The sequence below is a fragment of the Faecalibacterium sp. OF03-6AC genome, assembly GCF_003478175.1.
Lineage (GTDB): Bacteria > Bacillota > Clostridia > Oscillospirales > Ruminococcaceae > Faecalibacterium > Faecalibacterium taiwanense.
On sequence record NZ_QUEN01000009.1, the window covers coordinates 57,672 to 115,342 of the forward strand.

Sequence of the window (57,671 nt, forward strand, 5' to 3'; positions counted from 1 at the left end):
GGGACGATCCCGGATTTCCATTCTTACACACCGGCCTGCTTATGGCTGCAGACCGCTTTATTATTATAAAGCATTTCTGTGGGTTTGACAATAGAGAGAAAGCAGAAAATGCTTCAAAAAACAGATGAAAAGTTGAAACCGCTTCACAAAACGAAAAATAAAAGAGAAAAACTGCACAGAACCTTGTTTTTTAAAGCGCTGACAGAACAAAAGAAATACGGAAAAGAATGTCTTTTCTCCATTTTGCTGCATTCCGCAGGCGCAGAAAGCCACATTTTCTGCAACCAAAAAGCCCTGCACCACGCAAACGGCACAGGGCAGAGAAACGATTTTTACTTCTTCAGCAGCTTTTCGCAGGCATCTGCGGCACCTTCCAGATATTCGCCGCCGTAGGTCTCGATCATACCGGCATCGGAAAGCGCAGCCAGCTGGGGGTCGATGGGACACTTGGCCAGCACGGGCAGGCCGTGCTTTGCAGCCACCTCATCCACATGGCTCTCGCCGAACACATTGATGTGCTTGCCGCAGTCGGGGCAGACGATGTAGCTCATGTTCTCCACAATGCCCAGCATGGGCACCTTCATCATTTCAGCCATGTTCACGGCCTTGGCCACGATCATGCTCACCAGCTCCTGCGGGCTTGCCACCACAACAATGCCGTCCACCGGCAGGCTCTGGAACACGGTCAGGGGCACATCACCGGTTCCCGGGGGCATGTCCACGAACAGAAAGTCTACGTCCTTCCAGACCACATCGGTCCAGAACTGCTTGACAGCACCGGCAATGACCGGGCCGCGCCACACAACGGGGTCTTCCTCATTTTCCACCAGCAGGTTGATGCTCATAACATCGATGCCCATGCGGCTCTGGATGGGCCAGCAGCCCTTGTCGTCGGCCATGGCGCGGCCATGGATGCCGAACAGCTTCGGGATGGAAGGGCCGGTGATGTCGGCATCCAGAATGCCGCAGTGGTAGCCGCGGCGTGCCATGGCGCAGGCCAGCAGGGCGCTGGTCATGCTCTTGCCAACGCCGCCTTTGCCGGACACAACGCCGATGACCTTTTTGACGCTGCTGTTGGGGTTGGGGGCATCGTGCTTGGGCGCTGCATCGCGGGAAGAACATGCTGCTCCGCAGCTGGAGCAGTCATGGGTACATTCTTCGCTCATTCTCTTTTTGCGCACGGCTGGCTCAGAGGCATTGGCCGTGTGCTTCCTCCTTGATCAGAATACGGCCATATAAAAGCCGCCCCTTTACTATACCATAAAAGTGCGCGGGAAACAACCCGCCGCGCCGCTCTGCTTTTGCATATCCTGTTCCGCCGCTTCATATGCTGGAACCGGAACATTCCGGCAGGAGGTGCGCCATGCGGCAGAGCTATTTGAAAAATGCGGCACTGCTCACCGGTTCAGACGTTGTGCTGCGGCTGGCCGGCATGGGCCTGCGCATCTGGCTGGCAAACGAGCTGGGCGGCGAAGGGATGGGCCTTTACCAGCTGGTGCTGGCGGTGTATTCACTGTTCGTCACGCTGGCAACGGCGGGCATCTCGGTGGCAGCTACCCGGCTTATGGCCGAGGAGCTCAGCGGCCCGGACTCTGCCCGCGGTGCGGCCCGGGGGATGCTGCGGCATCTGCTGGCGGCGGGGCTTGTGCTGGGGCTGTTTGCCGCCGCACTGCAGCTGGCAACAGCGGATCTTGCGGCCCGGTGCTGGCTTGGCGATGTCCGCGCTGCCGGCGCTTTGCGCGTTTCAGCGCTGGGAATGCCATGGATGGCAGTGTCTGCGGTCCTGCGGGGCTTTTTCATCGCCCGGCGGCATGTGGCCCCCAATGTGTTCAGCCAGCTTACCGAACAGACAGTGCGCATTGCGCTGGTAGCTCTGGCGCTCACCCGTACCGAGGGCCTTGCGGTGGGCGTGCGCTGTATGCTGGTGCTGGGAGCTACCGCCGTCAGCGAAGCGGTGTCGGCGCTGTGCATGCTGGTCTTTTACCGGCGGGATGCCCGCAGTGCCTTTGCGGGGCAAAAAGCCGTCTGCCCTGCAGACCCGGCCCGCCGTCTGTGGGAGATCCTGTGGCCGGTGGAGGGCGGGCGGGTGCTGGCAAGCGCTCTGCATACCGCAGAGAACATGCTGGTGCCCGCCTGCCTTGCGGTCTATCTGATCAACGCGGGCGGACGCACCACCGCGCTGGAGCAGTACGGAGAACTGAAAGGCATGGCTCTGCCGCTGCTTACGTTCCCATTTGGCCTGCTGGGCAGTCTTTCGGTGCTGCTGATGCCGGAGATCACGCAGGCTCATATTCTGGGCCAAACCGAACGGCTCAACGCACTTTTGAACCGGATGCTGCGGCTCACCGGCTATTTTTCCGCGCTGGCAGGGGTGCTGTTCTGGGTGTGGGGACGGCCGCTGGCACAGCTTTTGTACCAAAGTACGGATGCCGGATTTTATCTGGAAACGCTGGCTCCTGCCATGCCGCTGATGTATCTGGAAAGCATGGTGGACGGTGCCATGAAAGGGATAGGGGAGCAGAAGGCGGCCTTCCGCTACAGCGTGTGGGATTCCATCCTGCGCATTGGCGGGGTGGTGGCGCTGCTGCCGCGCTTTGGCATGAAGGGCTTTTTGGCAGTGATCCTGCTTTCCAGCCTGTACACCTGCGCGGCCAACACCGGGCATCTGCTGTTTTCCAGCGGCACGCAGCATGCATTCCGCCGCTGGCTGGGTGCACCGGCACTGGCAGCTGTGCTGGCCGCGGCGGCTGGCATGGCGTTGCGGAAGCTGCTTGCGGATGGGTTTGCGGCTCGGCTGCCTTTGCAGCTGGCCGCGTTGGGCGTAGGCGGCTGCGCTACCACAGGAGTGTTCCTGCTGGCGGCATGGCCGCTGGGCCTTGGAGAGGAAGCGGCCGCGCTCTGGGCTGCGCACCGGCCCGGCAGACCGAAAAAATAGAGGGAGTTTGGCAGCGGATTCAAATTTTCTGGACATTCTGCAGTGTTCTGAGTATAATATAAAGATAGGGCTGTCCGGTGTGCCGGATACTCTGTGAAACCGGAAGCTTTTCCGGCCAAAACTGCGGCACTTGTGCCGTATGTAAAAGAGGACTTTTTTGTGAAAGATAAAAAGAACACGCCGCAGGTGCTTGCGCGCCGGGCGCTGCTTGTGCTGCTGGATGCAGCCATTGTTGCATTCAGCTTTTATTTTGCGCTTCTGCTGCGGGCAGACGGAGCAGTGGAAGCTGCCTGGTGGCCGCATAACCGTGAGCTTCTGTACGAAAATCTGCCATGGATCGTGGCGGTGTACATTGCCAGCTTTCTGTTCAGCGGGCTGTACTCCGTACTGTGGAAGTATGCCGGTGAACGCGACCTGATGCGTCTGGCGGGAACGGTGGCTGTGCCTACCGTTGTCGTCTACTGTGTCAACCGTCTGTGCATCCACGGCGTGCTGTTCAACTCCGCCAACTGTATGGCGGCGGTGCTCATCTTCCTGCTGGTGGGCGGCAGCCGTCTGGCATGGAGGCTGTTTTTGAACCATCCGCTGGGCGAAAGGCTGCGCGGCGCTGCCAACAAGGACCCCAACCGCCCGGTGATGATCGTAGGTGCAGGCGAAGCCGGTGCATGGGCCATCAACGTGTGCAAATCCAATAAGGAATATGGTCACGCGGTGGTGGCGGTGGACGATGATCCCACAAAACTCAACCAGACCATCCACGGGGTGCCGGTGAAGGGCACGCTGGAAGAGATCCCGGACCTGTGCAAGCGCTACGGCATCCACAGCATCATCATCGCCATTCCTACCCTGAAGGGCAGCAAGCTGAACCATGTCATCGATCTGTGCGTCAGCACCCATTGTGCGGTGCAGCTGCTCAGCGACCCGCAGCTGGTGGGCAGCGGTACACCTCAGCAGGGAGCCTTCCGCGAGTTGAACCCGGCGGACTTCCTTTCCCGCGATGAGGTGACGCTGGATACCGATCAGATCTCCGGCTACCTCACCGGCAAGACCGTTCTGGTCACGGGCGGCGGCGGCTCCATCGGCAGCGAACTGTGCCGTCAGGTGATGCGCTTCAAGCCCGGCAAGCTGCTTATTTTTGATATCTACGAGAACTGCGCCTATGAGCTTTTGATGGAGCTGCAGCAGAAGTACGGCCGGGATATCCCGGTAACGGTGCTCATTGGCTCCATCCGCGATAAAAAGCGTCTGGATGAGGTTTTTGAAACATATCATCCCACTGTGGTGTTCCATGCGGCAGCACACAAGCATGTGCCGCTGATGGAAGTCAGCCCTGCAGAAGCGGTCAAGAACAATGTTCTGGGCACCAAAAATCTGCTGGTGAGCGCCAGCGAACACGACGTGGAGCGGTTCGTGCAGCTTTCCACCGATAAGGCTGTGAACCCCACCAGTGTGATGGGCTGTACCAAGCGCATCTGCGAAATGCTCATCCAGACCTTTGCAGGCAACACGGATATGAAGTGTGTGGCTGTGCGTTTTGGCAATGTGCTGGGCAGCCACGGCAGCGTCATTCCGCTGTTTGAGGCTCAGATCAAAAAAGGCGGGCCTGTCACCCTGACGGATCCCAACATTGAGCGTTACTTTATGACCATTCCGGAAGCGGCCCAGCTGGTGCTGCAGGCTGGTGCGCTGGCCGAAAGCGGCAATATCTATGTGCTGGACATGGGCGAGCCGGTCAAGATCATGGATCTTGCAAAGCAGCTCATCCGCTTTTACGGCTATGAGCCGGGTGTGAATATGGAGATCAAGATCGTGGGTCTGCGTCCGGGCGAGAAGCTCTATGAAGAGCTGATGATGGACGAGGAGCAGGACAAGATGCGCCGCACCCAGCACAATAAAATTTTTGTGGCTTCGCCGCGCAGCATCGATCTGGCCGAGTTCTATGGGCAGCTGCAGGAGCTTGCCGCTGCGGCAGAGCACAACGACGAGGGTGTGGTGCAGCAGCTGGCAAAGATGATCCCGACCTTCACCCCTACCCGCCAGAATCTGAAGCTGTAACGCTGGCTGGGGTCTGGATAGTTGGAGGGAACTCCCTCAGTCAAACCCTGCGGGTTTGCCAGCTCCCTCTGGGAGGGAGCCTTATCCCGTGGCGGCAAAGTTTATCGCACCGCTAAAAGCCTCCCTCTTGGAGGGAGGTGGCTTTGCGAAGCAAAGACGGAAGGAGTTCTCACCACAATCACCCGGACCTTATGATATAAAAACTTGAGAGGGATGTTACTATGGAAAAGAAACCGTTTCTGACCGAGGCGATGGCACAGGAGATCATTCAGGATGTGCCCACGCCGTTCCATGTCTACGATGAGAAGGGCATCCGTGAAAATGCCCGCCGCATCAACAAGGCATTCAGCTGGAACAAAGGCTTCAAGGAGTATTTTGCCGTCAAGGCTCTGCCAAACCCTGTCATCCTGCAGATCCTCAAGGAGGAGGGCTGCGGCGTGGACTGCTCGTCCCTGACGGAGCTGATGCTCAGCGAGGTGTGCGGTTTCTCCGGCAGTGAAATCATGTTCTCCTCCAACCAGACTCCCGTGGAGGATATGAAGAAGGCCTACGAGCTGGGTGCCTATATCAATCTGGACGATGCCACCATGGTGGAATTTCTGGAGCGTGTCGCCGGTGTGCCGGAGAATATCTTCTGCCGCTATAACCCGGGCGGCACCTTCAGTCTGGGCGAGAGCGAAGAGGGCTTTCAGGTCATGGACAAGCCCGGCGATGCCAAGTACGGCATGACCGAGGAGCAGATGATCGAAAGCTACAAGAAGCTGGCCGCCAAGGGTGCCAAGAACTTCGGCATCCACGCTTTCCTTGCTTCCAATACCATTTCCGATGAGTATTACCCGGAGCTGGCAGGTATCCTGTTCCAGCTGGCTGTCCGGGTGCAGAAGGCCACCGGTGTGCACATCGGCTACATCAACCTGTCCGGCGGTGTGGGCATCCCGTACCGCCCGGAGCAGACCGAGAACGATATCATGGCCATCGGCGAGGGTGTGCGCAAGAAGTTTGAGGAAATTCTGGTGCCCGCAGGCATGGGCGATGTGGCCATCTTTACTGAGATGGGCCGCTTTACCACCGGCCCCTACGGCGCACTGGTGGCAACTGCCATCCACGAAAAGCACATCTATAAGGAATACATCGGTCTGGATGCCTGCGCAGCCAACCTGATGCGCCCGGCCATGTACGGCGCTTACCACCACATCACCGTGCTGGGCAAGGAAAATGAGCCCTGCGACCACATGTATGATGTGGTGGGCGGTCTGTGCGAGAACAACGACAAGTTTGCCATTGACCGGATGCTGCCCAAGATCGACATTGGCGACATCGTTTATATCCACGACACCGGTGCACACGGCTCTGCCATGGGCTACAACTACAACGGCAAGCTGCGCAGCGCCGAAGTGCTGCTGTGCGAGGATGGCACCCACCGTCTGATCCGCCGTGCCGAGACTCCGCGCGATTACTTTGCAACATTGGATTTCCTGCCCCTGATGAAGCCGCTGTTTGAAGATTAAGAGGTATCATAAATGTTTTTTGGCTTTCAGCTCACCCTTGGCCTGATGATGGTATTCTACGGCTATTCGGTCATGAAAAATCCCCGTGTCTGGGGAGATCAGGGCCGCCGTGCCGTCAAAGCGGAACACTTTGAGGAATACTGCCGCCAGAACGGCCTGTTCTTTTTGAAGGCAGGCTGCGTGGTGGCGGTGATCGGTGCACTGGATGCGCTCATCACGCTGGATGCCCTGTTGTACGCTCTGCTGTACCTCTTCGGTCTGGCTTTCGCCTTCTATCCGCTGGTCAAATGGTGCCGTGAGAACGAGGGCTTCAGCTGGCCATGGCCCCATGTCCAGAGCGAGAGAAAGCGCATCAAAGAGCTGCGGCAAGAGCAGGAGAGACAGGAAGAACAGGACAAAAGGTAAATCCTGAAACGGAAAAGGCTGCTGTACGGTTTTGTACAGCAGCCTTTTTGTGTGCAGTAAAGTTCACAATGCGTTGATGGCACGTTGCAGTTTCTGGTAAAACTGCCCCAGATGATACCCGTCGATGAACCGGTGGTTCACTTCCACGCTCATACCAAGCGTTTCGCGGCCGTCTGCGGGCACATATTTGCCCCAGCAGATGCGGGGAATGTTGTCGTCCCGGTCGAAATCCCGCTCGTTGGTACAACTGGTCAGATCAAACCACGGCGTGGTGGAAATGTAGATCAGCGCGTCCGTCTCGCAGTCCTGATCCAGAAAGCTCTGCTGTGCAGCGCTCTTAGCTTTTGCGGCGCAGCAGAACTCGTCCAGCGTGCCGGTCTTGGGCAGTGTGACGATGTGGAACTGCTCACTGCCGGGCTTCAGATCGGTCAGGCTGGGGATGCGCTTATCCAGAAGCCAGACCTCGCCGTCCCGGATGGTATAGCGGAAATTCACCACGCTGTTCACGGCATCGGTCACGAGATAGCCGAGGGCATAATAAAAGGAAATGCCGCGGGCTTTGGTGTAGGCGTGGAGATTCGTCACGTCCACCCGGAAGGTGACACTGTAAAATGGCTGCGACACTCCGGAAAAGAACCGGAACAGCTCTGCCCGCGGCCACGTGTTCATGTCGATTTTATGCATGGTTGTTTTCTCCATCCGCCTTGCTTTTATCCAGTGCATCGAACTGCTTTACGATCTGCGGGTCCTTCAGCTTGACGACCTTGCCGGAGAGATAATGCAGGGTGTTTTCCTCGGGAATATCAAGGAAAGTGACCCGCACAGCGCACAGGGCCTGCGTTTTGGTGCCGGTGCGCTCGTTCATCTTGCGGTTGCCGTACTTGATATCGCCCAGAACCGGACGGCCCAGATAGGCCAGATGTGCACGGATCTGGTGGGTGCGGCCGGTGACAAGGCCGATCTTGCACAGGGCGAACGGCCCGGCGGTGCGCAGTACGTCCACGTCCGTAATGATCTGCTTGCGGCGCTCGTCCTGCGACTGGTGTGCGTGGATGCTTACCTTGTTGTTCTTCTCGTCGTGCTCCCACCATGCGGTGAACCGCCCGGACTGCGGGATACCCACCGTGATGGTGTAGTACTCCTTTTTGAGTAGATCAGTGCGGATGATCTCGTTCATGTCCCGCAGGGCGGTGTAGCTCTTGGCGGCGATCACAAGGCCCTCGGTGCCGCGGTCCAGCCGGTTGCAAATGCCGGGCTTGAACCGGTTCTCGCCGTGGGGGTCGTACTCGCCTTTTTCGGCCAGATACTGGGTAAAAGCGTCCACAAGGTTTGCATCGCCGGTGCGGTCGCTATGGCACAAAAGGTGGGTGGGTTTGTACAGCACAGCAATGTTTTCGTCCTCATAAATGATATTGACCTTGGGCTGATTCTGCTTTTTTTTCGGCGCGGCCTTCTGCACGGTTTTTGCGCCTTCCGGCGGGAAAAACTCGTCGTTGATGTACAGCTCGATCAGGTCGCCTGCCTGAATGCGGTACTCCGGCACGGCCTTTTTTCCGTTTACCTTCACGCGCTTATTGCGGAAGCTCTTGTACAAAAGGCTGGTGGGAAAATCGCGGGTCACGCTCTGCACAAAGCGGGAAAGACGAACGCCGTCGTCGTTGGCGGTTGCGGTATATTGTTTCATAAATGTTCCTCAATTTTCAAGAGATACCTTTATAGTAATACAGCCTTGGCTGCAAGTCAACGCGGAAACGCCCCGGATCAAAACTATTTTACCGCAAAGCCTTGAGTTCCGGGCGCAAAATGGGTACTATTATAAGGAATGAATCAGAAGGAGAGTACCGCAATGGCAGAACACAAACGGCATCAGGGACACCGCCAGCGGATGCGCGAACGGGTGCAGAACTACGGTCTGGACAGTCTGGCCGAGCACGAAGCGCTGGAATATGTGCTGTACCTCACCAACGCCCAGAAGGACACCAACGGCATCGCTCACGACCTGATCGACCGCTTTGGTGATTTTGCCGCTGTGCTGGAAGCCAGCGAGGAAGAGCTGTGCACTGTGGAGGGCGTAGGCCCGGCCACAGCCCGGATGCTGCATCTGCTGCCAGAGATCAGCCGCTACTATGGCCGCAGCCGTACCAGCACCACCCGCTGCATCAGAACTACGGAGCAGATGGGCAGCTATCTGATGGCGAAGTTTGCGTGGTCGGATTACGAGCGTGCAATGCTGGTCAGTCTGGACAGCCGTAAGCGGGTGCGCGCGGCGGTCTGGCTGCGGGAAGGCACCACCGACCGGGTAAGTCTGGACATCAAGGATGTGGTGTCTGCGGCCATCAAGGGCGGCACCGACACGGTGGTGCTCAGCCACAACCACCCCAACGGTGCGGCCTTGCCCTCCATGGAGGATCTGGAGGCCACCGGCAATATTGCCCGGGCATTGGGCCTTGTGAACATCCATCTGCTGGATCACTTCATCCTGACCGATACGGAGTATTTCTCCATGCGGGACGCAAACCGCCTGCCGATCTATGACTTTAAAACAGGTACGCTTTTCTGGCCTTGATTCGTGAAACAACAAAAAAGTGTTTACATTATAAAACTAGTGTGCTATAATCAAACTGTAAAATACAACTGATTGTGGTTCTTTGCGCGAGGGCCGGAGAGGAGAGGGAAGATGGCAGACGAAAAATTTGAACTGGTATCCTCTTACCAGCCCACCGGCGACCAGCCGCAGGCCATTGAAACACTGGTGAAAGGCGTGGAGCGGGGCGACCGCTGCCAGACCCTGCTGGGTGTTACCGGCAGCGGCAAGACCTTTACCATGGCAAATGTTATTGCAAAATGCAACCGGCCCACGCTGGTTCTGGCCCACAACAAAACGCTGGCGGCCCAGCTGTGCACCGAGTTCCGGTCGTTTTTCCCCAACAACGCGGTGGAGTATTTCGTCAGCTACTACGATTACTACCAGCCGGAAGCCTATATCCCCAGCACGGATACCTATATTGAAAAGGACAGCGCAATCAACGACGAAATCGACCGCCTGCGCCATTCGGCCACGGCGGCACTTTCGGAGCGGCGGGATGTGATCATTGTAGCATCGGTTTCCTGCATCTACTCGCTGGGCGACCCCATCGACTACCGCAGCATGGTCATCAGCCTGCGCCCCGGCATGCAGATGGAGCGCGATGCGCTGTGCCAGAAGCTTGTGACGCTGCAATATGAACGCAATGATGTGAATTTTGTGCGCAATAAGTTCCGTGTGCACGGCGATATCGTGGACATCTACCTTGCCTATATGAGCGAGCTTGCCATCCGTGTGGAATTTTTTGGGGACGAGATCGACCGCATCACGGAGTTCAACCCTCTCACCGGGGCCAAACAGAATGTAGTCAAGCATGTAGCCATCTTCCCGGCCAGCCACTATATCGTCAGCGCCGAGAAGAAGGCCGCAGCACTGGAAAAGATCCGCGCCGAGTGCGACGCGCAGGTGAAGCAGTTCACCGCCGAGGGCAAGCTGATCGAGGCGCAGCGCATTGCCCAGCGCACCAATTACGACATTGAGATGCTTAACGAGGTGGGCATGTGCAAAGGCATCGAGAACTATTCGGCGGTCCTTTCGGGCCGTGCGCCGGGCAGTATGCCCACCACTCTGCTGGATTATTTCCCGGATGATTTTCTGCTGTTTGTGGACGAGAGCCATGTTACCCTGCCGCAGGTGCGCGCCATGTACGGCGGCGACTATGCCCGCAAAAAAACGCTGGTGGAGTACGGCTTCCGCCTGCCGTCCGCCTTCGATAACCGCCCGCTCAAGTTCGAGGAAGTGGAGTCCAAGCTGAACCAGATAATCTTCGTTTCGGCTACGCCCGGCGACTACGAGCGGCAGAACAGCACGCAGGTGGCGCAGCAGGTCATCCGGCCCACCGGCCTTTTGGACCCGCTCATTTCGGTGCGCCCGGTGGAAGGGCAGGTGGTGGATCTGTTGGGCGAAATCAATACCCGCATCCAGCGGCACGAGCGCGTTCTCGTGACCACGCTGACCAAGAAAATGGCCGAAGACCTCACCGACTACCTTACCGAACAGGGCATCAAGGTCAAGTATATGCACCACGAGGTGGACACCTTTGAGCGCATGGAGATCATCAAGGACCTGCGCCTTGGCTCCATTGATGTTGTGGTGGGCATCAACCTGCTGCGCGAGGGTCTTGACCTGCCCGAGGTGAGCCTTGTGGCCATTCTGGATGCCGACAAGGAGGGCTTTCTGCGCAGCGAGACCAGCCTGATCCAGACCATTGGCCGCGCGGCCCGCAATGCCGAGGGCCTTGTCATCATGTACGCGGATGTCGTCACCGACAGCATGGATCGCGCCATCACCGAGACCGAGCGCCGCCGCGCCATCCAGATGGCCTACAATAAAGAACATGGCATCGTGCCAAAAACCATTGTCAAGGCCATTGCAGACAGCATCGAGATCAGCGATAAAGCGGAGAACGCTAAGCTGAACACCCGCCGCATGGGCAGGATGGAGCGGGAGGCCGCCATCGAGCGCCTGACCCGTGAGATGAAGGAAGCGGCGAAGCTGCTGGAGTTTGAGCACGCGGCCTTCCTGCGTGACCAGATCGACCGACTGCGCCGGGGCGAGAACCCGACGGTGGACTCTGCGGCAGAAACGGAGCGCAAACAGAATCATTCACAGACACAACGAAAAGGGAGAAAATACCTTGGCAAACGATAAAATCGTCATCAAAGGTGCCCGCGAGCACAACCTGAAAAATGTTAACCTGACCCTCCCGAGGGAAAAGCTGATCGTCATGACCGGCCTTTCCGGTTCGGGCAAGTCGAGCCTTGCGTTCGACACCATCTATGCCGACGGCCAGCGCCGCTATGTGGAAAGCCTTTCCAGCTACGCACGCATGTTTTTGGGCCGCATGGACAAGCCCGATGTGGACGAGATTACCGGCCTATCACCGGCAATTTCCATCGACCAGAAAACCACCAGCCACAACCCGCGTTCCACCGTGGGCACCGTGACGGAGATCTACGATTATCTGCGACTTCTGTACGCCCGCGTGGGCGTGCCCCACTGCCCGGTGTGCGGGCGCGTGATCAGCCAGCAGACCGTGGACGAAATGGTGGACGCGGTGCTCAAACTGGACGAAGGTACGAAGTTTCAGGTGCTGGCTCCTGTGGTGCGCCAGCGCAAAGGCACCCAGCAGAAAGAGCTGGATGCTGCCCGCCGCGGTGGCTATGCTCGTGTGAAGATCGACGGCAACCTGTATGATCTTGACGAAGAAATCAAGCTGGAAAAGAACATCAAGCATACAGTGGAGATCGTGGTGGACCGCCTTGCCATGCGCAAGGGCATCCGGGGCCGTCTGGCAGATTCGCTGGAAACCGCGCTGGCGCTTACCGGCGGCATCGCCGAAGTGGACGTGATCGGCGGCGATTGTATGACCTTCAGCCAGAACTTTGCCTGTCCGGAGCACGGCATTTCCATCAGCGACCTGTCGCCGCGGCTCTTCTCCTTCAATAACCCGCTGGGAGCCTGCGAAAAGTGTACCGGCCTTGGCACTTTTATGCGGGTGGACGAGGAACGCATCCTGCCCAACCGGAACCTTTCCATCCGGGAGGGTGCTATCAAGGCCAGCGGCTGGTACTATGCCGAGGGGTCTGTATCCGAAATGTATTATCTGGGTCTTGGCAAAAAGTACGGTTTTACGCTGGATACGCCCATCAAAGAGATGAGCACCGAAGCTGTCAATGCGTTGCTGTACGGAACCAATGGCGAAAAAATTGAGATGCACCGCACGAATGAGTTCGGAAGCGGTGTGTATTATAATACCTTCGAGGGCATCGTGGAGAACCTTGAGCGCCGCTTCCGCGAGACCAACAGCGAGTGGATGAAGGAAGAAATCGGCAGCTTCATGTCCGGCGTGGAGTGCCCGGACTGCCACGGCAAGCGCCTGAAACCCGTGGTGCTGGCTGTGACCATCGGGGATAAGAACATCAGCGATTTCTGCGAAATGTCCATCCGGGACGAGCTGAAATTCATTGCCGAGAACGAACCGAACCTGACCGAAAAGCAGAAGCAGATCGGCGGGCAGATCATGAAGGAGATCCGGAATCGCCTGCAGTTTTTGCAGAGCGTGGGTCTGGATTATCTCACGCTGGCCCGCTCAGCAGGCACTCTTTCCGGCGGCGAGAGCCAGCGCATCCGCCTGACCACTCAAATCGGCAGTGCGCTTTCCGGCGTGCTCTATGTGCTGGACGAGCCGTCCATCGGCTTGCATCAGCGCGATAACGACAAGCTCATTGCCACCCTGAAAAATCTCCGCGACCTCGGCAATACAGTCATTGTGGTGGAGCATGATGAAGATACCATGCGCAGCGCGGATTATATCGTGGATGTAGGCCCGGGCGCAGGCGTGCATGGCGGTGAGATCGTAGCCGCTGGCAGCGTGAAGGACATCTGCAAGGCAAAGCGCAGCATCACCGGCGATTATCTCTCCGGCCGCAAACGCATTGCCGTACCGCAGACCCGCCGCACCGGCAACGGCAATTACCTTACTGTACGGGGTGCACGGGAAAATAACCTGCGCAATATCGACGTGAAATTCCCGCTGGGAGAGTTTATTTGCGTTACCGGCATTTCCGGCTCCGGCAAGTCCAGCCTCATCAACGAAATTCTGTATAAGACGCTTGCCTGCGAGCTGAACGGTGCGCGTTCCCGCGCAGGCAAATGCGATGGGGTAGAAGGGCTGGAATTTGTGGATAAGGTCATCGGTATCGACCAGCAGCCCATTGGCCGTACGCCGCGCTCCAATCCGGCCACTTATACCGGTGTGTTCAATGATATCCGCACGGTATTCTCCCAGACGCAGGATGCCAAAATGCGCGGTTACGGCCCGGGGCGTTTCAGTTTTAATGTCAAGGGCGGCCGCTGCGAAGCCTGTGAGGGCAACGGTATTCTGCAGATCGAGATGCACTTCCTGCCGGATGTGTACGTGCCCTGCGAGGTATGCAAGGGTGCGCGTTACAACCGCGAAACGCTGGAAGTGAAGTATAAGGAAAAGACCATCTCCGATGTGCTGAACATGACCGTGGAGGAAGCAGTGGTATTCTTTTCCAACCAGCCCAAGATCGCCCGCAAACTGCAGACCCTGTTGGACGTGGGTCTTGGTTATGTAACACTGGGCCAGAGCGCCACTACCCTTTCCGGCGGCGAAGCACAGCGCGTGAAGCTGGCCAATGAGTTGGCCCGCCGCAGCACTGGTAAGACCGTGTATATTCTGGACGAGCCTACTACCGGCCTGCATATTGCGGATGTGCACCGCCTGATCGAGGTGCTGCAGAAGCTGGTAGATGCGGGCAACACGGTTATTGTCATCGAGCACAATCTGGATCTTATCAAGTGCGCCGACCATATCATTGACCTTGGCCCTGAAGGCGGCAGCGCAGGCGGCGAGATCGTGGCCGAAGGCACGCCCGAACAGGTGGCAGAGGTGCCAGGCAGCTTTACCGGTCAATATCTGAAACCGCTTTTGGAAAAAGACAAGCTCCTGCAAGAAAAAGAGCAAAATAAATAAAGCGCGTACTTTCGCAAAAATCAGACTTTTTACGAAAAAAGCAAAGAAAATTGTAAAAATCTGTTGACAAAACTGCTGTATCTGAGTATAATATCTCATGTCGCCACGCTTCGGTAGGGAAGCGGCGGTCGATATCCGGGTGTAGCGCAGTTTTGGTAGCGCGCTTGAATGGGGTTCAAGAGGCCGTGAGTTCGATTCTCGCCACTCGGACCATAAATCCAACGATTTCACGTTAGAAATCGTTGGATTTTTTTGTTTGTGGGCCGACTTCATTTGGTTTTGACCACAATTTTGACCACAATGCCAAAGATTTTATCTGGTCCAATTCGTGTCGTTCCGTCCAATTTTCAGGCCGAAAACGCCTCGCTGAACAACTGGATCGCACTCTGCCGAATGGATTCCTGAACATGGAGATAATGCTCAGTCATCTCGGTGTCGGCATAGCCTACATTGTCTCCATGGGCTGGATCTTGTTTATGCAGAAAAAGGGCCTTTGGCAGCAGCTGATCCACGCAGCCGCCGGATGTGAAAAGTTCTTCTTCACACTGGGTGGTTTAGTGTTGATGATGAACCTGCACATTTTTCCATTCATGCTAACCATCTACGATTATTTCCTCAATAGGTCGCTTTGCATTTTATGCCATGCAAAAGGCAGAATCATATATAAAAAGTTCTTTCGTATGTAAAAGCCTTCAAAAACAACTTGAAACACTTTTGTTGCAATGGTACAATAATAATGTTATTTTATGGAAGCTCGGCGCAAAGCCCATGCGGACAGGCCGCCGGTGTGCTGACAGCCACGGCGGCGGTAAGACCGAAACGGCTAAAGAAGACGATGCGCACGAAGCCGTTACCTTTATGGCACCGTATATGGAGGTAGGAGCCTTTATCGAGCAGGTTCACAGCGTTTACCCGGAAGTGAATGTTGAGATCGTGCCGTACAGCGGCGATAACACCACTACCTGCCTACAGAATATGTTTACGGCGGGCGACCTACCGGATGTATGCACCCTTACGGTCTATGTTTCCAGCTCGCTGACTGTGGACGACTCCCGGATGTCCTATTTGCACGGTTCTTCCTTTGCGGAGGCAAAGGAGCGGCTTGACCGCATCATCCGCCAGCAGGCAGGCCAGCGCCGCCAGACCTTTACGGTAAACACCCATCTGCAGCACGAAAACGTGCTGGCAGACCCCAACCGTCTGAATCAGGTGCTGATGAATATCCTCTCCAACGCAGTCAAGTATACGCCCACCGGCGGGCATATCCGGTTTGAGGTGGACGAGCTGCCCCGAAACGAGCACTACGCCCGATACCGCTTTGTGGTGCAGGATGACGGCATTGGCATGAGCGAGGCCTACCAGAAGACCCTTTTTGACCCCTTTACCCGCGAGGAGCGCTCCGGCACCAACAAGGTGCAGGGCACCGGCCTTGGTATGGCCATCACCAAGAACATTGTTGACCCGCTGAGCAGGATCATTCCCACCCTTGCCATGACCGCCAATGCCTTCCTTGAGGATATGCAGAAGAGCAGGGAAGCCGGCATGGACAAGCGCGTTTCCGCAGAGGAAGCACACAAACGATGTAAATGATGCAGGAGAAGATTAGAACGTGAATACACTTTCCGAGATCGAGGAATATTACAAAGCGCGTGAGCAGCAGCTGTTGGAAAAACTTCATCAACAGGAAGCCGCTCTTGCCGCAGCGGAGCAAACGCTGAAACAATTGACCGAAAATCAGAAAACACTGATGGACGAAACCACCAAGCAGCGTGCTGCACGGGAGCAGGCATTCAAAGAAGAACTCTATCGGGATTCTCTGACAGGTGCTTACAACCGCCGCTATTACGAAGAGGTCGTCCGCAAGACCATCGGCCCGGCGGGTGTCGCACTGCTGGATGTGGACAATTTCAAGATCTGTAACGACACCTATGGGCATTACGCCGGGGACATGGCACTGAAAACGGCAGCAAACGCCATTCAGTCCTGCATCCGGGAGTCGGACCTGCTCATCCGCTACGGTGGGGATGAGTTTCTGTTGGTCCTGCCCGGCATTCCGGGAGACTTCCTGCAAACCAAACTGGAACAGATCTGCACTGCCGTGCAGATGGCATCCGTACCCGGCTGTTCGCATTTCCGCATCTCGCTGAGCATTGGCGGAACGATACAGTCCCTCGCCGACCCTATGAAAAACATCGTTCGTCGTGCAGATTGGCTGATGTATCAGGCAAAGTGCCGCAAAAATGCCGTCATGGTGGAGGTTCCGGGGCATAGCCTGACCACACGGGAAACGCTTTTGCAGGAAAAATCCCAGATCCTGCTTGTGGACGACTCTGCAATGAACCGCATGATACTGGCAGAGATCTTAGGAGATAGCTACCATATTCTGGAAGCAGAAAACGGGCAGGAATGCATGGAAAAATTGCAGGCAGAAGCCGGAAACATTGCACTGGTGCTGCTGGACATCAATATGCCGGTCATGAACGGCTTTGAAGTGCTGAAAGCCATGAATGTCAACCACACCATCGAGGATACCCCAGTCATTATGATCTCCAGCGAGGACTCCGACGCTGCAATTCGGAAGTCCTACGAACTGGGCGCAAGTGATTATGTCAACCGCCCCTTCGATGCACGCATCGTATACCGCCGCGTGACCAACACCATCAAGCTGTACGCCAAGCAGCGGCGGCTGGTGCAGATGGTCTCTGACCAGATCCGCGCCCGTGAGAATAATACGGATATGCTGGTGGGTGTACTAAGCCATATCGTAGAATTCCGCAACGGCGAAAGCGGTGCCCATGTGCGGCACATTCGTATCATCACAGAAATGCTGCTCCACTGCCTATTGGGGGTCAGCAACAGGTACTCGATCTCTGCGGAACAGCAGGATATGATCCCGCTGGCCTCCGCCTTGCATGACATCGGAAAAATCGGCATTGACGAAAAAATTCTTAATAAACCCGGAAAACTGGCCCCGGAGGAATTTGAAATCATTAAGACCCACAGTATGCTTGGAGCCGGGATGCTGCATGATCTGAATGAATTTGCCGAGCAGCCGTTGCTGCAAACCGCCTACGAGATCGCCCGCTGGCACCACGAACGCTGGGATGGGCGCGGCTACCCGGATGGGCTGAAGGACGATGAAATTCCCATCAGCGCACAACTGGTTTCGCTGGCCGATGTATACGATGCGCTGACCAGCGAACGCTGCTATAAAAAAGCCTTCTCCCACGAAAAAGCCGTGCAGATGATCCTGAACGGTGAGTGCGGAGCATTCAACCCGCTTCTGCTGCAATGCCTGACGGATATCCAAGCTGCCCTGAAAGAAGAATTACAGCAGCACAACTGAGCTGCGGATGCAATCAAAACAGGAGTATAAAAAGCCCGAATGAAACACAGAATCTCACGCCGTGCATTCCTGAACGGATGCACGCTGCTGGCGGCAGCTGCTGCCGTAAGCAGTCTGACTTCCTGCGGAGGAAAGGAAGTGGAAGACAGCGGTCTTGCACAAATCGTTGTGGGAAGCGACACCTATCCACCTTATATCTATCTGAACAATGACGGTGTTCCCACCGGGATCGATGTGGAGATCGCCACCGAGGCGTTCCGCCGCATGGGGTATGCTCCCCGGTTTGAAACGATCGATTGGGAACAAAAAACAACTCTGGTGGAAAGCGGTGCCATCGACTGCATCTGGGGCTGCTTTTCCATGGATGGCCGCGAAGAGGTATACCGCTGGGCGGGGCCTTACATGGTGAGCCGTCAGGTGGCTGCGGTGGATGCCCACAGCAGCATCCGGACCCTCAGCGACCTTGCCGGTAAGACCATCGCTGTGCAGAGCACCGGCAAGCCGGAGGAGATCTTTCTCAGCGGCTCCGACCCGCGCATCCCGCAGACGGTGGATGTGCTCAGCATCGAAAACCGCAGCGTGCAGTATGCAATGCTGGCCTGCGGCTATGTGGATGCCATCGCCGCCCATGAGATGGCCATCCTGCAATACATGAAGGACAATGATGTGGAGTTCCGCATTTTGGAGGAACCGCTGCTGGTCACCGGGCTGGGCGTCGCCTTTGCCAAGAACGACACCCGCGGGCTGGACAGCCAGCTGACCGATACCCTTGCGCAGATGCGCGCGGATGGCACGCTGGAGCGGATCGTTGGCCGATACCTTGAAAATGCTTCGCAGTATCTGGAGGTGGACACCGTTGGCGCGTAAAAACAGAACCACCCCGGATAAAAGGATATGGACAGCCTATCTGATCATCGGCGTGCTCTTGATGGCCGGTGTTGCTTTTTTCTCCAGCTGGCGGGCAATGCGCACAGCAGAGGAACGCTTTTGCCAGACCCTTGAGTTTGTCAAATCCCAGTCCACCAGCTTTGAAAAGCACAACGATACCATCACGGCAAAGGCACTCCGCCGCACGGCGGTCGCAGTCCATCAGCTGGCAGAGAACCCTGCGCTTGACCTCTCCGACCCGCAGTGCCTGAACAGGCAGACAGAAAAGTTCTGGCTCACCGGCATTTCGGTTCTGGGACCGGATGGCACGCTCCGGTGCGAGTCCACGACCAACGGCATCGGCTATGACCGGTTTGGCGACCAGCTGAAAAATGACGCTGTTCTGGACGTTTTATCTTACCCGCGAAAGACCTATGTGAAGCGCGTCCTGCTGGAAGATGGCTCTGCCGTGGATGTTGCGGCGCACCGGGCAGAAAGCACAGAGCTGCTCCTGCTTGCCTACCGGTACACCCCGGCGGAATTTGTGGAGGAAACAGCGCTGTCCATCCAGAGCGTACTGGATGGCTACCCGGCAGAAACCAGCGGCACGCTGTTCATCGTGCAGAACAATCAGGTTATTGCCGCAAACAGCCCGGAGCTGATGGGGCGGGATATTGCAGGCAGTCCGCTGGTGCAGGGGATCCGCAAAGCCGGGGCCGCAGAGAAGCTGACCCATACCCGGGACTGGAACGGCTCCGGCTGCTATTTCGGGATGTTCTGCCATGGCAGATCCTTCGATCTCTATGCATATACGGACGAAAAAATAATCTTCCGGGAGGCGCTTTTGCTGATCCTGACGGTTCTGGTTGGCTACATCCTGCTTGTAATGATCCTTCAGCTGCTGCGCCGCCGCTCCGTGCAGGAGATGGAGCTGCAGAAAAAAGAGCAGGAGAGGAAGTACCAGACCCAGCTGGAGGAACAGAACCGCAAGCTGGAGATCGCGCTTCAGCACGAGGGGGCGGCAAACCGCGCCAAGCGGGAGTTCCTGTTCAATATGAGCCACGATATCCGCACCCCCATGAACGCCATCATCGGCTTCACCTCGCTGGCTGCGACCCATATCGACAATAGGGAACAGGTGCTGGACTACCTCAAAAAGATCTCCACCTCCAGCCAGCATCTGCTTTCCCTCATCAATGATGTGCTGGATATGAGCCGCATCGAGAGCGGAAAGGTAAAGATCGAGGAAAAAGCGGTGCATCTGCCGAACCTCGTCCACGATGTGCGCTCCATCATTCAGCCCAATGTTTCGGCAAAGCGGCTGTCGCTTTTTATTGATACCATGGATGTGGAAAACGAGGATATCATCACCGACCCGCTGCGGCTGAACCAGATCCTGCTGAACATTTTGTCCAATGCCATCAAGTTCACTCCCACAGGCGGCATGATCAGCATTCGCATTGCTGAGAAAAACGGTGCGCCTGCGGGCCGGGCCTGCTATGAGTTCCGCATCAAGGACAACGGCATCGGCATGAGCGAGGAATTCCAGAAGCACATCTTTGAGGAGTTCGCCCGTGAGGAAAACTCCACCGTCAGCGGCATTCAGGGTACCGGCCTCGGCATGTCCATCACCAAGAACATTGTGGACCTGATGGGCGGCACCATCGCCATTGAGAGCGAGCCGGGCAAGGGCAGCGAGTTCATCGTGAATCTCTGCTTTGCGCTCAGCGGACAAAAGGTGGAACTCAGGCAGCTCCCGCAGCTGGAAGGGCTGCGGGCACTGGTGGCGGACGACGATACCGACACCTGCCTGAGCGTCAGCACCATGCTGTCCAAGATCGGGATGCGGCCGGAGTGGACGATCTCCGGCAGGGAAGCGGTGATCCGCACCCGGTATGCCATGGAGCAGGGGGATGAATTCAGCGTTTACATCATCGACTGGCTGATCCCCGATATGAACGGCATCGAGATCGTGCGGCAGATCCGCAAGGTGATCGGAAAAAGCTGCCCCATCATCATCCTGACCGCCTACGACTGGTCCGATATTGAAGAGGAAGCCCGCGCGGCCGGTGTGACCGCCTTCTGCGAAAAGCCGCTGTTCCTCTCGGAGCTGCGCAGAGTGCTGGCAGAGCCGTTCGGTGCAGAGCCTGACTGCAGGCCGGTGCAGCTGAACGCGGAGGCCTTCAAAGGGAAAAAGATCCTGCTGGTGGAGGACAACGAGCTGAACCGTGAGATCGCAGTGGAGATCCTGAAGGAAGCGGGCTTTGAGGTGGAATCTGCCGAGGATGGCGAGATCGCCGTCCGGAAGATGAAGCAGGCGGCAGACGGACAGTATGACCTGATCCTCATGGACATCCAGATGCCCAACATGGACGGCTACGAGGCAACGCGGCAGATTCGTGCGCTGCCGGATGCCGCAAAGGCTGGCATCCCCATCTTTGCAATGACGGCAAATGCCTTTGAGGAAGACCGTCAGAACGCACTGCAGGCCGGTATGAACGGCCATATTGCAAAGCCGCTGGATATTCCGCACCTGCTGCAGGTCCTTGCAGATGTACTGAAATAAACAGCGCCCAAAAGCAAAAGCACCCACAGCAAGCGCCACAGAGGTTTTGAATCTCCGGTGAGCAAATTGCTGTGGGTGCTTTATTTTTTTATGCCTGACAGGCGGCTTGTTACAAAATTTTGCGCAGCTCCTGCACAAGGTCGCCGATCACGATGGGTTTGGACAAAAAGCCGGTCATGCCGCTTTCCAAGGCATTGCGGCGGTCTTCATCGAATGCGTTGGCAGTCATGGCAAGGATCGGGATCTTTGCCAGTGCAGGGTTGCCCAGTGCGCGGATCTGCCGGGTGGCGGTATAGCCGTCCATCACTGGCATCTGCACATCCATCAGCACCAGATCATAGCTGCCCGGTGCGGCAGTGCTTACCTTTTCCACCGCCACGGCACCGTTTTCCGCCGTATCGACCCGGAAGCCGTACTCGCACAGGATCTCCTGCGCGATCTCACGGTTCAGCTCGTTGTCCTCTACCAGCAGGATGTGCCTGCCCTTGAAGTTGGTGTTCTTTTCCGGCAGCAGCTCCTGCGCCGCATCCGTCTGTGTCTGTCCGATGGCGTTCATCAGGGTCTCGCGCAGGTCGGATATGAACATGGGCTTGGAGCAGAAGGCGGTCACACCGGCAGCCTTTGCCTCCACCTCAATGTCGGACCAGTCGTAGGCGGTCAGGATAATGATGGGCGTATCATCGTTCAGGCTGCGGATCTGGCGGGTGACCTCGATGCCGTTCATGTCCGGCAAGCGCCAGTCGATGATATAGGCATGGTAAGCATCGCTCATCTCGATGGACTGCCGTGCACGCAGCACCGCTTCCTTGCCGGAAAGGGTCCACTCGGCACGCATTCCCACCTTGACCAGCATCTTTGTCACGCTGTCGCAGGTGTTGAAATCGTCATCAACCACCAGTGCCTTCAGGCCTTCCAGTTCGGTGATCTTTTCCACCGGACGGTGCTCGGCCTGCGCACGCATCGGCACACGAATGATAAACTCGCTGCCCTTGCCCTGCGCCGTCTGCACCTCGATGGTGCCGCCCATCATATCCACGATGTTTTTGGTAATAGCCATGCCAAGGCCGGTGCCCTGGATCCGGCTTACCGTGGAGGTGCGCTCCCGCTCAAACGGCTCAAAGATCTTTTTGGCGAACTCCTGGCTCATGCCGATGCCGTTGTCCTTGACGCGGAACTCGTACTGCCCGCAGCCGCGCACCGCTCCGGCAAGCTGCCGCACCCGCACCGAGACCGTGCCGCCCGCCGGGGTGAACTTGATGGCGTTGGACAGCAGGTTCAGCAGCACCTGATTCAGCCGGGTCTTATCACAGTAGACATCCTCATCGGTCACATCCATGGCATCCATATAAAGCTCCAGCTGCTTTGCGTAGATCTGCCCGCTGACGATGGTTTTCAGGTCGTGCAGCACATCCGAAAGGTTGACTTCCACTTCTTCCAGATGGATCTTTCCGCTTTCGATACGGCTCATATCCAGCACATCGTTGATGAGGGAAAGTAGATGATTGCTGGAAGCGAGGGTCTTGGCAAGATAATCCTTCACCCGGTCTTTATCGTCAATGTTGCTGAGTGCCAGCGTGGTAAAGCCGATGATGGCGTTCATGGGGGTGCGGATGTCGTGGGACATATTGGAAAGGAAGGTGCTCTTGGCGCGGTTGGCCGTTTCGGCAGCTGCAACGGCATCCGAAAGCGCCTGGTTTATCTGTTTGTCGGCGGTGCGGTCGGACATGACAAGGATATACTTTGTCCTGCCTGCTACATCGCTGCCCATGGCAACGATGTGGAACCAGCGCAGCTCTTTTGTCTCCTGATGCATATACGCCGCATCCCACTCGCGCTGTTCCCCGCGGTGAAGCCTCTCCAGAAAGTTCTTGTCACGGTCCGGGTCGTCTTTCGGGTGCAGGTTCGCCAGAACATGGACATCCTGCCGCACTTCTTTCCACGGGATGCCAAGCAGCCGTTCGACGTTGGGGCTGACATAATCCACCTTGGAGGTTTTTGCGTCCAGCATCAGGAAAACGTCGTCCACGTTCAGCGAAAGCTTTTGGAACAGCTCGTCCCGGTACAGGATCTCAGTGTCCTTCCGGCGCAGGGTCGTATGGCTTCTGCGCAGGATCAGCAGGATGATCAGCACAGCAAGGCCAAAGGCGATGCTCGCCACGATCTGCACCGTGTGGAACCACAGCTTATCCAGACTGGCATTGACGATGCTGACCGGCACAAGCCCCACCATCGTCCAGTTCTGGACCGCGGTATTCTCGTAGACCAGATAATAACTGATGTCGCCCAGTTTGACCCTCAGGTTTCCGCTGCGGCCCTGCGCAAAATCATCCGAAAGGGCAAGAATCTGTTCCTCAGAAAGGTCGGAATGGTCGCGCAGCATCGCAATGAAGTTGTAAATAATTTCCTTGCGGTTTACGGAATTGTCGATGACCACCCGCCCATCCGGGTAGATCACATAGTTGCTGGCATTGCCCTGAAAAGCAGAGTTGTCCAGCAATCGCAGCACAGCATCATTATAATAGGTGATGGCAACAGCATCGTAGGCAAAGCCCCGGTAGCTGCCCTGCGTTTCGGGGCAGATGAACGCAAGCATCGGGGCTTTGCCGGGCAGCGCCGTATTCACGACGATATCCTCGCCATCGGAGAGCTTTTCGTCCAGATTGGTCTGCAGGCCAAGGTAGCCGGTTTCCCCGGTCACGGTCGTGTAGTTGCCGTCATAGGAAAGAAAGTAGAAGTCAACAAATCCGGTTGCCTGCTGTGCTTCCTCGATATATGCCTGAATTTCATCCTCATTCGAGGTGCTTTTCAGAAAGCCGTTGTACAGATGCAGATAGGTCAGGTTTTTGCGCACCATCTCTTTCAGCATACTATTGGATTTATACAGTACCTCTTCCAGATGCGAGGTGCTTTCCTGATAGATGGTCTGCGACACAAACGAGATGTACCGGACGCTGAAACCGGCTGCCAGAAAGACCAAAAGAAGGATGGCAGCGGCGGCAAGCAGCCACTTGTGCCGGGAATAGCAGCTGCGTTTGGATTCGTGCTTTTCGTCTGCCATCCCGCTCACCTCAGTGTCATGTAGTTTTCAGGCTCTGCAAGCACTGCCTTGCCGCCGGAAACGTAATCTGTCCATGTGGATTTTACCCACGCATCTTCGCCCGCAGACGTGCCGCTTTCGCTCGCAGGCAGCGCTGCCATCTGCTTTTCCGTTGCAAGGCAGGTCACGGTAACGGTGTCGCCATCCCCCAGCGGCTGACCGTTCCGGGTGATGCCGGTCAGGGTATAGCTGCCGTTTGCCTCTTTTACCTCCACGGCAATGCCGCTGACCACCGGCAGAGAGCCGCGGTTGAAGGGCACAAACCCGCCCTCGCAGCCTTCCACAAAGGCGCGGACGGTCTCTTTCAGCTCCGCACCGGTCATGGTGCGCTGGCGGGACATCAGACCGTTCGGCATGATCATGGAAGCCGCCATTTTCTGGTTATAATCCGCCTGCAGCACACTGCCGGTAAAGCTGTTTGCGGTGGCAAGCAGCACATCGGTGCCATACACGCCGCGCAGCGTGTTTGCCATCACGGAGAAGGCAGCGCTGCCGCCGTTTGCGTGGAATACGTTGGAATAGGCCTTCCCGGAGGTCAGCACGGTCTCGTTGTCGGCAGGCTCCTCTTCGGCAAGGAGCTTGGCATTGAAGGCCTGATACGCCTGCGCAGCGGTAAGCTCGCCTGCAATCATTTTGGAGACCACATCCTTGGAAACGGCAAAGAAATCGTTGGAGGCGATGCGGATATACATGTGGTTTTCTTCCACTACGCTGCGCACGTCTTTCAGATACTCGGTCAGGCGCAGGGGGACGTTCTGGCTGTAGCTCAGTACGTCCTGCCCCTCCGAGACGATGCGGTTCTGCGCCTGTTCGGAGAGCATGACGTTCAGCACCTTCATGGCTTTTTCGCGGCGCGCAGTGTCCTGCTCCAGATCCCGGTTCAGGGCAACTTGGAAATAGGGGGTGGTCATGATCCACTGTTCGCCGTTCTGGCTGAAGAAGGGCAAAAAGGTGGTGTCGATGCCCTCATCCTGAAACATCTTCACGCCGGCAGAGCTGCCAAAGTACATGGCAACTTCTCCGTTCCGGAACATCCCGGTCACATCGTCGTAATTCAACGCAAGATCGTCTGCCGTAAGGTGGGTATCCTGAATGAACTGCTCCATCCGCTCAAATGCCCCCGGCCACACGGTGTCGTCCAGACCGACCCGTGCGGTGTTGGCGGGGTCGCTGTAGGCAGTACGCCACTTGCGCCCCGCGGTGGTGGTAAGCTCGGCAGCGGAAAGCCCCTGCAGCGTTTCCATGCAGGTGTAGTCGTAGGCGTAATCGGCGGTAAAGCCGCGGATGCCGATCTTTTCAAAAGCCTGACAGGCCGCTGCAAAGCTTGCGTAATCGGTGGGCAGGGGAATATCGTACTGCTCAAAAAGGCTGCGGTTGACCACAAAGCCGTGGGCATCCGCGCACACCGGCAGCCAGTTCACACTGCCATCCTCGTTTTTGAAGCTGTTGAGGTAGGTGTTGTACACAGCGCCCGCCTCATTGGTCATGGCAAGGTTCATCAGGCTGTCCTTCAACGGTGCCGCATCGTGCAGCGAGAAGCGGCAGCAGGTGATGATATCCGGCAGACCGCCGTTCTGCTGCAAAAACTTGTAAAAATCCAGATCGTTGTTGCCTACGATGAATTCAATGTTCACGTCCGGCAGCTGCGCCTGAACATAGGGCGCATAGTTTTCGTACAGGCTGGTGCTCCACAGATACACCTGAATGGTCTGAGCGTCTTCCAGCTTCTGTGTTCGTTCCGCATCTTTTCCGCTGCATCCGGTGAGCAGGGATAGCCCCATCACCAGTGCCGCAAGCATGGAAAATAGGCGGCGCAATGTTTTTGTTTTCATCCGATCCTTCTCCTCACACTTCTTGGGCAGCCATCGTCTTGCGGTTGGCTGCTTTGGCTTACTGATCATACATCACCGCCCGCAAGAGTGTGCGCTGTAAAACCCACCCACGGAAAGGATGCCGCAATTTTTGCGTCTTTTCTGTTTTGCGCTCTCCCTCTACCGCGAAGGGGCACAGAATGACAGAGATATAAAAATATTTTACCACTCCCATGAAGGATTATCAATAAAATTTCATAGATTGATCCATAAAAACTGTAGGGGATTACAATAGATGTGTTACAAAGTGAAAAAGACGAATGAGTCGTTCTGTGGTACAGTTAAATTGCTACACCAAACATCACAGAAACACATCATTGACAAACCTGCATTGTGAACTCAAGGAGCCTGTCCAAAAGAAAGCATAAAAATGCGCATAACGCCCTATGAAATGGTGTTGCGGGGCGTTTTATTTTGCCTTGTTTTGTGGGCGATGTTGCGGTTTATGCTGCGGTTTTGCGAAAACTTGCGAGACTAAATAAAAAAATCCTACGGAATTACGATTTTAAACGTAAATTCGTAGGATTTCTGGAGCTACTGACCTGATTCGAACAGGCGACCTGCTCATTACGAGCGGGCAAGGAATTGAGAATAAAACACATAAATACGATAAAAATATAAACAACGTGCGCCACTTTTGCGCCACTGCAAATTAGCCGGTCTGTTTTTTGAGATAGGAGTCCAGACGATTGATCTTCTTTTTCTTGAATTTTTTGTCAAGAGAAGTGTAGATGCCGAGGGTGACGCTGATATCCTTATGACCCATTTGATCGCGGGCGGTGAGAACATCGACTCCGGCAAAGTACATCAGGGTACAAAAGGTGTGCCGCAGCTGGTGAGGTGTAAAGGGTTCAATGCGCATGGGCAGGCCGCCTGGGCGCTTTTTGCTTTCTTCGCCGTGATAGCCGTACTTTGCATTTAGATCGGCCATGTAGCTGCTCCACAGAGTTTTCCATGCCTGCTCTGTCATGCGGTGGCCCTTTACAGTATGCAGTACATACAAGCAATCGTCTTGTTGAGTTTTGAGATAGTCCACAAGGATCTTTGGAATATTAACGACCCGGACACCGGCTTCTGTTTTGGGATCCTTGATTTTTTTATCCTTGAAATTATAACCGCTGTGAACGGTGATCGTGGCTTCTTTCAAATCGACATCGGCCCAGGTGAGGGCGGTAGCTTCGCCGCGGCGGAGACCTGAGTAAAGCAGTAGCATGGCAGCACGCTGGGCGCGGTGAGGCATTTCGCGGATCCACTGCTGCTGTTCCTCTGTGATAGGCTCACGGTGCTCAGGATCAGCACCGGCAGGGCAGGTGGTTTTAACAATGGGATTGTATTGTACCACTTCTGGGATAGCGAGTTCATAGGCAGCCTTGGCGCTGCTGCGCAGATTGGACAGCGTGAAGTGGGACAGTGGGGGGTTGCCATTGTGCCACTTGGCCAGAGAGTTAAGAACCCGCTGAAAGTCGGCAGTGCGAAGGTCTGCTGCAGGCTGATCCAGAAGCGGACCCCAATGGTTTTTATTGTCTTCATAGCGGTCGAGACTCTTTTGCCCGATGCCTTTGGCTGTTTTGGCAGCAATCAGGTTATCGTACAGAGTGGCAAGGGTGGCTTTGGATTGGGCGGGATCCATTCCCTTGCCCAGTGCTGCGCGGTAAGCTTCGGCAGCAGCACGCGCTGCCTTTGCGGTGGAACCATAAAAGCTTTTGTATTTGGGCTTACCGGTTTCATCTTTGCCGATGCAGACACGGTAGCGGTAACGGCCATCGGAACCTTTTTTGTTTGCCATGTGTACACACCTCCTCTGAAAAAATTCTGGGTTGCAGAAGGATCATATTGGATTTACAATAGAAAAGCGGAGACGCGACGGGATTTGCAAGGCATTCCATGATAGAAACTCCTACTTTTCTTTTGGACAGACAGCAGAGCAGAGAACCCCTTGGCTGGAAACAGCTGAGGGGTTCTTTGCGTTTGTAAAAAAGGAGCGCCGGGTGGGCGCTCAAAAATCAATGGACGGTTAAAATATCAAGCCAATTATCAGGAAAACCCAATTCAGAAAGTTGAGCAGAGGGATGTGCTATAAAGCAATCATGAACGGCGTTGACAAATGCGCTGCGGTCAGGAATGGGAAGTAAATGCCAAAGAGCATATACATATCCGAATGGTTTTGTGCCGTAAGAATTGATGGATTTAGGCATTCTTGCGGGAGGATTAACACGCTGTCGATGATAAAAGCGGGAACCATGTGCAGCGATGTTGCGAGCAACAACAGCACAATGAGTCCAGTTTTCAATGTATTCACGAGAAGAAATACCATAGAACTCACGAGCAATGGCAGCACGGTCTTCCGGCAGCAGGTTACGGTACATCATAGAAACCTGATCAAAGGTCAAAACCTCAACGATAACCCAAACAGGATATACGTCGTTCAAATCCTTATGATGATGTAAAACAAATGGTTCATCTTTTCGCAAGCCGAGAGATTTGGAAAGGCCATTCAAAAGTTTAGCGTGCCGCCAGGGATCTTCAAAATGATTTCCATCCAGATAGCCGACCGGACCGTATTGGCGGGCATGGTAGTAAGCAATATAGGCTTTGAGGTTGGTTTCTGCAATAGCTGCAGCGTGAGAGATAGCAGCACGAAACTGTTCATCAAACTGATAAAGGTCGATGATTGTAGAAAAAGATGAGTCCTTTAAAAATTCATCTTCTCCAGTAGAAGGACTTTTGTGCCGCAGCGTGAGGGAATAGGCACTCAGGCGATAATAATTCTTTTCCCGAAGCCACTGAAGGGCCAAAGCATCATCGGCAATTGATAAGCCGCGCCTTTTCAGAATTTGGAGCTGCTGCTCATAGGTACAAAAAGATTTTGTTTCAGGCATATTGGACATCCTCAAAAATTGACATAAAAAAAGACCCGCCATGATACGCATAGATGCAATGCACCCAGAGGCTTAGCGGGTTCCGTTACATGTATTATACGCTTTGGCCCGCCGATTGTAAACAATTTTTACAGCGAAAAGTTGCGAGAGCAACGGAAAAATTTAAAATTGGGGCTTGACAAGCAATAAAAATTCAAGATTTCTTCATGAACAAGACATAAATGAGCTGCTTTGGTCGAAGGCAAGGCAGCTTATTTTTTATACTTTTACACTTTACCACTTGGAAGGTGGTTTAATTTGGTGAGGCTTCAGAAAAACCGTCTCGGTAGCCTTCTGAGTAACCATCGCCGAAACCGCTATCGTAACCATCATCATAGCCTTCATCATAATTGTTACGAATGGTTTTGTTTTCATTTAGACAAAACTCATAGCCTGCTGACCAGCCGCTGTTATAATCTTTTTCCTGTTTGTCTTTGCGCCCGGCATTCCAGCCCTCAGAATATCCATCGTTCTGGGCGTCACGGACTGCCTTTTGATAGTACGGTGATTCAGGCTTGTAAAAGTTATACTGGCCTTCGCCGACACGAATGCCAAAATACAAACCGGTGCCCAGTATAAAAAGAAAAAGTAAAATTCGTAAAATAATGCGCTTTTTGTCAGAATCCACAATGATATCCTCAAATACACTACAGCTGCCGAAAGGCAGCTTATTTTTTATGCTTCTTTTGTGCCCAGGCCAGACGAAGCATATTTTTTATAGCGCCCGGTGAGCACCAGATCATCTACATAATCCACGGCCTTCTGCTGGCCTTCCTCATTGAGCTGATCGAAGGACGACAGCAGCGCGGACTGCTGGGGGGTAAGAGAACGGGATTCGGAAACGTCTAACGAAAAGCTGTCCTGGTACAAGAAATTTGGCTCTACCTGAAGAATGTCAAAAATTTTTAGAAGAACGTCCCATTTTGGACTGCTGACACCGTTTTCATAGTTTCCTATAGCGCTTTTTGTAACGCCAAGCTTTTCTGCTAGGTCCTGCTGTGTAAGACCGGACTGCTCACGGGCCTGTCTGAGACGGGTTGCGAAGGACACTTGTAACACCCCCTAAAATTGTCGTTCTATGGTCAGTATAAAGGCGCTGCCTTGAAAAGTCAAGATAAAAGTACAAGAAATTTGTACAAAGCTCTTGACGAAACAAGAAACTTGTGCTACTGTAAAAATGTCCAAGAAACTTGTACATGAAAGGAGCGTATGAAATGAGTGCAACGGACATGATTTACAAAATTATTGATGAAAAATGTTTGAAACAATCTGCGGTGGCAAGGGCGGCAGGGTATGACCCGAAGAAGTTTAACGCACTGCTACGTGGCAGGAAGCGGCTGACATCAGACGATGTTGTACCGATTTGTAAGGCACTGGGAGTTACTCCGAATGAACTTTTCGGAATTGACCACCCCACCACCCCGGAGAAGAGCGCATGAAAGGAGATAACCATGGAGCGTTATGTGATCGTGATCCCGGCGGACGAGGAGCAGAAGGCACGGCTTGTGCGCTGCGATGACGGGGATACCTGCAAACTGGAGACGCTGCAGGAGCTGGTGGGCGGCTGCATTGAGACCGCCGAAAGCTGCCTTGCAGCGAACTGGGCGCGGGAGGATGTGGACAGCATCCAGCTGATCGTGAACGAAGAAGGCCTTTTGCAGGAACTGCCCTTCAACGAGCGGGCGACCGACCTGTACCAGTACCGCTACATGAGCGGCATTGTGGGCACGGCGGTGCTGATGGCAGCGCGGGAGGACGAGCTGATCGGCTTTGCAAAGCCGGTGTGCGAGACCATCTGCGGCGAGTGGGACCTTGCGCTGGAGGAAGCGGGCGAAGAATGCCGGTGCCAGACCTTCAGCCCGGACTGAAGGGAGGGATAACCATGCGGAAGGCGCGAATTTATGATGCACGGCAGCTGCCGGCATACCTGAGCACGGCACAGTACGCCGAACTGATGAGCATTGACAAAAAGACGGTGCAGAAGATGTGCCGCAGCGGGCTTTTGCCTGCCGAAAAGGTGGGACCGCGGCTGTGGCGCATTGACAAGAACCGGGCACTGGAACAGGGAGCGCTGGACCGAACAAACAAAAAGCCCGCCGGTGCGCCAACACCGACGAGCCCAAAGGGTGATGGAATTTGAAAGCCCCATCGCCCTTAATGATATCACATCAGAAAGGATTTTACAAATGAAAGGTATTTTAGCTGAACCGGGCGCAGAGCCCGTTGTCACCACCCTGCCGGACAGCCTGTGGGCCATTGAGAACCGGCTGGGCACCCGCAGTGAGATGATCGTACTGCCCCGCACCCCGGCGGTGCTGTTCGTGGGCCGGTACGATGGCCCCATCCAGCCCGCCAGCCTGCTGAATCGGACGTACCGAGGCCGCCAGCTTTACGGCCCTATCCTCTGCTATGGCTGGAAGGGCAACAACATCCAGCCCATGAGCAAGGATGTGCAGGCCGAGATGCTGGACCGCCTCAAGGACACGGAGGTGCGGGTATGACGGACTACATCATCAGTTCCAAACTTTCCAACGAGACGGCTTATGCCTATTACCGTGGACGGCTCTGGCACTGGAACGGCAGCATTTGGAAAGAAAGCCGCATCATGACGCATAGATTTGAGCTGGCCAGAGCGGCAGACAAGAATCTGACTCCGCAAGCATTCCTGACCAACGGCGCGGAGTTCGCCCCGTTGGATGAGTACGAAATCGACTGCGCAATGCTGGACGCGTTGAAAAATGCCAAGCCCTGCAGGAACGCGCCCGTTGAACCGGCGGAAGAACACCCTACCCCATCCGCGCAGTGTTCGGATGCTGCCACTGCTGCGGAAAGCCAAACTGCGGCATCCCCGGCAGCGCCGGAGGGGTCAAGCCCTACGACGGAGACGGCAGATGCTGCCAGCGGCTCCGATGCTCCGGGCAATGCAACCGGAAAGAACACTGCACCATACGCTGGCTCCGGCAGCTCTTCTGACAAGTACCTGACCTTCATCCCAGAGAGCATGGCACCGAAGTTTGATTACTCCGGTTTGTCCGACCAGACGGTGGCTGACCTGCATGCAGGTAGGCGCGGATCTATGATGCGCGGCAGCTGCCGGCATATCTGAGTCCGGCGCAGTATGCTGCGCTGATGGGTGTGAACCTGAAGACCGTACAGAAAATGTGCCGTACCGGGCGACTGCCTGCCGAAAAGGTGGGGCCGCGGCTGTGGCGCATTGACAAGAATGCGGCGCTGGAGCAGGGGGCGCTGGACCGAATAAACAAAAAGCCCGCCGGTGCAGCGAACACCGACGAGCTTACAGGGTGATAGTTTTGAGCCACTATCACCAGAAGTTTAACACGAAACAGGAGGAAACACAAGTGAAACTGAAAGCAACCATCCGGGCAAGCCTGTGGTACATGGCAGCTATGGTGACGGCCATTGGCGCGCTGCTGGTATCCAGCGGCATTGAGCACAGCGCGAACGGCTGGGAAATGCTGGGCTGGGCCGCTGCGGCGCTGATGCTGCTGGCGGCAGCGCTGGCCATGCTGGGCCTTGGCTGCTGTGCGGACAAGGAAAGCCGGAAAGGCAACAAGGCACACAAAGCCCCGGCGGACACGGTGAAGCCGAAAAGCCGGAGAAAGGCGGGCTGAGATGCGGCCACCGATGAACATGACACCGGATGAAACGGAGATCTGGCAGCGGATGGAGCAGCACGGCGAAGAGCTTGTGCGGGATATGGGTGCGGCCCTGCTGCAGGCCGACCGGCTGCCGGAGTGGATGAAGGAATCCGCTGTGAACATGCTGTGCGACAAGCTGGCGGATGCCAGAGCGCTGGCTGCCAGCTGGATGAACGACCGCGGGGAGCCGTGAAAGGGAAACGAAGATGATCTTGGAAGAATACCGTGCCCGGATGGCCGAAGAGCTGAAAAAGCTGGACTGGCAACACCCGGCCGACAAGGAAAGCAGTGCATACCGGCTTTTGAGCGAAGCAAGCCGGGACAAACGGCTGAGCACACAGGACTGGATTGCACTGTTTGAGCAATACCGGGAAGGAGTGAAACAGCAGTGAAGCAGAAAATGAACCTGCGGCAGGAGCTGGATCTGACGCGGGACGGAACTGCGGAAATGACACGCTGGTGCATCATCATTGCGCTGCACCAGTGCTTTGGTGTAGGCAAGGACCGAATGAACCGGATCGAGCTGCGTGCCGAAGAGCTGGGCTTGGAAAGCCTGAACATTGCCATGCAGGCGAACGGCAAAGGAATGCCCAGCACCGACCAGAGCAGGGCGATGCGGGACAACTGGATGCCGGAGGGCGTGGAGCCGGAGTTCCGGGTGCCGGTGCTGCGTGCACCGCGTACCCGGCGGGAGCAGCAGCTGCGCATGGCGGGCGATGTGGCCGCCAGTATGGTATGGACCTTATACGCAAAGACGTGCATGGAGCTGTTGGGATATGGTGCCGGGCGGCTGAACCGATTGAAGCAGGAGGCTCTTGCCAACTACCGGCAGGTGAATGAAGAGGGCCGTGCGGACGGGCTGGATGTTGCCATGGAACATCTGCGCAGATGTGCCTGCGACGCTTTGCAGACCGACGACATTATTGTGGAAGACATCCCGGACGAAGAGCGGGCAAAACAGGCAGACCGGGACTATGAGGAACAGAAAGATGCTTTCTTCCGGCGGAACATGGCCGGAGCCATGGGCCGCTGCGCTGCGCCTGCAGGCACGGCAGTGCTGGCACCGGGTGAGATCAAAAAGAAGATCGAGGCAGTTCTGCAGCAGGCAGCTGCGCCGGAAAGCTGGGAGAGGAGACGTTTAAGATGACGCTGAAGGAAGCCATGATCTACCGTGGCGAAAATGAAAGCACGCTGGCATTGACGCTGGCCACAAGGCCGCTTGATGTGCGGCGATGGTGCAAGCCCGGCGGGCTGGAAAAGCTGAGCGCCCAGAGGCTGCAGCAGCTGGCAAAAGCGCTGGACGGCGGGGTGCTGATCACCGAAGACGGTGCGGAGTTTGAACTGTATGGAGGAAGAGTGTGAGCAAGGACAAATACAGAATGACCCGCAAGCAGATCGAAAAGAAGCTGGCGGCAAAGTGTGGCGTGCAGGTACGCGAAGTACACGAGGTGATCATGAAAGACGTTGCGAACCCGCTGAAGCGGAGGCAGGAAGCATGGCAGACGGCAAAGCACCGGTATGCGCAGCAGGAGGTGCGCCGGTGACAAAGCAATACGTTTACAGCTTGTACGACGCAAAGACCGGAGCACTGCGTGCAAAAGGCACACCGCAGGAGCTGATGGAACAGGGATACTACAACCGCGCTGAAAGCGTATGCACGGGCTATGCCCACCAGAAGAAGAAAAAAGCAAAGCCGAAAAAGTGGCGGCTGGAACGGGAAGAAAAGCAGCCAAAGCCGAAAGCAGAACCGGACCACAGGACCGGCACCCAGATGCGGGAGGTATGGTTTTACAGCATGTTTGACGCGGACGGAAACCTGTTGCACGAAGGCACGGCCGCAGAGCTGGTAGAAAAGGGACTGTTTAAGAACACACAGACCGTGACGAATGTTTTTTATGCCGGGCACTGCAGGCCGCAGGGCATTTACAGCCTGACACGGAAGAGGATACGGCGGGGCGTGCTGTGCAATGCGCCGGGAGCCAGAAGCAGCGTGCCGAAAAAGAGCAGGCCGCCGATCACGGGAATTGAGAAGCCGGACGAGCTGCAGCGTGCTGTGCATGAGCTGTGCCTTTACAACGCTGCGGCCCGGAAAGCAGGCAAAAAAGAGCTGAGCTACGGCTACTGGGCTGCAGAGGGAAAACCGGAGGCACCGGCATGATCACATGGTGCTGCAAACCAGACTGTCCGGGAAGGAACCCGGCGTGCCATGGGACGTGCAAAAAGTACAAGGCATGGGCGGCTGCGGTGAAAGCAGAAAAAGCCTACACAAAGGACATGGTATCCCGGGACAGAGTGAACCGGAGCGACTACGTAAAGGAAGGCTGGATGGCGCACAAAGGACAGCGCAGACGAAAAAGATAACAGAGGAAGCCCCTGGCAAAAGGATGCCGGGGGCTTTGGCGACAGCGCAGCAGGATAAAGTCTGCCGGGTGCTGCCGGAGCGTACCGGCGGCAGGCGGGAGCCTTTATACCATTTATTTTATAGCAGGATGAACCGTTTTTTACAGCGTCCGGGGTGGGCGCTTTGGGGAGCTAGTATACCCGTTATTTCTGTGACGGTGATGGGCACAGAAGAGAAAACAAATACCGGCAGCATACCGATGCAGGAGGACGGCCAGATGAAGAAGAGCTACATTCGGGAAAAGAAATACCGGTGCGGCAGCGAGTACATGGCCGTTGGCATTTATGCAGTGACAGATCAGGAGCATCGCAGGCGCGGCAAGAAGCACAAGGAGAGCGACCGGGGCCAGAAAGAGCGGAACAAGCACGCCAGCTTACGCCGCAAGCAGCGCAAGGCCATTGCAAACTTTGGCCGGGACGGCTTTTTCCTGACAGGAACATACGAAGAGTTCTATCTGCCGGAGGATTTTGCAGCCTGCAGGCGGGATGTGGAGAACTACAAGCGGCGGGTGATCGGTGCCACGGTAAAGCGTTTTGGTGTGAGCCGGGACAAAGTGCGGCTGATGCTATGGGCGGTGCGCAAAGGCGAAGCTGGACGGCTGCACATGCACGGCTTTGCCGAATGTGTGGGGATGGGAGCTGCTGACCGGCGGGAATGGCGCGAAATGCTGGAAGATCTGTGGCGGCGGCGCGTGCCGGGAACAGGCGAGTACGAGCCTTTGGGCACCATGAACGCCGACCGCATGGACATGAAGAAGCTGCTGGGCGTGGACGGGCAGGGCAAGAACGGGACCATAGGCTACATATACGGCCACAAAGAGCGGGCCTGCATTGAAACACGCAATCTGAGCCAGCCGGAAGAACTGGCACCCAGCGACACGAAGTGGAGCCGCCGCCAGCTGCGCAAGGGCTGCACCGAATGCGCAGAGAATGCCTACTGGTGGGAGCAGCACTATCCGGGTTTTGAGGTGGTACAGGTGATGATCTATGACCCCGGACAGCTGTACGAAGCGGACAGGCCACGGCCAGACGGATGGGAGGCCACCGAAGCGCAGGCGTATCTGATCCTGCGGCGGAGAGGGTTTGCGAAAGTTCGCACCTGACAGATAAAATTATTTTATTTTGCGTGTAATAATTGCGCGAAACGCGGAGAAATACACAAAATCAGCGTAAAAATGCGCGGACAGTGACGGAAACGGGCCGAAACTGCGAATGAAGGGAAATTTTGGAAAGCAGATAGAGCCGTGAAAGGCGGTGGACGAGTGACCAGACAGCAGAAGAAGGCTGTGAGAAAGGCGCTGCGGCAGTACGGGCGCAAGCAGAAAGCAGCGGACGCGGCAGGCTGTGCGGCCGCAGGGCCGGACCCATGGGGACGGGTGATCCGGCAGGTGCTGGACTACTATGCCGAGGTGGACGAGACCTGTGCGGATCTGCTCAGGCTGCGGTATCTGGAAGAGCGGCCGGAGGCGGAAACAATCGAAAGGCTGCACATTGGGCGGACGACCTACTACCACAAGGAGCTGGAAACGCTGAGCACGGCAGCGGTGTTTGCTGCAAAAGCAGGGCTGATCTGAAACACTGGGTGCGGATGCATCCGGTGGTTTTGTGATGCAACAACGACGACCGCCGCCAGTGGCGGAAACAGGGAGGAGTTGTTGGGGCCGTGGCCAGCAGGATGCAAGGCCCGCCCCAAGGGCCGAAGCAGACGCTGGGAGCCACAACCCGTACTCGCTGCGACGACCGCAAAATGTCCGCAGTGTTTTTGCAGGCTGTTTGGTGGTAGGCTGAAAGCAACAGCACAGGAAGGAGGGCCGGGCATGGCTGAGCGCAGATACTGCAAAAACACCGTGCCGGGCAGGCAGGGCCGGGGCAAAAAGTACCCGGCAAAGGTGCGGGCCGAGGTGGTGATGGCCATGATCGGCACAAACTCCATCTGTGCGGTGGCGAGAAAATACGGTGTGCCGGAGAGCACCATCCGCAGCTGGGTGGCAGAGGAAGCAAAGAAGCCGGACGGAGAATTTGCAAAAGCACGGGCCGAAGCGGCGCGGGAAATCGCAGCCAGAGCGGCGCTGGGCGCAAAGGCACAGGTGAGCTACCTGCAGCAGCGCGCAGCAGAGAACCAGCGCGCCGCCGAGATACGGACGAAGCTGCAGCAGCGTCTGGATGAGGATGCACGGGCCAAAAACTATGAGCTGGGCGTGCTGCTGAAGAGCGAGGAAGAAAACCTGCAGGACGCTGCCGAGACAGGCCTTGTGATACGCAGCGCACCGGGGACCTACGACCGGCAACTGACGGACGAAGAGCGCACCGAGCTGGAAAAGCAGCTGGAGCGGTACGAGAGCTTTGCCATGAGCGACAAAGACGCGGCCAAGGTGACAGCGGTATTGCTGACAGCAGCAGAAAAGGCTGCGGCACTGGTGCCGAAGGACGAAGGCAGCGGCCAGAGCGCGGCCCCGGCGGTGCTGATGGAGCGGCAGGACGAGGGCGGGCAGCAGGAGGTGGTGCTGGATGGCAGCGGAACTGTATAAAAACCGGCTGGTCATCTGGCGGCCGCAGCCCAAGCAGGCAGCCTTTATGCGCCGCAGCGAGGACGAAGCGCTGTACGGCGGGGCAGCAGGCGGAGGAAAGAGCGATGCACTGGTGATCGAAGCACTGCGGCAGGTGGACATTCCGCACTACCGCGGGCTGATCGTGCGGAAAACCTACCCGCAGCTTTCGGAGCTGATCGACAAGACGATGCAGTACTACAAGCCGGTATTCCCGAAAGCGCGGTACAACGCTTCCAGCCACGTATGGACCTTTCCGAGCGGGGCGAAGATCTACTTTGGCAGCATGTTCCGCACACAGGACAAATACAACTATCAGGGCAAAGCCTTTGATTTTATCGGCGTGGACGAGCTGACCCACTTTACCTGGGAGGAATACAGCTACCTGATGAGCCGCAACCGACCTACCGGACCAGGCACGGCAGTGTACATGCGGGCCACGGCGAACCCCGGCGGCATTGGCCACGGATGGGTGAAGGCGCGGTTCATTACACCGGCACCACCGGGCACGAGAATGGTGCAGCTGGTGGATGTGAAAAAACCGGACGGCAGTATAGAAAAGCTGCGGCGGACAAGGGTGTTTATCCCGTCCACGGTGTTTGACAACAAAAAACTGCTGGAAAACGACCCGGGGTATCTAGGCACGCTGGCAAGCTTACCGGAAGCGGAAAAGCAGGCGCTGCTTTACGGCAACTGGGACAGTTTTAACGGGCAGGTATTTACCGAATGGCGCAACGACCCGGCCCACTACGAGGATCAGCGGTGGACGCACGTGATCAAGCCGTTCCGCATTCCGGCACACTGGCGCATCTGGCGCGGGTACGACTTTGGCTATGCAAAGCCTTTTTCCGTTGGCTGGTATGCAGCGGACGAGGAAGGGCGGCTTTACCGTATCAAGGAGCTGTACGGCTGCACCGGCGTGCCCAACGAAGGCTTGAAGATAGACCCGGTAGAGCAGGCGCGGCGCATCAAGGAAGCGGAGGAAAACGACCCAATGCTGCGCGGGCGGCACATTACCGGCGTGGCAGACCCGGCTATCTTCAACGAGAGTCAGGGCGAGAGCATTGCGGCCATGCAGGAAAAGCACCCGAATTACATCTTCTGGACACCGGGCGACCACACGCGACTTGCAGGCAAGATGCAGCTGCACTACCGGCTGGCATTTGACGGCGAGGGCAGGCCGATGTTTCAGGTATTTGATACCTGCAGGCATTTTATCCGCACCATTCCGAACCTTGTGTACGACGAGAGCCGGGTGGAAGACATTGACACCACCCAGGAAGACCACATTTACGACGAGTGCCGGTATGTGCTGATGGAAAACCCCATCAGCCCCAGAAAGACCGAACCGGTGCAGCCGATGAAAGATGACCCGCTGGACATGGACAGACGTAAGAGCCGGACGCGGGTGATGAGGGTGTGAAACGATTTGAATGCCCACCGCGTGCGCTCTGGGCATATGCAGCGGAATTTGATTTTTATTTTTCGCATTTGTCGCGGCCTGCGGGCCGCTCCGAATGCATTTTCACGAGAAGAGACCCTAGCGATAAACGGCATCAGGAAAAAGGAGCGGGAACGTGGACGGAGGAAAATTTGAACAGTTTATCAAGCACTTCGATGAAGCACCATTGGTGGGGGAAAACGGCTTGACGACAGAGCCGGAACTGCCCGCACAGCAGGTGATCGGGGAAGAGGACATCCGCAAGGCAAACGACATTTTGCAGAAATACAAGGCCGGAAAAGCAGCCCTTGACAAGCGCATTGTGGATAACGAATTGTGGTTTCGCATGGGGCACTGGAAAAATTACGAAAACAAGGAAATGCAGGGTAAGCCCAAACCTTCCAGCGGATGGCTGTTCAACAGCATTGCCAACAAGCACGCCGATGCCATGGACAACTACCCGGAACCGAACGTGCTGCCGCGGGCAGAGGACGACGAGAAAACAGCAAAAGCGCTTTCCAAGATCCTGCCCACGGTGCTGGAGCAGTGCGACTACGAGACCGTGTACAGCGACACATGGTGGCGCAAGCTGAAGACCGGCACCGGCGTGAAGGGCGTGTTCTGGGACCCGGCGGCGCGCGGCGGGCTTGGCGAGATCTGCATCCGGAGCGTGAACCTGCTGATGCTGTACTGGGAGCCGGGCGTGGAAGATATTCAGGACACGCCGCACCTGTTCAGCCTGAGCCTTATGGACAATGACCAGCTGGAAGGGCGATACCCGCAGATGGCCGGGCACACGGGCAGCAGCATGGATGTGGCAAAGTACATCCACGACGACAGCATTGACACCAGTGACAAAAGCGTTGTGGTGGACTGGTATTACAAAAAGGCCCTTGAGAGCGGGCAGACGGTGCTGCATTACTGCAAATACTGCAACGGCGTGGTGCTGTATGCCAGCGAGAACGACCCGCAGTATGCCCAGCGTGGCTTTTACGACCACGGAAAATACCCCTTTGTGTTTGACCCGCTGTTCCGGGAAGAGGACAGCCCGGCGGGCTTTGGATACATTGATGTGATGAAGGACACCCAGACCGCCATTGACGAGATGAACCACGCCATGGACGAAAACGTGAAACTGGCTGCAAAGGCCCGTTATGTGTTGAGCGACACAGCGGGTGTGAACGAAGAAGAACTGGCCGACTTTGGCAAGGACATCGTGCACGTGGTGGGCAGGCTGACGGACGACAGTTTCCGGCCTTTGCAGACCAATGTACTGAGCGGCAACTGCATCAGCTACCGGGATGCACGGGTGAGCGAGCTGAAGGAAATCAGCGGCAACCGGGATGTGAGCCAGGGCGGAACCACCAGCGGCCTGACAGCGGCAAGCGCCATTGCGGCTTTGCAGGAGGCGGGCAGCAAACTTAGCCGCGATATGCTGAAAAGCGCGTACCGGACGTTTGCAAAAGAATGCTACCTTGTGATCGAGCTGATGCGGCAGTTCTACGACGAAGAACGGGTATACCGCATTACCGGCGAGAGCGGCGGCGTGGAGTATGTGCCGTTCAGCAATGCGATGCTGCAGGCCGTGCCCGGCGGCAATGTAGGCGGTGTGCAGCTGGGCGACCATGAGCCGGTGTTCGACATTACGGTAAGCGCGGCAAAGAAAAGCACTTTCAGCCGCCTTTCTCAGAACGAGACGGCAAAGGAGTGCTACCAGCTGGGATTCTTTGCACCGGCCAACGCCGATGCTGCCCTTGCTGCGCTGGAAATGATGGACTTTGAAGGCATTGAGAAGGTGCGGGAGAGGGTGAGCCAGAACGGCACGCTGTACCAGCAGCTGCAGCAGATGGCACAGCAGATGCAGAAGATGGCCGCCATCATTGACCAGCAGAACGGCACCAACGTGAGCGCAGCAGCCAGCGCGGCCGGACAGGCTGCCGGTGCTGCCGGAACAGGGGGCGGCGGGACCGCGGACGCGAAGAGCACCACCAACAGTCTGGGAGATGTGGTGGGCGAAAGTGGGAGCAACAGTATGGCGACCCAGGCCGCAAAGCGGGCCATGGACGTGAATAACCCGAACAAGGAGTAAAGGAGAAAAGCAGAATGATCACCATTATTTACGACAAAAAAGGGAAGGACATGAGCCTGCAGGCATCGGGACACGCGGGCTATGCGCCGAAAGGACAGGACATTGTGTGCGCGGCGGTGAGCACACTGATGCAGAGCCTGGCTTACAGCGTGGATAGCGGCACTGTGACCTGCGACCCGGGCGGGGACAATATCCTGCGTGTACAGGCGAGCTGGAGCCTTGACACTCTGGCGAAGTTTGAGCTGGTGATGGATGGGCTGATGCTGCTGGCGCAGCAGTATCCGGCGAATGTGCGGTTTGTGAACCTGCATGCAAACGATGCGGACAACATGGATCTGCAGCTGTTTGCGGACGGCGGTGCCGGTGACGGGGCCGGAGAGGGTGCGGTAGCTGCAGAGGGCGAAAGCAGCCCGGTGGCACCGCCTGCCCTGCGGCCCGCACAGGAGCGGCTTGCGAAGCGCAGCAGGCCGGGCAAAGCGGCAAAAGTGACGACAGAAAAAAATCTTCAGCCGCCTGCGGGCGGAAGCTCCCTCAATGAGGGAGCCAAAGTCGATGCCGAACGGCTGGCGCAGGAGGAAGCTGAACCGGACAAGGGCAACGAGCAGGAGCAGGGCGGCGAAACCGAAGAAAATGTGCAGCTGACACCGGAACAGCGCCGGAATGCCTTTGCGAAGGCGATGCAGCAGTACCCGGAAGAGTTTGAAGAGGCCATGCAGCATGCTGCGCGGATGGCGGTGCAGAGCATCCGGGAAAACCCGCAGCTGAACGAGCTGGGCAAGGTGCTGGCCGAAGCCTACGGCATTGACATGAGCGACATGGACGGGCTGATCGATGCCGTGAAAAACGGCCGGGTGAAGAACGATGAATATTATGAAACGCTGGCGGCGCAGCGGGGCATCAGCGTGAAAACCGCGCGGGAGATGGACCGCATGGAGGGCCAGCTGCAGCGCGCCAATGCTGAAAAGCAGCAGGCCGAACAGCTGCGGCTGGCCGCGGAGCACCAGCAGCGTGCAGCGGCAGTGCGTGCCCGGTGGGAAGCGGAAGCGGCAAAGCTGAAAAACAGCTACCCGGACTTTGAGCTGGACGAAGTGCTGAACAACCCTGCCGTGGCGGATATGATCCGGCGGGGTGTGGGGCTGGAAGCGGCGTACCGTGCAGCCTACTTTGACCGCCTGATGGAAAACCAGACGGCCCGCACGGCAAAACAGGTGGAGCAGGGCGTGGCGACGCGCATCCAGCAGCGCAGCCAGCGCCCGGCTGAGAACGGGACACACCCCGGCGGCGCGGCCGAGATGAAGGTGGATGTGGCCCACATGACGCGGCAGCAGCGGAAAGAGCTGGCACGCAGGGCACAGCGCGGAGAACGCATTGTGCTGTGAGAGATTTCCCGCGCGAAGAATGCGAGAAAGATAAACCCTTTTGAAGGAGGATAAACAAATGAGCAAGAAGAGACTGAATCTGCAGATGTTTGCGGACGCAAGCGCACAGCTGCAGAACACCACGGGCGCAGCCGGTATGACGGCTGAGATGAAGACCTACTACGAAAAGACCCTGCTGGATCTGGCAGAGCCTGCACTGGTGCATGACCAGTTCGGCGACAGTTACCCGATCCCGGCGAACAACGGCAAGACCATTGAGTTCCGCAAGTATGATGCGCTGCCCAAGGCCACCACGCCGCTGACCGAGGGCGTGACCCCGGCAGGTCAGGCACTGAACGTGACCACCGTGACCGCCGAGGCGCACCAGTACGGCGGCTGGGTGCCCCTGACCGACATGCTGGATCTGACGGCCATTGACAACAACATCGTGCAGGCCACCAACGTGCTGGCAAGCCAGGGCGGCCGTACCATGGACACCATTGTGCGCGATATCCTGAACGGCGGCACCAACGTGATCTATGCACCGAAGATCGGAACGGGCGGCGCGGAGACCGCCGTGACCAGCCGTGCGGATCTGGATGCCACTGCACAGCTGACGGTGGATCTGATCGACCAGGCAGTGGCGCTGCTGCAGACCCAGAACGCAGACACCATTGGAGACAGCTTTGTGGCCATTGTGCACCCGCACACCAGCTACGATATCCGCAAGGACCCGAACTGGATCGAGGCGCACAAGTATGCGGCACCGGAGGAAATCTTCAACGGCGAGATCGGCAAGATCAACAACGTGCGGTTCGTGGTTTCCAGCGAGGCAAAGGTGTGGAAGGGCGATGGCTGCCCGGCGGGGCTGGCTGTGTACAGCACGCTGGTACTGGGTGCTCACGCCTACGCGACCACCGAACTGGAAGGCGGCGGCATGCAGCACATTGTGAAGCAGCTGGGCTACGGCGATGACCCGCTGAACCAGCGTGCTTCTGTGGGCTGGAAGGCCACCAAGACGGCGGAACGGCTGAGCGAGCAGTACATGGTGCGCATTGAGAGCTGCTCGGCACGCTACAGCGCAAAGGCGCTGGCAAACTAAGGAGGAACCAACATGGCAGTAAAGAATCAGGAGACCGAAGCCGCTGTGCAGGCAGCACCGGAAAAGGACACGGAGGTGATCCGGCTGTTCAAGGACAACCAGCGCTACAAAACGCCGGTGTTCGTGGGCGTGAACGGTGAGACCTACCTGATCCAGCGCGGTGTGGACGTGGAGGTACCGAAGGCGGTTGCTGAGGTGCTGCGCCACAGCGAAGAGATGGACGGCGAGGCAATGGCAAAGATCGTGGCGGCGGAAAGCGCTGCTGTGCAGCAGGCGCAGCGCGTGTAAGGCCGCAGAGCACGGCTCTTGCAAAGAAAAGAGCATTTTACAAAATGAAAACAGACACCCGGTACAGCGGCACATGGCTGTGCCGGGTGTTTTTGCAGCAGAGGCGACTGCTGGCTGCGGCAGGAAGAACGCAGGGAGCCGTGACCTGTGCAGCAGGAGCTGAGCGGGAAGGAGACTTGATAAGATGACAGCCGGACAGGCGATAGAACAGGCCGATGAACTGCGGCCGAACAACCAGTTTACGGACAGCCTGAAACAGAGCTGGCTGCGCCAGTGCGATGCCCGGATGCGCACGAGCATTGTGCAGCGCAGCCGGACGGCGGACTTTGATGCTGTGGGTGCGGATGTGAACTGGAACGAAGGGTTGGGATACGAAACGGTGCTGCTGGCACCGGAAGCCTTTTGCCCTTTGTATGTGCACTGGCTGTGTGCGCAGATGGATCTGGCGCTGGGCGAGACAGCACGGGCCATGAATGAGCTGCAGGTGTACAGCGACTACCTGCAGGAATTTGCCGTATGGATGAGGAAGCGGTACGCACCGGCCGCTGGTGCGCAGTGGAGGTACTGAGGGATGATGGACGGAACGAACCTGAACGTGCTGCAGACGAGCCGCCAGATGCTGCGGGCTTTTGGCGGACTGAACGAAGGATACGGCTGCAGCGAGGCAGAGTTCAGCGGGGAAATGAATTTTTCCAGCCGGGGATACCCGGCGCTGCAGACGCGGAAAATGCGCAGGAATGTGCGGACGGTACAGGGCGTGAACGGAATGTACCACCTGAATGGGCTGCTGATCTGCCGCGGAAAGACGCTGGAATACACCCCGGACGAAGAAGCACGTACCGGTGCGGTGGTGCTGGAGAACGTGCTGACCGATGACCGCAAGGCCATGGCGGGCATGGGCACGAAAGTGCTGATCTGGCCGGACAAGGTGGCTTTTGACACGGGCACCGGCGAACTGACGCGCCTTGGCGCACAGTGGGAGATGGGCGGGAAAAGCGTGACCGTGACCCCCTGCGATGCCGAAGGCCGGACATACACCCCGGCAGGTGCGGGCAAGACCGAACCGGAAGAGCCGGAGGACGGACAGCTGTTTTTGAAAAGTGACAGCGACGAAGCCTATGACAGCAATGCGGTGCTGCTGCGCTACAGCGCAAAAAACAAAAAGTGGGTGGAAGTACTGCTGAGCGCGGTGAAGATCCGGTGCCCGGGGATCGGCGGAGTGATCCGGGAGGGAGACACAGTGACCATAAGCGGGATGCCGGACGCAGTGTGCAATGCAGTGGCAAAAGGACTGAACGGTGAGGTAATGATCCAGGCCATGGACGGCGACGAGATGGTAGCAGTGCTGACACGGGCCGAGGACAGCGACCGGTATTACGGAAGCTGGACTGTGACGGAGACCAGTGTGACATGGAAGAGCGCTGACGGCACCGTGACCGAGAACGACGCAGCGGCCGCACCGGTGAAGGTGGAGCGGAGGGTGCCGGAGCTGGACTTTGTGACGGAGCAGGGAAACCGGGTGTGGGGATGCAGCCGGAAGGAAAACACCATTTACGCCTGCGCTCTGGGCGACCCGACCAACTGGTACAGCTATCAGGGCATTACAGCGGACAGCTATGCCGTGAGCGTGGGCAGTGACGGTGCATTTACCGGCGCTGCAAGCTGTCTGGGATACCTGCTATTCTTCAAGGAAAACTGCATCCACAAACTGTACGGCACAAAGCCCAGCGATTACCAGATGAGCAGCGTGCGCTGCCGGGGCGTGGCGGCAAACGCAGCGAACAGCCTGTGCGTGATCGCAGAGACGCTGTATTATCTTTCGCCGGACGGGGTGATGGCATGGGACGGAAGCCTGCCGACAAAGGTATCCGCTGCGCTGGACACCAGCGGGCTGACTGCGGTGGACTGGGCCATGGCGGGAAGCATGGACATGCGGTATTACCTGTACCTGCACCAGAAGGCAGACGGAACGCAGGCTGGACGGCTTTTGGTATACGACACGGAAAAAGGCCTGTGGCACGAGGAAAGCGCTGCAGGCACCGAGATGGTATCCACCGGGCAGCAGCTGTACCTGTGGGACGGCAGCGTACTGTGGGCCGCAGATCCTGACCGGGAAAGCGGCGCGGAGGAAGCAGGGCAGGAAACGGCACTGCAGTTTGAAGCGGTGAGCGGAGACATTGGCCTGAGCGTACCGGACGACAAGTACATCAGCCGGGTGACGGTGCGGCTGGATGCGCTGGCCCACACGGTGGTAACGGTGGCTGCAAGCTATAACGGCGGAGCCTTTGAAACTTTGGGCACCTGCGCAGCAGGGAAGGACCACCAGCGCATCAACCTGCCCTTTGTGCCCCGGCGGGCAGATACGCTGCAGCTGAAGATCTACGGCACCGGGCAGATGGTGCTGCGCAGTGTGGCCTTTACGCTGGCGGCGGCGACCGGTGGGCGCGTGAGCGCGGCACAGCCGAGGAAATGAGGGAAGGAGCGTAGAAATGGCAAGTTTGGCGGGACTGGAAGGCATTGCGCTGCCTTCATTCAGCAGTGAGATGTCGGCAGAAGATGCCCGTGCGCTGCGGAATTACCTGTACCAGCTGACGGAACAGCTGAGCTATGTGCTGACGAACATTGACCGGGAGAACTGCTCGGAAGAATTTTTAGAACGGATGAATGGGGAAGGAGCATAAAAAATGGGACTGTTTGGAAACAATGACCGCCTGAACACGGCACGGTACAACCTGGAACAGTATGAGAAAACGAAGCCTGCAGACTACCAGAGCAAGTATCAGGGCCAGATCAAGGATGTGATGGGCAAGCTGGAAAACATGGGCGATTTTGATTACGACCCGGATGCAGATGCAGCCTATCAGCAGTACAAGAACGAGTACACCCGGCAGGCAAAGCTGGCAAACCAGAATGCGCAGGCGAACGCCGCCGCCATGACCGGCGGCTACGGCTCCAGCTACGGTACGCAGGCGGGACAGAACGCCTATGCCAGAACGATGAACAGCTTGGACAATGTGCTGGACAACCTTTACAGCCAGAGCAAAGCCCAGTACAACACGAAGAAGAGCGACCTGCTGCAGCAGCTGAGCGGGCTGCAGAGCGCGGAAAAGCAGGACTACAGCCAGTACCAGAACGACCTTGCCAACTGGAACGAAGGCCTACAGTACAAAAAGAACGAGTACGACAACGCTTACAGCGAAAAGCAGAACGGGTTGCAGAATTTTATTAACGGGGCGCTGCAGGTGGCAGGCCTTGCAGCGAGGATCCTGCCGCTGTTCTTTATTTGAGGAAAGGAGAAAAGAATGGCGACTATCAAGAGATTGAACGACGCGCAGCAGCGCCTGCAGGACGTGGAAAACGCCATGCCGGGGGCCTACGATGACCAGTATGCGCAGGACATTGCCGATACGCTGGACAAGATGGGCACGGCCAGCGGCGCGGGCTTTGACTTTACCACGGCAGACAGCGGCTACAAGGACGCACTGACACGGATGGTGGGCAATGCAAATGCCGGTGCAGATGCAGCAGCAGCGACCGCAGATTCGCTTTCCGGCGGGTATGGCGCGGACTATGCGAAGAGCGCGGCAGATCAGGCAGCAGCGACGCAGACGGCAAACACCGGCAGCACCCTTGCTGCAGCCCGGGCGGACGCACTGGCCCAGTGGAAGCAGGAGCTTGCCGGTGCGGGCGACCAGCTGGACACCCTGCTGGGACAGCGCGCACTGGAACGCAGCGAGTATGACAGCAGCGTGAGCAATGCAGCAAACTGGCGCAATTACCTTTATGACCGCACCCAGCAGGCACGGCAGGAGAACAGCAACTTCTGGAGCAATGTGTGGAACGCCGTGAAGGGCATTGGCAGCACGGTGATGGAAGGATACGATGCGTACAAGGGGTACAGCCAGCAGAAGTGGGAAAACGAGTTCAAGGAAAAACAGTACAATGACAGTCTGGCACGCACTCAGCTGAGCGATCAGGTGGCGGCGCTGCAGCAGGCCACCGCATACAAACAGGCAGGCTTTGATGATGCAGCGAAAGCAGTGCTGACGAAATATGGCTTGGACGAGACGATGCTGGATACATGGCAGGGCATGAGCAGTGTACAGCAGGATCAGATGGCGGCACTGCTGCAGGGTGCAAGTCTGGCAGGAAGTGGCAATGACACTGCAGCCAAAAACTACCTGCAGATGGCGGGCGTAGATACTGGCAGCATTGACTATTCGCCCACACTGAACCAGCGGCAGCTGAATTACACAGCAAGCCAGCTGGCGCTGAATAACCGTTATAGGACGACCGGCAGCGGGAGCAGCAGAACGGGCAGCACGAAGAGCGGAAACACAAGCTCTGGCAGCGGCAAGACGGGAACGACCGGCTTTACCAACAGCCAGCTGCAGACGATGGCAACAAAATTCTCCGGGATGAAGGAGACAAACCCGCTGTATGACTTCTACCAGAAGACCCTGACGGACGCGGGGTGGCTGAAAAACAGCACGGCGGGAAGCAGCGGCACCAGTGGGCGGGCAAACACCCGCAGCAGTCCGCTGCGCAGCGGACTTGCAACGGCGCGCGGCATGCTGGCGGGTGGTTACAGTCTGGACGATATTGCGGGCAGACTTTCTGCAGACGGCATTACGGACAACACGCTGTCGTCCATTATGAAAATTCTGGAAGCGGAACGATAAAGGAGACCGGCAGTTATGAGCAAATGGACACCGGAAAGACTGAAAAAAGACAGAGAAAGTTGGGAAGCGAAAAACAACAGCCGCGCTACAAACCGGACGGCAAGCACCGGTACAGCTGCGGGAAAAGCAAACACTACGGACAAGTGGACACCGGAACGCATTGCAAAAGCGCGGGAAAGCTGGGAAGCGAAAAGCAGCGGACAGAATGCTGCCAGCCCGGCTGCGGCTGCAAGGCAGAACACCGGCACGGGTCTTGGCGCACGGGTGCTGGCGCAGATGACGGGCGCGGACAGCAGCCACAAGCTGCAGCTGGCAGTGCCGCAGGAAACAGGCAAAACACAGGCATATCCGGGCAAAAGCGGCATTGTGACCGACAGCGGTACAGGTACACGCAGCAGCACTGCGCAGCCGGAATGGCTGAACGCGAAGAGCGCTGCAGCCCCGGCGGCAAAGGTGACGGGAACGGTGCAGCCCACTGAGCGCCAGCGCATTGCAGGCATTGCCAGCGGAGATGAAGGCTGGTATGCACAGACTGCGCAGAAGGTGAGGCAGTACACGGAAGACCTGAAAGCGACGGACGATCTTAGAGACTTTGACCGGCTGAACCAGTGGATGGACGCTGACCCGAAGCACCGGGAGCTTGTGACGCTGATGCGCATTGGCACCGGCGGGCAAAGCTATGCCGAGAAAAACAACGCCATGCAGCCCCAGAGCGTGAGCGGTGCTGCAGCCAGAGCAGCAGTGCCGGAAAAGAGTGCGGGCAGGCGGGACTACACCGATGCGGAACTGCTGGCAAAGGGATACAGCCGCAAGGAAATCAGCGAAGCGCGGCAGTACATTGCCGACTTTGATGCCCTGCCTGCAGGAAAGCGTGCAGCGCGGCGCGCGGCCAATACCATTGGCGGTATTGGAGACACGGTGGCATCCTCGGTTTTTCTGGCGGGTGAGACCGGCGTACAGAGCGCAAAGAATGCAGCAGCGACCAGTGGAAACTGGAAGCAGCTGCAGCAGGATGTACAGAGCGACGACCGGCAGCAGGAGCTGCTGCGCCTGATGACCGGCGGAAAGACACGGTATGCAGCACGGGACAACACGCTGCAGCTGGCACAGAGCAGCGGTGCAATGGCCAGTGCCCCGGCGGCACAAACAACGCAGAGCGATGCCTACACGGATGCAGAGCTGATCGAGAAAGGTTACACGCAGCAGGAGATCGACAACATGCGGGCGCGCATTGCCGGAACGGAAGTGCATGACAGCGTAGACCCAGAGAAGAGCTTTGGTTACCAGCTGTACAAGCGCGGGCAGGATCTGACCGCAGCTGCACAGGCGGGCCTTAGCCCCATTGCAAAGCAGGCGCTGGGCATTGTGAGCAGTGCGGGCGAGAACCTTGCGGTGGCGGCTATTGACCCGGCATGGGTACTGCCGGTGCTGAGTGCGCAGGGCGGTGCGGAAGCCATGGGCCAGAGCATTGAAAAAGGCGAGAGCGCAGGCAAGACGCTGGCCGGGGGCCTTGCAAAATTTGGCGCGGGCTGGGCCATCAACAGTGTGGGCGCAGCTGACCTTGCAAAGACCATGGGCGCAGACTACGCAAAGGATACGCTGGCGGGCAAACTGGCGGACATGGTGCGCAGCGTGACGGCGGACGGCACGCTGGCGCAGCAGTACCCGGCGGTGGCAAATGCCATCTCCGGCGGCATGGACAATGCCATGCAGGCCTTTGTGGAGACCTATGCAGACAAGGCTATTGATGCGACGCTGGGCGACAGCGAAGCGGCGGCAGACCTGTTTAAAAGCGACACCTTTTTAACGGCGCTGGAAAGCGGCCTGGCGGGCGGTGCATCCGGTGCCTTGGGCGGTGCTGTGGGCACAGGGCTTGCAAAGGCGAACGGCGGCGATGCCAGCATTGTGGGTAATGTGAAGCGGGCATACTACGAAGGACAGGTGGAACGGGCACGGCAGGCATTGCAGGACGAAGTGCGGGCACAGGAGCCGGGAACGGCGATGCAGCAGACACCGGAAGAAGCTGCGGCAGGCACCCGACAACCTGCGGCTGCTACACAGGAAACGGTGCAGCCAGAAGTGACGGGGACGACAAGCGGATTTGCGACCATGCAGGATACTGCGCCGATGGTACAGAGCGAAAACCCGGCTGTGCAGCAGCTTGCCGCAGCTGTGCAGGATGGGCAGCTTACGAGCAAGACCATCAACCTATTTACACCGAATGCGGCCAATGAAGCGAACCGCGCTGCCTTTGCGGAAGAATACGGTATTGAGCTGCCGGAAACGGCAGCAAAGACCCGGCAGGTATTGCGGGAAATGACAACACAGCAGCGGGCAGCACAGGCCCCGGCCGTAGCTACCGAAAATGCGACAGTTGAAGCACAAAATACGGCCGCAATTGTAGAAAAAATGGAAGCTGACAGATCTGCGCAGCAGGCACAGACGGAAAGTGAGCTGGGCCGGAGCGGAGCTGCCGTGGAGAACACCGGGGAAAGGGTGGAAAGCAGCCTGGCAGAACAGTCTGGCGGGATGCGGGAAACTTACGGCCTTGAACAGCAGAGCCTGACCACAAAGCAGCGGGAGGTGCAGCAGGAGCTGACCCGATGGCAGGTATCGGATGGGGCAAGTGCGACCATCAGCAGGAACATGCCGACAGAAATTGGAGATGCCGGGCGGTATGCGGCTGCGGCCAGCAGCCTGTACCGGCTGGGACAGATGGAGGATGTGCACACCTTTGACAAGGCTATGGAGCTGGCGCAGGGCATGAGCGGCCTTGCTGTGAACACCGATTACGTGCTGGCACAGGACGGCGGACGGGAAGCGCTGCAGCTGGCATGGCTGCAGGGACACGGAGAACTGGAAGCCGGAAAGATGCAGCGCGCAAGCCTTGGCGGAAGGCTAACGGCGGAAAGCACCAGCGGCAGCGGCCGGGTGCTGTATAAGGGAACGATGCGCACGGCAAACGAGGCGGGCACGCAGCTGATCGAGCTGAATGCGAAGGCCACGAACACCGATGCGGTGCTGAAAACGGTACTGCAGGGCAGCGACCGGGTGAGGGCTTATGTGGACACCGAGACGGCGCGCATTTTCTTCAGCGACCGGGCCGAGGATGTGTTTGGTACGATCTTGCACGAGGACTACCACTGGTACAACTCACTGGATGCAGAGGGTGCGCAGGCACTGCAGCAGCATGCACTGGAATTTCTGGCAAAGAGCGAGGGCTTTGAAAGCATTGACGAGATGATCCGGGGGAAGCTTTCCGACTATGCACGGCAGGGGCTGAGTTACGAGGAAGCCGCAGAAGAACTTGTGGCGGACGCATGGCGCGGCATCTTCAGCGATGAAGCGAGCTTTAAGCGCTGGGTGGAGTTCCAGCGCGGGCAGGCTGAAAAGAACGCAGGCAAGGCAGGCGGCATCCACAAGGTGATGACCAAGGTGAAGGAGCTTTTGAGCGACATCGTGAGCCGCGCAAAGGAAGTGCTGGCAAGAGACCCGGAGAACAAAGCCGCCCTGAAAGCACAGTGCCTTGCGGCGGCAGAAAAGCGGGTGCTGCAGGACGAATACTTTGCCCATGCGGAGAGGGCTATGGACAGCCTGCGCGCCGCAAAAGAAAACGCCGCAGCCCTTGAGAACAAGGGCGCGGCGGAAGGGGCACGATTCAAGTTGCAGGAAGGCGAAGAAACGCTGGAAGAACAACTGAACCACAACCTTGACCAATTAGAACAGATGCATCCTGCGGCTGAAATTACCGGAAAGGAGATCGCGTACGGAGCGACCAACAAAGAAAATGCCGAAAACATTGTGAGATTCTTTGAATCGGTTGGTAGCAAGGTAGAACGTGCTGGATTTGGTACCGTAGAACTGACCCGTAAAGGCGCAAAGGCGACCGTGCAGCATGGGAATGGCCCGGTAAAACAGATCGCTGCTGCGGCTATACCAGATGTTATCCGATACGGTGAACAAGTTGGTTTTGTGGAGAACTGGAAAGGTCGGGAATATAACACATATACCTTTGTGGCACCAGTTATGGTAGATGGCACAAGGATCTACGAAGCGGTAATTGTAAATGAGTACCGCAGCACGAAACAGGGAAACAAATTCTATGTTCACGAAGTTTGCGGGTCGGATGGCAGTTTGCTGGTGCTGGACGATACCGGACACATAAAACAAAAGCAGGAAAGCGCTGACACGGTACTCAAAACCGAGGAGGGCGGTGAACGCCCGAGCTTTCCTGCTGATACAAGTATAGCACAGGAAACCGCTGAAAACAAGGGAAATGACGGGACGTTGAAGAAAAATATCCGCCTGCAGCTGGCAGCACCGGTGGAAGTTGACACACAGAAAGACCTTGTGGCCGTGCACAACCTGACCGAACAGAACCTGCAGGAAGCACTGGAACTGGGCGGTATGCCGTCGCCGTCCATTGCGGTGGTGAAAGCGCAGGAAGGCCACACAAAGTACGGCCCGATCTCGCTGGTGTTCGGCAGCGATACCATTGACCCTATGGCCAACAGCGCAAACCGTATTTACGGCTCGGACGCATGGACACCGACAAGGCCGAACGTGGAATATGAGGTGAAAGCGGATAAGGCAAGAGAACTGAACACCTATCTTGCACAGCTGAGCCAACAGACCGCAGAGGGGGAATTTGCCCGGAGAAACGTGCTGAGCGGAACACTGGACATGGAAGCCTCTGACAAAAGCCCGCAACAGCTGGCTGAACAGCTTGCCCATAACGATGCTGCAAAGGCGGCGTATCTGGCGGACCGGGGCGAAAACGTGGATGTTGTGATGAAACAGGAGCAGAGGTTCACGGAATCGCAGATCAGCCGATACGAGAAGGTGATGGAAGCTGTTGGCGGTAAGGAGAACCTGCGGGAGATCATCGAGACGGACAGGGCGAATGGAAACCATGACATGGCCAATGCGGTGCTGGAAGAAGTGCGGAGCGCAGAAAAGAACTGGGCCATGCAGGAACTGGGCTGGGATGCGGAAAAGGCCGAAAAGAAGGCAGCAAAGCTGATAGCACCAATGTTGCGTGTCCGGCTGGAAAATGCCTATGAGTATGCAACAACGGAAGATACGGGCGGAAAAATGGTGCAGGACACGGATGCCATGCGGCAGACCCTGCAGGAAAAAGCGCCAGATGCAGACGTGGAAAAATGGCTGCTGCCCAAGATAGAAAAAATTCTTGGAAAGAAAGGCATTTACAATGGTAAGGAACTTTTTACCCGTAACGGAAACCGGCGCAGTTTCGCTCAACTGCACAACCCCTACACACTGGAAAACCTTGTGAACGCCATGAATCAGGAGGATGCACGCGGAAAAGGCGCATGGGGGCTTTCGGCCAACACCCTGATGAGCACAGCAACGGCAGAATATGAAACACTGGAAGATGTGCGGGCGGACAAAGACCGGCTGCAGCAGATACCGGAGGAAGAATACAAGGCTTTGCTGGAAAAAGCAGACAGCCAGATCGAAGATGTGGTGGCCCGACTGCGGCGGGAGACTACACCACATACAAGCAGCAGCTACGAGGAACGGGAGATCATTGGTGACGTTCTTTTGCGGGCGGCGCAGGGCAAGCGAACGAGCACAGCGATTGCGAAAGCATTTGCAAAAGAAGGATACAGCATCAGCAAGGACACCGCACAGGTGATCCTGAACCTTTATAACGACGTAGCCCAGATCCCGACAGGGTACTTTGAAGCCAAGCCGCAGCGGGCAGTCGGCTTTGATGAGGTGCGGGCAGCGATTCTGCCAGACAATGCAAGCAAAAGCCTGATCGCAAAGCTGAAGAATGCAGGTGTGCAGGTTGAATTGTACAAAGCAGGAGACGACGCAGGACGTACGAAATTGCTGAATGAGGTGCCGAATGTGCGTTTCCAGCTGGCAGAGCAGGCCAGCCGTGACGCGAAGCGGAACGACCAGCAGATGGCAAGCCGCACCATTGCGGACAAGGCTGCAGCACTGGACACCTTGAGCCAGTTCTTTGGGCTGACACGGGGTGTGAAGGTGAGCCGGACAGCCATTGAAGGACTGGCCAGCCGCTGGGCAAAGGCGAACGGCAGTAAGGCGGACCGGGCCAAGCTTGCGAGGGAGACCGAGGTACTGGTGGACTACCTGAAAGCCGACGGTGCGGACATGGAAAAAGCCAATGCGCTGGCCGAAACGCTGGCGGGAGAAATTCTGGACGGGGCAGTTTACCGCAACAGTGAGCTGTGGGACGAATACCCGGAACTGCACAAGCTGGAATATACCGTGAACAGAAGCGGACAGGCAAAGGCAGAACTGGTGAAAGCATACGGCAGCTGGAGTGAAGCAGTGGCCGAAGCGCGCAGGCACGGCGTGACCTTGCGGCAGGCCGAAAGCGTGCGGGACGGCAACCCGGCACAGCAGTACGAAAGCGTGATCAACGACAACCGCGCTGTGGACGGCACCAGCGACGGTGCAAAGGCATTGTGGAAAGCTGCAGCGCAGCAGGCGGGTGTGGATGGTGCAATGAGCATGGAAAGCACCGAGTGGCTGAATGTGCTGATGAACCTGCACGATGCCATCAAGCCTGCGACTATGAGCCGGTTTGCAGACGATGCAGAGTATGAGGATGCAAAGATCGAACTGGCGGGCCGGATCATCGGTGACATTATGGCGACACCGGAGATGACTGACGCGCAGGCTATCTTTGAGGGCATCCAGCGACACAATATGGATGTGGCAAGAGCCGCAGCAGGCAGCAAAGAACGTGCTGCAGAGGTGGAAAAGGAACTGCGCGGCGTACAGAAAGCACAGCAGCGGGAGTTTGGCCGCAGAATGCAGGAAAACCGGCGCACTGCAAACCAGAACGCCGAAGTACAGCAGATGACCGAACTGCAGCGGCAGAACGCAAGAGCGGAAAAGCTGCTGGACCAGAACCTTGAAACCTTTGGTGTGGATGTTTCCAATGTGGGCAACCTGAACGAAAAGCTGACAGTGCTGCGGGAAAGCTATGAGCGGGAAATGAAGCAGGAAGTGAAACGCCTGAAGGCCGAGCGGCAGGAAATGCTGGATGAAGCAAAGCTGTGGTATCGGGAACGCATGGGAGAACTGCGGGAGGAAAATGCAGATCTGAGTATGCGGCTACGGGAAGAGCAGCGGCGCGCGGACAAGGCGGAATACAGCCTGATCGTGCAGGAAAATGAGATCATGGAATGGGAGGCGGATAACGAACGTAAGCGGGCCGCATGGGAGCAGAAACAGGCGCAGCGGAATGCCCTTGCCATTGAAACAGCCCGACAGCAGCGGGACGAAGATATTGCCGTTGCGAAGGCAGTAGCGGAAAAGCGAGTGCAACGGGCGCGGGATGCACGGAAGATGGATGAGCTGAAACGCAGCATCCGGCAGAACGCGGCACAGCTGAACCAGATGCTGCTGCGGCCCAGCAAGGACAAGTATGTACAGCCGGGGCTGATCGATGCGGCAGCACAGGCGGCAAAGCTGGCGGACATGACCATTCTGAACGAACGGGCCGTGAACCAGCTGACGAGGCTGCAGGACCGGATCCGGCAGAGTGCGGGCAGCGAGAACAGCCCCAACGCCATGACCGAAGAATGGAAGCAGACCGGCGTGGATACCCTGATACAGACACTGCGGGACGACCTGCAGACGACAAAGGACGCAAAGCTGACCAAACTGCACGAGCAGCTGGCCGAGGCAGAAGTTTTACCGGACAGCGAGAAAGCATGGGCACTGCAGGAACGGCTGCGCAAACGTATCAAGGAGACGGAGAACCGCACCTATCTGCCCATGACGGTGGATCAGATGCGGATGCTGAAGGCTATTACCAGCTCGACGCTGCATGTGATCCGCAATGCAAACAAGACGGTGAGTCTTGCAAAGGCTGAAGAAGTGAGCGCAATCGCAGAAGGCGCAGCCAGCGAGGTGAATGCCAGCAAGGGCAACCACCCCGGCGGAAAGCTGGACGGCGTGCACAATCTGCTGACAAAGTATCAGTTGGATATGTTGGGCGCGGAGCGGGTGTTCCGTATGCTGGGCGGCTACGCGAAGAACGGCCAGATGGAAAAGATGGCCCAAATGCTGAACGACGGCCAGTACCGGCAGACGAAGATCACCGTGGAAGGCGAAAAGCTGTTTGCCAACGTGACCGGAAAAGAACACGTGAAGGAAATGCAGAACTTTGCAGGCCCGGGCGCAGACCTTGTGGACGTGGGCCTGACCGATGTGAAGGGAAAGAAAGCCGAACTGACCCATGCACAGCTGTGTAGTTTGTACATGCACCTGCACAACACCGACAGCCTGAACCACCTGATGAACGGCGGACTTGTGATTCCGGATGCAAAGCTGTACAACAAAGGTGACATTGAGCAGGCTTACCAGAAGGGACAGACCGTACATCTGGGAATGCTGACGGATGCGGACGGGACCCCGACAGCGGATAGCATCCTGCAGACGGTGGAAGCGGCCATGACTGACTATGACCGGGCATGGTGCGCGGACATGAAGGAGTTCTTCGACAACTACACCGCGAAACTCATCAACGAGACGAGCCTGCAGCTGGTGGGCTACCAGCGGGCAACCGTGAAAAACTACTACCCCATTGCGGTGGATAAATCGGTGCTGGCAACCCAAATCGACGGCCTGAATCTGGACGCGACCATTGAGGGACGCGGTTTCCTGAAGAACCGCGTGAAGAGCGGACAGCCCATTTTGCTGGAAGAATGCGCAAATGTGGTGCAGCGCAGCCTGCGGGACACGGCGGCGTATGCGGGCCTGGCCGCGCCCATCCGGGACGTGCAGAAGATCCTGAACAGCGGCGTGGAGACGCGGGAAGGGCTTGCAAACCTGAAGAACGGCATCATCAAGGAACAGTGGGGCAAGGATGCGGTGAGCTACATCGATGACCTGCTGACCGACCTGCAGACTACCCAGCGCAAGCGGCCCAGCACCTTTAACAAA

Annotated in this window: 48 protein-coding genes and 1 tRNA gene (1 of these 49 only partly in view); 40 read left to right on the plus strand and 9 right to left on the minus strand. The window is 57.0% G+C overall.

The window, feature by feature from the left end:
- Positions 1-332: 332 nt before the first annotated feature.
- Complete coding sequence (locus tag DXA66_RS10785; RefSeq protein WP_044953699.1) at positions 333-1,166, minus strand: Mrp/NBP35 family ATP-binding protein; 834 nt, start codon at positions 1,164-1,166, stop codon at positions 333-335.
- A 197-nt stretch (positions 1,167-1,363) separates the two neighbouring features.
- Here DXA66_RS10785 and DXA66_RS10790 point away from each other — a divergent pair, with 197 nt between their 5' ends.
- The 4 genes from DXA66_RS10790 (at position 1,364) to DXA66_RS10805 (ending at position 6,903) form a co-directional block, all read left to right on the plus strand.
- Positions 1,364-2,935 carry an oligosaccharide flippase family protein gene (locus DXA66_RS10790; protein WP_118528843.1) on the plus strand — a complete coding sequence of 524 codons (1,572 nt, stop codon included), beginning with the start codon at positions 1,364-1,366 and terminating at the stop codon, positions 2,933-2,935.
- Positions 2,936-3,094: 159 nt separating this feature from the next.
- Positions 3,095-4,990 carry a nucleoside-diphosphate sugar epimerase/dehydratase gene (locus DXA66_RS10795; protein ID WP_118528929.1) on the plus strand — a complete coding sequence of 632 codons (1,896 nt, stop codon included), beginning with the start codon at positions 3,095-3,097 and terminating at the stop codon, positions 4,988-4,990.
- Positions 4,991-5,211: 221 nt separating this feature from the next.
- Positions 5,212-6,498, plus strand: a complete 1,287-nt coding sequence (locus DXA66_RS10800) for a diaminopimelate decarboxylase (RefSeq protein ID WP_097775440.1) — start codon at positions 5,212-5,214, stop codon at positions 6,496-6,498.
- A 12-nt stretch (positions 6,499-6,510) separates the two neighbouring features.
- On the plus strand, positions 6,511-6,903 hold the full coding sequence (locus tag DXA66_RS10805) for a hypothetical protein (RefSeq protein WP_118528845.1): 393 nt from the start codon (positions 6,511-6,513) through the stop codon (positions 6,901-6,903).
- A gap of 63 nt (positions 6,904-6,966) precedes the next feature.
- On the opposite strand, the gene DXA66_RS10810 is transcribed toward DXA66_RS10805, so the two are convergent.
- Both DXA66_RS10810 and DXA66_RS10815 read right to left on the minus strand, forming a co-directional pair.
- Positions 6,967-7,587, minus strand: coding sequence for a CatA-like O-acetyltransferase (locus DXA66_RS10810; RefSeq protein WP_118528847.1), 621 nt, complete (start codon positions 7,585-7,587; stop codon positions 6,967-6,969).
- Positions 7,580-8,587, minus strand: coding sequence for an RluA family pseudouridine synthase (locus DXA66_RS10815; RefSeq protein ID WP_118528849.1), 1,008 nt, complete (start codon positions 8,585-8,587; stop codon positions 7,580-7,582). The genes DXA66_RS10810 and DXA66_RS10815 overlap by 8 nt, the downstream gene beginning before the upstream one ends.
- A 162-nt stretch (positions 8,588-8,749) precedes the next feature.
- On the opposite strand from DXA66_RS10815, the gene DXA66_RS10820 reads away from it, so the two are divergent.
- From DXA66_RS10820 to DXA66_RS10860, 9 genes are all read left to right on the plus strand, one after another.
- Positions 8,750-9,469 (plus strand): RadC family protein, encoded by a 720-nt coding sequence (locus DXA66_RS10820; RefSeq protein ID WP_044953632.1) that lies wholly within the window; start codon positions 8,750-8,752, stop codon positions 9,467-9,469.
- A 111-nt stretch (positions 9,470-9,580) separates the two neighbouring features.
- A complete protein-coding gene (gene uvrB, locus DXA66_RS10825) occupies positions 9,581-11,638 on the plus strand; it encodes an excinuclease ABC subunit UvrB (protein ID WP_118528851.1) in 2,058 nt (685 codons plus the stop codon).
- Positions 11,625-14,489, plus strand: a complete 2,865-nt coding sequence (gene uvrA, locus DXA66_RS10830; RefSeq protein ID WP_097777693.1) for an excinuclease ABC subunit UvrA — start codon at positions 11,625-11,627, stop codon at positions 14,487-14,489. Before uvrB ends, uvrA begins: the two co-directional genes overlap by 14 nt.
- 135 nt (positions 14,490-14,624) lie before the next feature.
- Positions 14,625-14,702 (plus strand) — tRNA-Pro (locus tag DXA66_RS10835).
- A 29-nt stretch (positions 14,703-14,731) separates the two neighbouring features.
- Positions 14,732-15,175, plus strand: coding sequence for a hypothetical protein (locus tag DXA66_RS14425; RefSeq protein ID WP_187119398.1), 444 nt, complete (start codon positions 14,732-14,734; stop codon positions 15,173-15,175).
- Between the two features lie 82 nt (positions 15,176-15,257).
- Positions 15,258-16,079 (plus strand): ATP-binding protein, encoded by an 822-nt coding sequence (locus DXA66_RS14585; RefSeq protein ID WP_243089093.1) that lies wholly within the window; start codon positions 15,258-15,260, stop codon positions 16,077-16,079.
- 19 nt (positions 16,080-16,098) lie between these two features.
- Entirely contained in the window at positions 16,099-17,835 is a 1,737-nt protein-coding gene (locus tag DXA66_RS10850) for a diguanylate cyclase (RefSeq protein ID WP_118528853.1), read from the plus strand.
- A gap of 39 nt (positions 17,836-17,874) precedes the next feature.
- Entirely contained in the window at positions 17,875-18,702 is an 828-nt protein-coding gene (locus DXA66_RS10855) for an ABC transporter substrate-binding protein (RefSeq protein ID WP_118528855.1), read from the plus strand.
- Positions 18,692-21,268 (plus strand): response regulator, encoded by a 2,577-nt coding sequence (locus DXA66_RS10860; RefSeq protein WP_118528857.1) that lies wholly within the window; start codon positions 18,692-18,694, stop codon positions 21,266-21,268. The genes DXA66_RS10855 and DXA66_RS10860 overlap by 11 nt, the downstream gene beginning before the upstream one ends.
- A gap of 109 nt (positions 21,269-21,377) precedes the next feature.
- Here DXA66_RS10860 and DXA66_RS10865 read toward each other — a convergent pair whose 3' ends face one another.
- The 6 genes from DXA66_RS10865 to DXA66_RS10890 all read right to left on the minus strand — a co-directional run bounded on the left by DXA66_RS10865 (position 21,378) and on the right by DXA66_RS10890 (position 30,204).
- Positions 21,378-24,326, minus strand: a complete 2,949-nt coding sequence (locus DXA66_RS10865) for a PAS domain-containing hybrid sensor histidine kinase/response regulator (protein WP_118528859.1) — start codon at positions 24,324-24,326, stop codon at positions 21,378-21,380.
- A gap of 5 nt (positions 24,327-24,331) precedes the next feature.
- Positions 24,332-26,197 carry an ABC transporter substrate-binding protein gene (locus DXA66_RS10870; protein ID WP_118528861.1) on the minus strand — a complete coding sequence of 622 codons (1,866 nt, stop codon included), beginning with the start codon at positions 26,195-26,197 and terminating at the stop codon, positions 24,332-24,334.
- A 691-nt stretch (positions 26,198-26,888) separates the two neighbouring features.
- A complete protein-coding gene (locus DXA66_RS10875) occupies positions 26,889-28,022 on the minus strand; it encodes a site-specific integrase (RefSeq protein WP_118528863.1) in 1,134 nt (377 codons plus the stop codon).
- 217 nt (positions 28,023-28,239) lie between these two features.
- Complete coding sequence (locus DXA66_RS10880; protein ID WP_158576378.1) at positions 28,240-29,115, minus strand: Abi family protein; 876 nt, start codon at positions 29,113-29,115, stop codon at positions 28,240-28,242.
- Between the two features lie 292 nt (positions 29,116-29,407).
- Positions 29,408-29,782, minus strand: coding sequence for a hypothetical protein (locus DXA66_RS10885; protein WP_118528867.1), 375 nt, complete (start codon positions 29,780-29,782; stop codon positions 29,408-29,410).
- A 47-nt stretch (positions 29,783-29,829) separates the two neighbouring features.
- A complete protein-coding gene (locus tag DXA66_RS10890) occupies positions 29,830-30,204 on the minus strand; it encodes a helix-turn-helix domain-containing protein (protein ID WP_118528869.1) in 375 nt (124 codons plus the stop codon).
- A 164-nt stretch (positions 30,205-30,368) separates the two neighbouring features.
- On the opposite strand from DXA66_RS10890, the gene DXA66_RS10895 reads away from it, so the two are divergent.
- The 27 genes from DXA66_RS10895 to DXA66_RS11030 form a co-directional block, all read left to right on the plus strand.
- Positions 30,369-30,593: a helix-turn-helix domain-containing protein gene (locus DXA66_RS10895; protein WP_158576380.1), complete on the plus strand. Its 225-nt coding sequence runs from the start codon at positions 30,369-30,371 to the stop codon at positions 30,591-30,593.
- Positions 30,594-30,605: 12 nt separating this feature from the next.
- Positions 30,606-31,022, plus strand: coding sequence for a DUF3846 domain-containing protein (locus DXA66_RS10900; RefSeq protein ID WP_118528873.1), 417 nt, complete (start codon positions 30,606-30,608; stop codon positions 31,020-31,022).
- 14 nt (positions 31,023-31,036) lie between these two features.
- Positions 31,037-31,294 (plus strand): helix-turn-helix domain-containing protein, encoded by a 258-nt coding sequence (locus tag DXA66_RS10905; protein WP_158576381.1) that lies wholly within the window; start codon positions 31,037-31,039, stop codon positions 31,292-31,294.
- 46 nt (positions 31,295-31,340) lie between these two features.
- Complete coding sequence (locus tag DXA66_RS10910; RefSeq protein WP_118528877.1) at positions 31,341-31,655, plus strand: hypothetical protein; 315 nt, start codon at positions 31,341-31,343, stop codon at positions 31,653-31,655.
- Positions 31,652-32,260, plus strand: a complete 609-nt coding sequence (locus tag DXA66_RS10915) for a hypothetical protein (RefSeq protein WP_118528879.1) — start codon at positions 31,652-31,654, stop codon at positions 32,258-32,260. The genes DXA66_RS10910 and DXA66_RS10915 overlap by 4 nt, the downstream gene beginning before the upstream one ends.
- 23 nt (positions 32,261-32,283) lie before the next feature.
- Positions 32,284-32,460 carry a helix-turn-helix domain-containing protein gene (locus tag DXA66_RS10920; RefSeq protein WP_118528881.1) on the plus strand — a complete coding sequence of 59 codons (177 nt, stop codon included), beginning with the start codon at positions 32,284-32,286 and terminating at the stop codon, positions 32,458-32,460.
- Between the two features lie 53 nt (positions 32,461-32,513).
- The gene (locus tag DXA66_RS10925) at positions 32,514-32,786 is read left to right on the plus strand and encodes a hypothetical protein (RefSeq protein WP_118528883.1); all 273 of its coding nucleotides are present in this window, start codon (positions 32,514-32,516) and stop codon (positions 32,784-32,786) included.
- A 1-nt stretch (position 32,787) separates the two neighbouring features.
- Positions 32,788-33,006, plus strand: a complete 219-nt coding sequence (locus DXA66_RS10930) for a hypothetical protein (RefSeq protein ID WP_158576383.1) — start codon at positions 32,788-32,790, stop codon at positions 33,004-33,006.
- 13 nt (positions 33,007-33,019) lie between these two features.
- A complete protein-coding gene (locus DXA66_RS10935; RefSeq protein WP_118528887.1) occupies positions 33,020-33,205 on the plus strand; it encodes a hypothetical protein in 186 nt (61 codons plus the stop codon).
- Complete coding sequence (locus DXA66_RS10940) at positions 33,202-33,960, plus strand: hypothetical protein (protein WP_118528889.1); 759 nt, start codon at positions 33,202-33,204, stop codon at positions 33,958-33,960. The genes DXA66_RS10935 and DXA66_RS10940 overlap by 4 nt, the downstream gene beginning before the upstream one ends.
- Positions 33,957-34,175, plus strand: a complete 219-nt coding sequence (locus tag DXA66_RS10945) for a hypothetical protein (RefSeq protein ID WP_118528891.1) — start codon at positions 33,957-33,959, stop codon at positions 34,173-34,175. The genes DXA66_RS10940 and DXA66_RS10945 overlap by 4 nt, the downstream gene beginning before the upstream one ends.
- Positions 34,172-34,357, plus strand: a complete 186-nt coding sequence (locus DXA66_RS10950) for a hypothetical protein (protein WP_118528893.1) — start codon at positions 34,172-34,174, stop codon at positions 34,355-34,357. Before DXA66_RS10945 ends, DXA66_RS10950 begins: the two co-directional genes overlap by 4 nt.
- Entirely contained in the window at positions 34,309-34,971 is a 663-nt protein-coding gene (locus DXA66_RS10955; protein WP_147365175.1) for a hypothetical protein, read from the plus strand. The genes DXA66_RS10950 and DXA66_RS10955 overlap by 49 nt, the downstream gene beginning before the upstream one ends.
- 460 nt (positions 34,972-35,431) lie before the next feature.
- Positions 35,432-36,316 carry a hypothetical protein gene (locus tag DXA66_RS10965; RefSeq protein ID WP_118528899.1) on the plus strand — a complete coding sequence of 295 codons (885 nt, stop codon included), beginning with the start codon at positions 35,432-35,434 and terminating at the stop codon, positions 36,314-36,316.
- A gap of 159 nt (positions 36,317-36,475) precedes the next feature.
- Positions 36,476-36,787 (plus strand): SqdX protein, encoded by a 312-nt coding sequence (locus DXA66_RS10970; protein WP_118528901.1) that lies wholly within the window; start codon positions 36,476-36,478, stop codon positions 36,785-36,787.
- A gap of 243 nt (positions 36,788-37,030) precedes the next feature.
- A complete protein-coding gene (locus DXA66_RS10975) occupies positions 37,031-37,741 on the plus strand; it encodes a helix-turn-helix domain-containing protein (RefSeq protein WP_118528903.1) in 711 nt (236 codons plus the stop codon).
- The gene (locus DXA66_RS10980) at positions 37,722-39,182 is read left to right on the plus strand and encodes a terminase large subunit domain-containing protein (RefSeq protein ID WP_118528905.1); all 1,461 of its coding nucleotides are present in this window, start codon (positions 37,722-37,724) and stop codon (positions 39,180-39,182) included. The genes DXA66_RS10975 and DXA66_RS10980 overlap by 20 nt, the downstream gene beginning before the upstream one ends.
- A gap of 256 nt (positions 39,183-39,438) precedes the next feature.
- The gene (locus DXA66_RS10985; protein ID WP_243089095.1) at positions 39,439-41,289 is read left to right on the plus strand and encodes a hypothetical protein; all 1,851 of its coding nucleotides are present in this window, start codon (positions 39,439-39,441) and stop codon (positions 41,287-41,289) included.
- A gap of 14 nt (positions 41,290-41,303) precedes the next feature.
- Complete coding sequence (locus DXA66_RS10990) at positions 41,304-42,668, plus strand: ribosomal-processing cysteine protease Prp (RefSeq protein WP_118528907.1); 1,365 nt, start codon at positions 41,304-41,306, stop codon at positions 42,666-42,668.
- Between the two features lie 58 nt (positions 42,669-42,726).
- The gene (locus DXA66_RS10995) at positions 42,727-43,749 is read left to right on the plus strand and encodes a N4-gp56 family major capsid protein (RefSeq protein WP_118528909.1); all 1,023 of its coding nucleotides are present in this window, start codon (positions 42,727-42,729) and stop codon (positions 43,747-43,749) included.
- 12 nt (positions 43,750-43,761) lie between these two features.
- A complete protein-coding gene (locus DXA66_RS11000) occupies positions 43,762-44,037 on the plus strand; it encodes a hypothetical protein (RefSeq protein ID WP_118528911.1) in 276 nt (91 codons plus the stop codon).
- Between the two features lie 184 nt (positions 44,038-44,221).
- On the plus strand, positions 44,222-44,605 hold the full coding sequence (locus tag DXA66_RS11005) for a hypothetical protein (RefSeq protein ID WP_118528913.1): 384 nt from the start codon (positions 44,222-44,224) through the stop codon (positions 44,603-44,605).
- A gap of 3 nt (positions 44,606-44,608) precedes the next feature.
- Entirely contained in the window at positions 44,609-46,510 is a 1,902-nt protein-coding gene (locus tag DXA66_RS11010; protein ID WP_118528915.1) for a hypothetical protein, read from the plus strand.
- Between the two features lie 16 nt (positions 46,511-46,526).
- Positions 46,527-46,718 (plus strand): hypothetical protein, encoded by a 192-nt coding sequence (locus DXA66_RS11015; RefSeq protein WP_118528917.1) that lies wholly within the window; start codon positions 46,527-46,529, stop codon positions 46,716-46,718.
- A 3-nt stretch (positions 46,719-46,721) separates the two neighbouring features.
- On the plus strand, positions 46,722-47,324 hold the full coding sequence (locus DXA66_RS11020) for a hypothetical protein (RefSeq protein WP_118528919.1): 603 nt from the start codon (positions 46,722-46,724) through the stop codon (positions 47,322-47,324).
- 15 nt (positions 47,325-47,339) lie between these two features.
- On the plus strand, positions 47,340-48,719 hold the full coding sequence (locus DXA66_RS11025) for a hypothetical protein (RefSeq protein WP_118528921.1): 1,380 nt from the start codon (positions 47,340-47,342) through the stop codon (positions 48,717-48,719).
- A gap of 15 nt (positions 48,720-48,734) precedes the next feature.
- Positions 48,735-57,671, plus strand: partial view of a hypothetical protein gene (locus tag DXA66_RS11030; protein ID WP_118528923.1) — the 5' portion only. Its footprint extends 1,875 nt past the window's final position; 8,937 of the gene's 10,812 nt are visible here — the first part of the coding sequence; it begins with the start codon at positions 48,735-48,737; the stop codon falls past the right edge of the window.

What these genes read in the sequence shown, in the direction of transcription:
- DXA66_RS10805 (WP_118528845.1), top strand. Translation starts at nt 6,511, where the DNA reads ATGTTTTTTGGCTTTCAGCTCACCCTTGGCCTGATGATGGTATTCTAC.
- DXA66_RS10995 (WP_118528909.1), top strand. Translation starts at nt 42,727, where the DNA reads ATGAGCAAGAAGAGACTGAATCTGCAGATGTTTGCGGACGCAAGCGCA.
- DXA66_RS10870 (WP_118528861.1), bottom strand. Translation starts at nt 26,197, where the DNA reads ATGAAAACAAAAACATTGCGCCGCCTATTTTCCATGCTTGCGGCACTG.
- DXA66_RS10980 (WP_118528905.1), top strand. Translation starts at nt 37,722, where the DNA reads ATGGCAGCGGAACTGTATAAAAACCGGCTGGTCATCTGGCGGCCGCAG.
- DXA66_RS11015 (WP_118528917.1), top strand. Translation starts at nt 46,527, where the DNA reads ATGGCAAGTTTGGCGGGACTGGAAGGCATTGCGCTGCCTTCATTCAGC.
- DXA66_RS10930 (WP_158576383.1), top strand. Translation starts at nt 32,788, where the DNA reads ATGCGGCCACCGATGAACATGACACCGGATGAAACGGAGATCTGGCAG.
- DXA66_RS10955 (WP_147365175.1), top strand. Translation starts at nt 34,309, where the DNA reads ATGGCAGACGGCAAAGCACCGGTATGCGCAGCAGGAGGTGCGCCGGTG.
- DXA66_RS10875 (WP_118528863.1), bottom strand. Translation starts at nt 28,022, where the DNA reads ATGGCAAACAAAAAAGGTTCCGATGGCCGTTACCGCTACCGTGTCTGC.
- DXA66_RS10935 (WP_118528887.1), top strand. Translation starts at nt 33,020, where the DNA reads ATGATCTTGGAAGAATACCGTGCCCGGATGGCCGAAGAGCTGAAAAAG.
- DXA66_RS10785 (WP_044953699.1), bottom strand. Translation starts at nt 1,166, where the DNA reads ATGAGCGAAGAATGTACCCATGACTGCTCCAGCTGCGGAGCAGCATGT.
- DXA66_RS10900 (WP_118528873.1), top strand. Translation starts at nt 30,606, where the DNA reads ATGGAGCGTTATGTGATCGTGATCCCGGCGGACGAGGAGCAGAAGGCA.
- DXA66_RS11020 (WP_118528919.1), top strand. Translation starts at nt 46,722, where the DNA reads ATGGGACTGTTTGGAAACAATGACCGCCTGAACACGGCACGGTACAAC.
- DXA66_RS14585 (WP_243089093.1), top strand. Translation starts at nt 15,258, where the DNA reads ATGCGGACAGGCCGCCGGTGTGCTGACAGCCACGGCGGCGGTAAGACC.
- DXA66_RS10910 (WP_118528877.1), top strand. Translation starts at nt 31,341, where the DNA reads ATGAAAGGTATTTTAGCTGAACCGGGCGCAGAGCCCGTTGTCACCACC.
- DXA66_RS10810 (WP_118528847.1), bottom strand. Translation starts at nt 7,587, where the DNA reads ATGCATAAAATCGACATGAACACGTGGCCGCGGGCAGAGCTGTTCCGG.
- DXA66_RS10790 (WP_118528843.1), top strand. Translation starts at nt 1,364, where the DNA reads ATGCGGCAGAGCTATTTGAAAAATGCGGCACTGCTCACCGGTTCAGAC.
- DXA66_RS10880 (WP_158576378.1), bottom strand. Translation starts at nt 29,115, where the DNA reads ATGCCTGAAACAAAATCTTTTTGTACCTATGAGCAGCAGCTCCAAATT.
- DXA66_RS10945 (WP_118528891.1), top strand. Translation starts at nt 33,957, where the DNA reads ATGACGCTGAAGGAAGCCATGATCTACCGTGGCGAAAATGAAAGCACG.
- DXA66_RS10965 (WP_118528899.1), top strand. Translation starts at nt 35,432, where the DNA reads ATGAAGAAGAGCTACATTCGGGAAAAGAAATACCGGTGCGGCAGCGAG.
- DXA66_RS10800 (WP_097775440.1), top strand. Translation starts at nt 5,212, where the DNA reads ATGGAAAAGAAACCGTTTCTGACCGAGGCGATGGCACAGGAGATCATT.
- DXA66_RS10895 (WP_158576380.1), top strand. Translation starts at nt 30,369, where the DNA reads ATGAGTGCAACGGACATGATTTACAAAATTATTGATGAAAAATGTTTG.
- DXA66_RS10990 (WP_118528907.1), top strand. Translation starts at nt 41,304, where the DNA reads ATGATCACCATTATTTACGACAAAAAAGGGAAGGACATGAGCCTGCAG.
- DXA66_RS10915 (WP_118528879.1), top strand. Translation starts at nt 31,652, where the DNA reads ATGACGGACTACATCATCAGTTCCAAACTTTCCAACGAGACGGCTTAT.
- DXA66_RS10865 (WP_118528859.1), bottom strand. Translation starts at nt 24,326, where the DNA reads ATGGCAGACGAAAAGCACGAATCCAAACGCAGCTGCTATTCCCGGCAC.
- DXA66_RS11010 (WP_118528915.1), top strand. Translation starts at nt 44,609, where the DNA reads ATGATGGACGGAACGAACCTGAACGTGCTGCAGACGAGCCGCCAGATG.
- DXA66_RS11025 (WP_118528921.1), top strand. Translation starts at nt 47,340, where the DNA reads ATGGCGACTATCAAGAGATTGAACGACGCGCAGCAGCGCCTGCAGGAC.
- DXA66_RS11005 (WP_118528913.1), top strand. Translation starts at nt 44,222, where the DNA reads ATGACAGCCGGACAGGCGATAGAACAGGCCGATGAACTGCGGCCGAAC.
- DXA66_RS10815 (WP_118528849.1), bottom strand. Translation starts at nt 8,587, where the DNA reads ATGAAACAATATACCGCAACCGCCAACGACGACGGCGTTCGTCTTTCC.
- DXA66_RS10855 (WP_118528855.1), top strand. Translation starts at nt 17,875, where the DNA reads ATGAAACACAGAATCTCACGCCGTGCATTCCTGAACGGATGCACGCTG.
- DXA66_RS10905 (WP_158576381.1), top strand. Translation starts at nt 31,037, where the DNA reads ATGCGGAAGGCGCGAATTTATGATGCACGGCAGCTGCCGGCATACCTG.
- DXA66_RS11000 (WP_118528911.1), top strand. Translation starts at nt 43,762, where the DNA reads ATGGCAGTAAAGAATCAGGAGACCGAAGCCGCTGTGCAGGCAGCACCG.
- uvrB (WP_118528851.1), top strand. Translation starts at nt 9,581, where the DNA reads ATGGCAGACGAAAAATTTGAACTGGTATCCTCTTACCAGCCCACCGGC.
- DXA66_RS10820 (WP_044953632.1), top strand. Translation starts at nt 8,750, where the DNA reads ATGGCAGAACACAAACGGCATCAGGGACACCGCCAGCGGATGCGCGAA.
- DXA66_RS10920 (WP_118528881.1), top strand. Translation starts at nt 32,284, where the DNA reads ATGGGTGTGAACCTGAAGACCGTACAGAAAATGTGCCGTACCGGGCGA.
- DXA66_RS10975 (WP_118528903.1), top strand. Translation starts at nt 37,031, where the DNA reads ATGGCTGAGCGCAGATACTGCAAAAACACCGTGCCGGGCAGGCAGGGC.